This window comes from Luteibacter sp. 9133 (assembly GCF_000800155.1).
Taxonomy (GTDB): Bacteria; Pseudomonadota; Gammaproteobacteria; order Xanthomonadales; family Rhodanobacteraceae; genus Luteibacter; species Luteibacter mycovicinus.
Window position 1 is genome coordinate 1 of sequence record NZ_JUHO01000001.1, and the last position, 57,671, is coordinate 57,671.

Below are 57,671 nucleotides of genomic sequence, written 5' to 3' on the forward strand. Positions count from 1 at the left end.
GTCGAGATGATCGTCAACGGATGGCCGAGACTCTCGTAGAGAATTCCGAGCACGATGTAGACGGCGAGGATCGCGCCGACCAGCAGCACCATGCCGTTGGACTGCGCGTCCCGCATGCGCTGATTGGTGCCGGTGACGTCCATGCGCACGCCTTCCGGCAAATTGATCCGGCGTACGGCCTCCTCGGCCAGACTGTTGCCCTTATCGGGCGTGATCTTCGGCGCGAGGTTGTAGGTGATGTCGGCCGATTCGAGCTGGTTCTGGTGGGTGACCGCACTCGGCGTCGCCACGGGCTCGATGTGCGCCACCGCCGAGAGCGGAATCATCGTGCCGAGTGAATTCTTCACGTACGTGTTAAGCAGCGCGCCGGGACTGAGCTCCTGCGCGGCCGCCGAGGTCAGCACCACCCAGTACTGGTTGATGTCCGAATAGATGATCGACACCTGGCGCTGGCCGAACGAGTTGTACAGCGCCGAATCGACATCGCCCATGCCGACGTTCAGGCGGCCCGCCGCATCGCGGTCCACCTTCAGCATCTGTTGCTTGCCGACGATGTCGAAGTCGCTGCCGACGGCGGAACTCCTTCATGCTGCGCATCTGACGCACCAGCTTCAGCGTCCAGGGCTGCAACGGTTCGCCGCCGGTACTGATCAGCTGGAACGAGTACTGCCCGCGGTTGCTGTTGCCCCCGCTCCCGCCGAGGAACTGCACGGGATTCATGAAGACCTGGACATCGGAGAGCTTGTCGTACTCCTTGCCCTTGCGATCCATGAATTCCTTCATGGATTCATGGCGCAGGTCCGGGCCGCTCCCCTTCTTCTTCAGATCGATGAACATGGTGCCGCTGTTGCCGACGGCCGCGCCATCGTTACCGCTGCCGAGCAGTGTGGTGACATCGGCGACGGCCGGGTCGTTCTGCATCATTTCGCCGACGCGTTTGAGCCGTCGCGACATCTCGTCCGGCGAAATGTTGGGCGTCCGCGGTGACATGTCCTCGGCGGGCATGAAATTGCCACCGGCGGTCTTCACCACGGCGAAGCCCAGCGCGAAGGTGGCGAAAAGCAGGATGAGTGGCTGCCAGCGCATGACGCCGATGGCGCATCGCCAGTCCAGTCCGCGCTCATACAGGCGCAGAAACCCGCGATCGAAGCGTTCCAGCGCGCGCTCGACGCGGCCTGGCTGGCGGTCGGGCTCGTCGTGCTTGAGATAGCGGGCACAGAGGGCCGGCGTGAGCGTCAGCGACACGATGGCCGAAATCAGCACGGCCGCCGCCAGGGTCACCGAGAACTCGCGCAGCAACTTGGTGATCATGTTGTTGCCGAACAGCAGCGGCGCGAACACCGCCACCAGCGACAGCGTGATCGACATCACGGTGAAGCCGATCTCGCGCACGCCCTCGAGCGACGCCGGCATCGGTTTGCTGCCGTTCTCCATGTGCCGGACGATGTTCTCGATGACCACGATGGCGTCATCGACGACGAAACCGATGCACAGCACCAGCGCCATCAGCGACATCGTGTTTAGCGTATAGCCGAGTGTCCACATCACGACGAAGGCGCCGGCCAGGGACAACGGCACGCTCAGCGTTGCGATCAGCGTCGGACCGAGACGGCGCAGGAACACCATCATGACCAGGAAGACCATGACGATGCTGATCAGCAGCGCGACCTTGACCTCGTGCAGCGCGGACTGCGTGGTCTGGGTCAGGTCGAAGATGGGGGTGACCTTCGCGTCCGCCGGCAGCAGCGAACGGAAGCGCGGCAGCGCGGCACGGATCGCGTCGGCGGTGGCGATGGAATTCGCCTCCGGACGCTTGCTCATCTGCATGGTGACCGAGCGCTCGCCCTGGAACCATGCGGCCTGGTACTGGTCCTGCTGGCCGTTTGTAGACGCGGGCGATGGTCCGAGAGGCGCACCGGCACGTTGTTGCGCATCGCGATGAGGATGTCGCCGAAATCCTTCGCGTCGCGAATGCTGTCGTTCGCGACGACCGTCATCTGTGCCTTGCCGTCGGACAGCAGGCCCTGCGGCGAGGTCACGTTGGCGGCGTGCAGCGCATTGGACACATCGTTGGCGGTGAGTCCCTTGGACGACAACGCGCGGGTATCCAGCTCAACGCGCACGGCGTGCGGGGTCCGCCGAAGACCTGTACGCGCGACACGCCATCGATCTGCGCCACGGCGGGCCGGATCAGGGTGTCGACGACGTCGTAGAGCTTGTCCGGCGGCAGCGACTTCGAGGTGAACGACACCAGCAGAACGGGAATCTGGCCGGTGTCGAACTTAAAGTACTGTGGGGGGCTGGGCATGCCGGCCGGCAGGTCGGCGGCGGACGCGTTGATCGCGGCCTGCACGTCACGCGCGGCGGCATCGGTGGAGCGGTCCATGCTGAAACGGAGGCGGACGAAGCCGCTGCCTTCCGAGCTGTTGGAATACATCTGGTCCACACCCGGGATCTGGCCGAGGTGGCGCTCCAGGGGGGCGATGATGGTCGAGGCCATCGTCTGCGCGTTCGCACCGGGCATCTGCGTCTGGATGAAGACGGCGGGCACTTCGATGGACGGCAGGGCCGCCACGCCGAGCAGCATGTAGGCGATGGAGCCGCACAGCACGAGCCCCGCCGCAAGCAGCGAGGTTCCGATCGGCCGGCGAATGAAAGGTGCAAAAACGTTCACGACACTTCCTGTGATCGCGGGAAGCATACCCGCGCCCGGGGACTTTATGACGTCCGCGCCGGTCCGTGGCGTGTGCCTTTAGTGGGGGCCCTGCCGGAAGACAGGGGTGCGGCGTTTGCCCGAGCCCGGTGCCAGGGGTAGGAGCGCGCCTGCGCGCGATGCCGTGAAACATCGCGCGCAGGCGCGCTCCTACACGGTGCTCCCTCAGCGTACGGCGAGAACCGCAGCGTCAGGTAATACGTCCGTCCCAGCTGGTTGTAATACGCCGCCGTCTCGTACCGCTTGTCCGCCACGTTCGCGACCCGGCCCTGCACGCTCCAGGCATCGTCCATGTGCCAGGTGGCACGCAGATCCGCGGTCGTGTAGCCGCCCAGACGCGTCGTGTTGGCCGCGTCGTCGTAGCTGTAACCCGAGGCGTAGACCGAGCCGCCCAGCGTCAACGCGCCCAGGTCCTTGTCCAGATCCACGCGACCGGTGCGACGCGGACGGCGGGCCAGCAGGTTGTCCTTCTCGAACCCGCTGTCCCGGTCCAGCGGCTGCTGCAGCGTCAGGTAGCCGCGCACGTGCCAGCCATCGACGTCCGCGCCCACCTGGCCTTCGAGGCCGCGCAGGCGGGCCTTGCTGACGTTGACCGGCAGGAAGTTCGCGTCGTAGCCGATCAGGTCGTCGACCTGGCTCTGGTAGGCGTTGACGGCCCAGTTCCAGATGCCCGGACGACCCGACAGGCCGATCTCGGCGGTGCGCGACTTCTCCGGCTTGAGGTTCACCGTGGGCACGCCGTACGGGTAGTACTCGTCGTTGAAGGTCGGCGCGTGGAAGGCGGTGCCATAAGAGGCCGTGACCTTCATGCCGTTGTCGAAACGGAAGCCATAGGCGGCCGAGCCGGTCGTGTGGTTGCCGAACTGGGTGTTGTGGTCGTGGCGGGCCGACAGCTGGATCTCATGCGGGCCGAACACGCCCTGGTAGAGCGCGAACACGCCCGTGTTGTTGCGGGTGTCCTTGAGATAATCCGTGTCGCTGCTCAGCTTTTCCTGCTGGTAGTCGACGCCGGCGCTCAGCGTCTGGCCCGGGGCCAGCGTGAAGTCGTTCTGCCAGGAACCCTGATTGCGCTTAGAGTACAGATATCCCACGCGCAGCTTGTCGGCACCGGTGACGTAGTTGAAGTCCGCGTCGTAATAGCCCTTGTTGGCGCCGTTGAGGTAGTTGTCGGCGCGGTCCTGGTTCTGGCCCAGGCTGACCGACATGCGCCACGCGGACAGCACGTCGAAGGCCAGCTTCGCGCCGGCGACCTGCTGCGAGCGTCGGGTCAGGTTCTGATAGTCGCCGTCGTATTCGATATCGCCCTTGCTGCGCAGCCAGCTGCCGGTGAGCTCGGTGCCGTCGTCCCAGCGGTAACCGCCCGACAGCGCGCCGTTGTACGTGCGATAGGCGTCATGGTCCGGCTCGTCGGTGAAGCAGCCCTTGAACGCCGTGCCCGCGCCGATGCGGCAGGCGTTGATGCCCGAGGTGTACTGGCCTCCGAGGCTGGCGTTGTACCAGCCGTGGGTCGTGCCGCCCGACACGCCGACCTGACCGGCGGTGTAGCCGTGGCTGCCGCCGGTGACCGAGAGGCTCGGGGTCGGCGCTTCGCCGGCCTGGCCGTGGCGGGTGAAGATCTGGATGACGCCGCCGATCGCGTCGGAGCCGTAAAGGCTCGAGCGCGGACCGCGGACGACCTCGATATGGTCGATCTGCTCGACCGGCAGCTGCTCGTAAGCCGGCAGACCCGCGCCCACGGTACCCACGCGGACACCGTCCACGAGGACCAGCGTGTGCGAGGAGTTGCTGCCACGCATGAACAGCGAGGTCTGCTGGCCGATACCGCCGGTGTTGGCCATGACCACACCGGGCAGCCCGGCGAGCAGGTCCTGGACGTTACGCGGCTGCAGACGCTCGATGTCTTCGTGGGTGATCACGGTCACCGGAGCGAGTACCTCGTCCAGCGGCGTGGCCGTGCGGGTCGCGGTGACGATCACGGGATCGAGGGCGTCCGGTGCGTCGGCCGCGTGGGCAGCGGCGATCGACGACAGCAGGGCTGCCGCTAGCAGGGTCTTCTTCATGGAACGGTCTTCCTCCGCCGCATAGCGCGGCAATGCGTAGCTCAAAGGGCGCGCGAGGAGGACATACGGCGAACGGCACACCGGCGGAACCCGGATGACTGTCCGGATTCGCCCTCCGCGAATCGCCCGAAACGGGACGACGCCCCGGGATGGCTCACGGGCGCGTCGTCGGGCCGGTCTCCGGACTCACGCCGTCCCCGAGGGGGTGTCGGACCGGCGCCTTCCCGCTGTCGCAGTGGCTGAAGCCGTGTCCGAGGGGCCGTGACGACCCCGGGCGCTTACCGTTGCGGGGGCAGTGCCGGCCTTGCCGCAGAGGCGGCGCACCGGCTTCCCGTTTCATCCCCGTGGCGCGACGCCCCGGGGACACCCGAACCCCGCGACTTTAACCGGAGGGTGGGGCGCTGTCACGACCGCCCGATCAGCCCGCGGCGTAAACGCGCTCGCCGCCGATCCAGGTTTCGATCACCGTATGGGTCTCGTCCATCACGACGAAGTCGGCGCGGTAACCGGCGGCGATATGACCGTGGGTGGCGCCGAGGCCGAGGAACGCGGCCGGATACGTCGACGCCATGCGCGCGGCCTCATCGTAGGCTACGCCGACCATGTCGACCGTGTTGCGCACCGCCGTGGCCATGTCCAGCGCGGAGCCGGCCAGCGTGCCGTCCGCCGTCTGGCAGACGCCGTCGCGCACGGTGATGGTTTCGCCCTTGAGCACGAAGTTCGGATTGTCCGAGCCCACAGGCGGCATCGCGTCGGTGACCAGCATCATCTTCCGTGGCGCCTTCGCCGCGATGGCGACACGCAGCGAGGTCGGGTGCACGTGGTGGCCGTCGACGATCAGACCGCACCAGCTGGCCTGGTCTTCGAGCGCGGCACCGACGACGCCAGGCTCGCGGCTGGTGAAGGGTGTCATCGCGTTGAACAGATGTGTGAAGCCGCGCACGCCCGTCGCCAGTGCATGGCGCGTGGTCTCGTAGTCGGCAGCCGTGTGGCCCGCGGCTACGATGACGCCGTTGGCGACCAGCTGCTGGAGTACTTCCGCGGAAGCGCGCTCGGGGCCAGCGTCAGCAGGGTCACGCCGCCGTGGCGCCGCGCGACCATCGCGACATCGTCGGCATCGGCGATGCGAAACTTGGCCGGGTCGTGCACGCCCTTGCGTTCAGGGGCGATGAAGGGACCTTCCAGATGGATGCCGAGCACGCCCGGCACGCCCTGGGCGACGGCGTCGTTCACGGCATCGATGGCCTTCGCCATGACCTCCGCGTCGTCACTGATCAGCGTGGGCAGGAAACCCGTGGTGCCGAATCTCGCGTGTGCCTCGCCGATCGTGCGGATCGCGTCGACCGTCGGTGCATCGTTGAACAACACGCCGCCCCCGCCGTTGACCTGGCAGTCGATGAAGCCGGGCAGCAAGGTGCGACCACCGAGGTCATGGCGCTCCGCCGCGCGCACGCGCGGGTCGGATGGCAGCGCCAGTCCGGTGATCTTTCCATCGTCGACCAGCACGGCAAAGCCGCTCTGGAATCCATTGTCGGTGAGCACACGGCCGTTGACGAGGGCGAGGGTCATGGCGATTCCTTGAGGGTGGCGGTCAGACGGTCTCGGTGACTTTATTCAGGTGCGGCGGCACGTCGGGATTGAAGCCGCGCTTCAGCGCGAGCGCCGCCGTGGCGCGGTAGAAGCTCTGCACCGTGATCAGCGGCGCGGCGATCGGTGCGGTGGCGACCAGCGGCAGCACACCCTCACCCGTCGCACCCGGCGCGGCGATCCAGACATTGGCGCCACGCTTGCGGAACTCGGCGGCGACATCGAGCACGCCCGGGAGCGTGTCGTCGTTCTGCGCGAAGAACAGCACCGGGAAGTCCGGGCCGACCAGCGCCATCGGGCCGTGTTTCACTTCGGCCGCGCTGAAGGCTTCGGCATGCAGGCCGCAGGTTTCCTTGAACTTGAGCGCCGCTTCCAGCGCACCGGCGAAGCCGAAGCCACGACCGACCACGAACAGGTTGTGCGCATCGACGAGGCCTTCCGTCAGCGACGACCAGTCGGCATCCCAGCCCTGGCGCAGCTGCGCGGGCAACGCGGCCAGGGCGTCGGCGATCTCGGCCTTGCCACTCCACCGGGCGGCGATATGCAGAATCGCGAACAGCGCGCCGAGATAGCTCTTGGTCGCGGCGACGCTGGTTTCCGGGCCCGCGTGCAGCGGGACGACCACGTCCGCGACGTCCGCCAGCGGCGAGTCGGTCACGTTGACCAGCGCCACGACGTACGCACCGGCCTTCTTCGCGGCCTCGGCATTGCGGACCAGATCCGGGCTCTTGCCCGACTGGGATACGGCGACGTAAAGCGCGCCATCGAGGCGCTGCGCGGCGTGGTAAATCGAGGTGACCGACGGCGAGGCCGAGGCGGTGACGACGCCCAGCTGCGTCTCGAACACGTACTTCGCGTACATCGCCGCGTGATCCGAACTGCCACGGGCGCAGGTGATCACCATGCGCGGCGGGTTCGCGCGCAGGCGCTCGGCAAGGGCGCCGATCACGGCTTCGTTAAGGGCAAGCTGCCGCTCGACGACCTCGGCGGTCTCGTGCGCTTCGCGGTACATCAGGGTGTCTTGCGGCTGGATCGTCATGAAGAAGGGTCCGTCAGTCGCTCTGCAGTTCGGCGACGAAGTCGTAGATGTCCCCGCGATACCAGGAACACGTGAACTCGACGATGCGGCCGTCGTCGAGGAAGCTGCGCCGCTCGATATTCAGCCCGGCACTGCCGGCGCCGAGCCGGAGCAGCCGGGTCTGGGCAGGGCCCAGCACCACCGCGCGCAGGCGTTGCAACGCACGTCGCGGGCGGTTGCCCAGCGTGTCGAGCGCTTCGTACAGGGAGTCCTCGACCAGGCTGGGGTCGGGCAGCAGGTTGAGTGGCACCGCGCTGCGCTCGATCGCCAGCGGCTCGTCGCCCGCGTAGCGCAGGCGGTGCAGGCGGACCACCTGGGTGCCGGGCGAGAGATTCATCGCCATGGCTTCTTCCGGGGTGACCTCGCCGATGGCCCGCTCGAAGAACTCCGAGCGCGGATTGAGCCCGCGCGCGCGAAGATCCTCGGTGAAGCTGGTCATACGCGACAGCGGCTTGACGATGCGCTCGGACACGAAGGTGCCCGCGCCATGACGCTGGGTGAGCAGACCATCCTCGACCAGGCCGCCGATGGCCTTGCGCACGGTAACCCGGGACAGCGTGAGGGCCCTGGCCAGGTCCCGCTCACTGGGCAGTGCATGGCCGACCTGCACCTCGCCGTTTTCGATCACGTTGCGGATGGCGCGACGCAGGCGCATGTACGCCAGCGGCTGCCGCGCGGCCGGGTCGTACTGCAGGCGTTGGTATTCGGCGACGAGAGCGCTTTCCATGGTCGAGAAGATACCAATCAACGACCACTGCGGCAAGACCGTCCAAGCCCGCGAATACCAGTGAGCGATTCAAACGGGCGTTTGCACGATGCAAAGTCGGCCCGTAAACGTTTTTGCGGCGTCATCGCCTCATATCGCGACGGAAAACGCCGCCTTGAGTGGTACGGGGCTGGTATGACCTGGTATGTCACTGGTACGATCCGTCGGCATACCCATCGATCCCAGCAGGCCACTGTCGTGAGCGCTCATCTCCTCCCGATCGAACCTTTCGATCTGGTCATTTTCGGCGGCACCGGCGACCTCGCCGTCCGCAAGCTTCTTCCCGCGCTGTTCCATCGCTTCGTGGACGGCCAGATCCAGCCCAGCAGCCGCCTCATCGGCGTGGCCCGCGAGGCCCTCGACGATGCGGGCTACCGCGACCTGGTCCGCTCCTCGGTCGAGAAAGGCGTGTCCCACGTGGCTCCGGCCCAGCTGGACGCGTTCATCCAGATGGTTTCCTACCGCTCGCTCGACGCGCGCAAGGAAGAAGGCTGGGATGAATTCGCCGCGCTGATGCAGCAGCAGGCCCAGCACATCCGCGTGTTCTACCTGTCGACCGCGCCGGACATCTTCACCGACATCTGCCAGCGCCTCGGGTCGCTCGGTCTCAACGGCGAGCGCTCGCGCGTGGTGCTGGAGAAGCCGATCGGTCGCGATCTGGAAAGCGCCAACGCCATCAACGACGCGGTGGCCCGGGTCTTCAACGAGTCGCAGACCTACCGGATCGATCATTACCTCGGTAAGGAAACAGTGCAGAACCTGCTGGCGCTCCGCTTCGGCAACGCCCTGTTCGAGCCGCTGTGGAACGCCCAGCATATCGACCACGTGCAGATCACCGTCGCCGAGACGGTCGGCGTCGGTCATCGCGCGGGCTACTACGATCGTGCCGGCGCGCTGCGCGACATGGTCCAGAACCACATCCTGCAGCTGGTCTGCATGCTCGCCATGGAGCCGCCTTCGTCGCTGGCGCCCGATGCCGTGCGTGACGAAAAACTCAAAGTGCTGCGTTCGCTGCGCCCGATCAACGCCAGCAACGCCGGCAACCTCACCGTGCGCGGGCAGTACCGCGCTGGTGCGGCCGAAGGTCAGGGCGTCCCGGGCTATCTCGACGAACTCGGCAGCGACCAGTCCAGGACCGAAACCTTCGTCGCCCTCAAGGCGGAGATCGGTAACTGGCGCTGGGCGGGCGTGCCGTTCTACCTGCGCACCGGCAAGCGCCTCCCTAACCGGGTCTCGGAGATCGTGGTGACGTTCCGCGCGTTGCCGCATTCCATCTTCGATCCCACCAACGGTCCGCTGCTGCCCAACCGCCTGACGCTGCGCCTGCAGCCGGACGAGGGCGTCAAGCTGTGGCTGACCATCAAGCATCCGGGTCCGGGTGGCCTGCGCCTGCGCCACGTGCCGCTCGACATGAGTTTCGCGGCGGCGTTCGGCGTGCAGCAGCCCGATGCCTACGAGCGGCTGATCCTCGACGTCGTGCGTGGTAACCCGACCCTGTTCATGCGCCGCGACGAAGTCGAGGCCGCATGGAACTGGGCCGGTCCCATCCTCGAAGCCTGGGAGGGCAGCGGCGATACGCCGAAGCCGTACACCGCGGGTACCTGGGGTCCGAGCGCCGCCGTGGCGCTCATTGAACGCGATGGCCGTACCTGGGCCGAGGACGCAGCATGAACGCCAAGATCCATCAGCACGATTTCGCCGATAAGCTCACTCTCGCCGATGCGCTGGCGCGCGACATCGCCGGCAAGCTCGACGCCGCGATCAAGGCGCGCGGCAAGGCCAGCATCGCCGTTTCCGGCGGCGGCACGCCCAAGGTCATGTTCGCCGTGCTCGCCGAGCAGGAGATCGACTGGTCGAAGGTCACCATCACGCTGGTCGACGAGCGCTGGGTCGACGAAGACAACGAGCGTTCCAATGCGCGCATGGTCAGGAACACCCTGATCGCGCACGAAGCGCATGTCGCCGCCTTCCTGCCGCTGTTCGACAAGGCGCATGCCGACGATGTCGATGCCGCGCTCGAGGGCGTGGGCGAGAAGGTCGACGCGCTCGGCAAGCCGTTCGATGTCGTCGTGCTCGGCATGGGTCCGGACGGCCACACCGCGTCGTTCTTCCCCGGCGGCGATCACCTCGCCGAAGCGCTCGACCTCAACGGTACGCGGAGCGTGCTGTCGATGCGTGCCGGCGGTGCGGGTGAGCCGCGCATCACGCTCAGCCTGCCGCGCGTGCTCGATACGCGCACGCTCTACCTGCACATCGAAGGTGCGGACAAGAAAGACGTGCTCGCCAGGGCCCAGGCCGGCGAAGATTTCCCGATCGCCGCCGTGCTCAAACAGGACCGCGTGCCCGTGGACGTCTACTGGGCCGCCTGATCCATCGTTCAACCGCCGCGCGTCAGGCGCGCGGCACCGACCGCCCGGTCAAAGCCTCAGGAACACGCCATGACCCTTCATCCCATCGTTGCCGAGGTGACGCAGCGTATCGTCGAGCGCAGTCGCACCTCGCGCGCCGCGTACCTCGCCAGGATCGACGCCGCCCGCGGGACGGGCGCCAAACGCCATCACCTGTCGTGCGGCAATCTCGCGCACGGTTTCGCCGCGTGCGGTGAGAACGACAAGGACGCGCTGCGCAACGGCCACGCGTCCAATATCGCCATCGTCACCTCGTACAACGACATGCTCTCGGCGCATCAGCCGTACGAGCGCTATCCGGAACTGATCCGTCGGATCGCACGAGACTTCGGCGCCACCGCGCAGGTCGCCGGTGGCGTGCCGGCCATGTGCGACGGCGTCACCCAGGGTCGTCCGGGCATGGAGCTGTCGCTGTTCTCGCGCGACCTCATCGCCATGGCGACCGCCGTATCGCTGTCGCACGACATGTACGAAGGCGCGCTGTATCTCGGCATCTGCGACAAGATCGTGCCGGGCATGCTGATCGGCGCGCTGAGCTTCGGCCATCTCGCCAGCGCGTTCGTGCCGTCGGGTCCGATGCCGTCCGGTATTCCGAACGAAGAGAAATCGAAGGTCCGTCAGGCCTTCGCCGCCGGTAAGGCGACACGCGCGGAACTGCTCGACGCGGAAGCGCGTTCCTATCATGGGTCGGGTACCTGCACGTTCTACGGCACCGCGAACTCCAACCAGATGCTGATGGAGATCATGGGCCTGCACCTGCCGGGCGCGAGCTTCGAGGCGCCGGATACGCCGCTGCGTGACGCCCTCACGCGTGCCACGGTGGAGCGCGTGCTGGCGATCGACGCGCTGGGCGATGAATACCTGCCGATCGGCCGTATCGTCGACGAGCGCTCCATCGTGAACGGCGTGATCGGACTGCATGCGACGGGCGGCTCGACCAACCACCTGCTGCATCTCGTCGCCATCGCACGCGCGGCCGGCGTGGAACTGCGCTGGGACGACTTCGATGCGCTGTCCGCGGTCGTGCCGTTGCTCGCACGCGTCTATCCGAACGGCTACGCCGACGTGAACCACTTCCACGAAGCCGGCGGCATGGGTTTCCTGATGGATCAGCTGCTCGATGCCGGCCTGCTGCACGGCGACGTGGACACCATCATGGGCCACGGCCTCGAGGCCTATCGCACCACGCCCGTTCTCGAAGGCGACGCATTGGTCTGGAAACCGGTTTCGAAGGAAAGCGGCAACCGCGGCGTACTGCGCACTATCGCGGAGCCGTTCCGTCACGACGGTGGCTTACGCATGCTCAAGGGCAACGTCGGTCGTGGCGTGATCAAGATCTCGTCCGTGCCGGAAGATCGCATGATCGTCGAAGCACCGGCGATCGTCTTCGACGAGCAGGACGACGTCAAAGCCGCTTTCGATCGCGGTGAGCTCAATCGCGATTTCATCGCCGTGGTGCGCTTTCAGGGGCCGCGCGCGCGTGGCATGCCGGAGTTGCACAAGCTCACGCCGACGCTGAGCCTGCTGCAGGATCGCGGGCATCGCGTCGCCCTGCTCACCGACGGTCGCATGTCCGGGGCGTCGGGGCGCGTGCCTGCCGCGATCCACGTGACCCCCGAGGCGGAAGCCGGCGGTCCCATCGCCCGCGTGCGCACGGGCGACATGGTTCGTCTCGATGCCGTGGCAGGTACCATTGAAGTTCTGGTCGACGCGGACGAGTGGAACAGCCGCATCCCCGACAACATCGATCTGGCCATGCACCACACCGGCATGGGCCGCGAGCTCTTCGCCATGTTCCGTCAGTCCGCCGTCACGGCCGACCTCGGTGCCGGCGTTTTCTGATCCTTTGGAGCAGTTCCTGATGAGTAACGAAGCGAAGCAACAGAGTGTCGAGTCCACGCTGCGCCTGGCGCCGGTGGTGCCGGTCGTCATCATCGAGGACGCCTCGAAGGCGGTCGGCATGGCGCGCGCGCTGGTCGCCGGTGGCATCCCCGCCATCGAAGTCACCCTGCGTACGCCCGCCGCACTCGACGCCGTCCGCGCGATCGCCGCGGAAGTCGAAGGGGCCTTCGTCGGTGTGGGAACGGTGCTGACCGCTCGCGACCTCGAGAACGCTTACAAGGCCGGCGCGAAGTTCGCCGTGTCGCCGGGCAGCGCGCCGCGTCTGCTCGATGCCGCCGACGATCACGAGCTGCCGCTGCTTCCCGGCGCGGCGACGTCCAGCGAGGCCATGGAACTGCTGGAGCGTGGTTATCGCTTCCAGAAGTTCTTCCCGGCCGTTCCGGCCGGCGGCCCGAAGCTCATCGGTGCCTGGGCCAGCCCGCTGCCGCAGATCCGCTTCTGCCCCACCGGCGGCGTCAGCCTCGCCAACGCACCCGAGTTCCTCGCGCTGCCCAACGTCGTCTGCGTCGGCGGTTCGTGGCTGACCCCCGCCAACCTCCTGGCCACCTCCGACTGGGCCGCCATCGAAGCCCTGGCGCGCGAAGCGGCGCAACTGCGCGCCTGACGCAACTGCGCGCCCGACGCAGCTGCGCGCCCGACGCAGCTGCGCGCCCGACACAGGAGCGCGCCCCGCGCCTGACTCGCCCCACGCCGTACGTACGTAGGAGCGCGCCCCGCGCGCGAACCCTCACCCGCCTTATCGCGAATGAGGCTTTGCACCGCAACGAGCCAGCTGTCCGATCCCACAAAGCGGCGGCCGGCTCGTAGCCCGCCCCATCCACATGCGATCCTTCGCACCCCCAGCCTCACCGGCGCTCCCAGCCATGCTCTACATCCTCCTCGCCATCGCCTTCAGCGTGGCCGTGTCCGTGCTGCTCAAACTCGCGCGCCGCGCGAACGTCGACATCGTCCAGGCCGTCGCCACGAACTACATCGTGGCCGCCGCCATGGCGTACGGGCTGCTCGGCGCTACGCCGCAGGCCGCCGTCGCGGCGAAGGAGACCTACGTCCCCCTCCTCCTGCTCGGCGTCTTTCTCCCCGCCATCTTCGTGATGCTGGCGCGATCCGTCCGCAGTGCGGGCATCGTTCGCACCGACGTCGCCCAGCGCCTGTCGCTGTTCTTCTCGCTGATCGCCGCGTTCGCCTTCCTCGGCGACGTCATCACCGAGCGTAAGGGCCTGGGCATCGCCCTCGCCTTCGTCGCCGTCCTGTGCGTGCTCTGGCGCCGGGATCGCGGGCAGACCGATCGGGCCGGCTGGACCGCACCGCTTGCCGTCTTCGTCGGCTTCGGTGTGATCGACATCTGCTTCAAGATGCTCGCCAAGGCCGGTGCACCCTTCCCCAGCGCGATGCTCGCCTCGTTTCTGATCGCCATGGTGCTCTGCTGGATCGTCGTGATCGGACGGGCGATCGCGCGTAAGTCGCCCCTCTCGCCGCGCAGCATCGGCTTCGGCGTGCTGCTGGGTGCCGCCAACTTCGCCAACATTCTTTTCTATATCCGCGGACATATCGCGCTGCCCAACGATCCGTCGCTGGTGTTCGCGTCGATGAACGTGGGGGTGATGGTGCTCGGCGCGCTGGTCGGCGCGATCGCCTTCCGCGAAAAACTGACCTGGCTGAACTGGACGGGCCTGGCCATCGCCATCGCGGCGATCGGGATCATGACCGGGGCCTGATCCCGATCGCCAACAGCGTGAGCTCCCACCCGTCCGTCGCGACCGGGTAGGAGCCAGCCCTGCTGGCGACGCTCATCAGCGAGCAATGGGCTCCGCATGACCCCCGGACACCGCCGCCACCGGCAACGTCTCATCCACCGTCAACGGCGCATCCCCCGCGAGTAGTTCCTTCGCTGCCGCATGGTCCGCCACCGCCGGCGGCGACCCACGCAACGGCAGCCCCGCCGTCTCGCGTACGAAGAGCATCGTGACGATGCCAATCACCGCCGCGCCCATCAGGTAATACGCCGGCAGCATCGGATCGCCCGTGCGCTCGACGAGCCATGCGGTCACCAGCGGCGTCGTGCCACCGAACAGCGACACCGAAACGTTGAACGCAATGGACAGCGCGCTGTAACGCACCGGCGTATAGAACAGCGCAGGCAACGTGGCGGGCATCGTGCTGGTGAAGCAGACGAGCGCGATGCCGAGTCCCATGAGGCCCGCGAAGATCAGCCAGTCGTTGCCCGTGCCCACCAGCCACATGCAAGGGATGGCGAGCACGAACATCGCGGTACACGCACCGATGATCATCGGACGACGGCCAAGCCGGTCGCTGAAGAACCCGCCCACCACATTGAGCGGCATCATCACCAGCATCACGATGAGAATCAGCAACAGGCCCTTGGCCTCGCTGTATCCCATCGTCACCGTGAGATAGCTCGGCATGTAGGTCAGCAACATGTAGTCGGTGACGTTGAAGACCAGCACGAGGCCGATGCATTTCAGCAGCTGCGGGCCGTGCACGGAGACGAGCTCCTTCAACGATACGCGCGGCATGTCGCCCGCCGCCTCCATCGCATCGGCATGCGCCTTGAACGCGGGGGTCTCTTCGAGCTTCATGCGCATGTAAAGCCCGAGCAGGCCCAGCGGACCCGCCACCAGGAACGGCACGCGCCAACCCCAGTCGAGCATCTGCCCGGTGGTGAGCAGCGTCGTCAGCGCGGTCACCACACCGGCACCGGCGATATAGCCACCCAATGTCCCGAACTCGAGCCAGCTGCCCATCTGTCCGCGTCGCGCATCGGTCGAGTATTCGGCGATGAAGGTCGCCGCACCGCCATACTCACCACCGGTCGAGAATCCCTGCAGCAGTCGTGCAAGCAACAGCAGCGCCGGTGCCCACAAACCAATCGTGGCGTAGCTGGGAATCAGGCCGATGGCGAACGTGCCCGCCGCCATCATGATCATCGTCGCCGCCAGCACCTTCTGGCGCCCGAAGCGATCGCCGAGTGGCCCGAAGACGAGTCCACCGATCGGCCGCACGAGAAAAGCGACGGTAAACGTCGCGAAGGTCGCGATCACCTGTGCGGTCGGGCTGCTCCCTGGAAAGAAGACATGGCCGAGCGTCACGGCAAGGTAGCCATAGACACCGAAATCGAACCACTCCATCGCGTTGCCGAGTGCGGCGGCACCCACGGCACGCCTGAGCATGGACTCGTCGACGATGGTCAGATCATCGGGCTTGAGATGTTTACGGCGGCGGGTAAACCAGCCGAAATGGGCTTCGTGCCCGTGTCGATCCTGCATGGAGATAAATCCTGTCACGCGAGCGGGCACACGCATACGCAGCCGGTGCATACCGCCCATCGAAAGGGAAGCGCCAGGCCAGACGGCGGCGCGCGAACGGTCCGCTAAAGGGACTCGGTGGTTGCCGGCAAGATGCATCGAAGCACGACGCGGCGCGGACAACGCCGGAATTATAGGAAAAAAGGTGTTAAATAGCTGTAGATGGGGGGTGGTGGCGGGGGAGCCGTTGGCTGCTGTTCCTGTCGCTAGGTCCTCCTACGGCCTTCGCCTTCGTGCGGAAGCGCTCCAGGAACAGCAGCCAACGACTCCCCTCCATACTTGGCATCGCATTTCGGCGCGAGCAAAGCGCGGTTCTGAGTCGGGGCGCCGCTTTGCGCTTGCCGCCCATAAACCGCACGGCATGGAGGGTGCCGTCGGGTGTCGTTCTCGGAGCGCTTCCGCACGTAGGCGAAGGCCGAAGGAGGACCTAGCGACGAGAATGGCACCCGACGGCGCCTTGCCCTCAGCGCAAATGCCGCCGCGAAGGCGAAGCCGAGCCCGAGCCCGAGCCCGAGCCCGAACCCGAACCGCCTCAGAGCCGCCGCGGCGCCGTCGATCCACGCACGACCAGATCCGGACTGAAGCCCTCGTTGGCCAGCACATGCGCCGGATCGTCGTGTTCGAGCTCCGCGATCAACCGCTGCGCCGCATGCCGGCCGATTTCCTCGGTGTTCTGCCGCGCGGTGGTCAGCGCCGGCCACGACTGCTTCGAAAACGGACTGTCCTCAAAACCGGCGATCGACAGCTCCCACGGCACATCGACACCGCCCGAACGCGCGGCAGCAAGGACACCGGCTGCGATCTCGTCGTTGGATCCGAAGATCGCGGTAGGCGGCTCCTTCAACGCAAGCAGCTTGCGCGCGCCACGGAAGCCGTCGTCGAACGAATAGTCACCCTCGACCACCAGCTTCTTGTCGACCGGCAGCCCATATTCGCGCAGCGCATCCTCATAACCCTGATACCGCTCCGGGCTCGACCGATGTTCCTTGCCACCCCAGAGGAACCCGATCCGGTGATGGCCGAGCTGGATCAAATGCTCGGTGATGGCGTACGCGGCATCGCGATCGTCGACAAACACGCACGGCCAGCCGTCCTGGGGATCCTGCCGCGCGGAAATGATCCGCACAAACGGGACCTTCTGCTCGGTCAGCGCGGCGAGCAGCTTCGGCTGCTCGGACATCGGCGGGCAAAGAACGAGGCCGGCCAGCCGGTTGCGCCGGACCAGATCGCACAGCTGCTCGGCCAGCTTGGGCAGCGACGAATCGCAGGGATGGATCTGCAGGCCGAAGCCGCGCTCGCGGCAGACCGAGAGCACGCCGTTCTGCATGGCGATGACGTAGTGCGCATTGGGATTGTCATACACCAGACCCAGCGCATACGTGCGCTGGCTGCGCAGGCTGCGGGCGGCCTGGTCGGGCTGGTAATCCAGCGCATCGATAGCGCGCTGCACCTTTTCCCGGGTGCGGGCGTGGACGGACGGCTCGTGGTTGATGACACGGGAGACGGTCTTCAGTGACACGCCGGCCCGTTCGGCCACGTCCTTGATGGTAGGGCTTCGCAATCTACGACCCTCGATAGCAGGACGGCCATCCTACTGGATGGCCGCCGCGGAGCGAAGATACCGGCTTATCTGCCGCCGTGCTGGCCGACCCGGTGGCCGGCCGCGCCGTAGTAGAGGATGTACAGGTAGCAGGGGACCATGACGCAGAGGAACACGGCCTGGAAGTCATAGATCTGCTTGAGGTGCGCGAAAATCTGCGGAATGAGCGCACCACCGGCGATGCCCATGATCAGGAAGGCCGAGCCGAATTCGGTCAGGCGGCCGAGCCCCTTGATCGCCAGCGGGAAGATCGCCGGCCACATCATCGCGTTGGCGAAACCCAGCGCGGCGACGAAGGCGACCGAGGTGTAACCGGTGGTCACGTACGTGCCGATCGAGAACAGCACACCGAGAATCGCCGAAATCGCAAGATAGCGCTGCTGCGACACGAATTTCGGAATCAGCAGCAGGCCCGCGACGTAGCCGAGCAGCATCGCGAACAGCGTATACGAGGTGAAGTGCTTGGTGTCCTCGGGCGTCATGCCGAAGCCCTGACCGTACGTGCCGATGGCATCGCCGGCCATCACTTCCACACCCACATACACGAACAGGCAGAGCACGCCCAGCCACAGATGCGGGAAGCTGAAAACGCTGCCCTTGTCGTGACCGATGGCCCGCTCGGAATTGTCGTGCGACGCCTTGATTTCAGGCAGCGACGAACGCACCACCCAGACCGCGAGCACGACCAGCAGTGCCGCCATCACCATGTAGGGCATGTGCACCTTGGCCGCGAACGCGGCCAGCAGCGCGTCTTTTTCACCAGGTGTCGCCGCGGCGGCGATCTGCTTGTCGAACGAGCCGATGTTGCTCATGACCACGGCGCCGAACACGAAGGGTGCGAGCGCGCCGGCGATCTTGTTGCAGATGCCCATGAACGCGATGCGTTGGGCCGCGCTGTCGATCGGACCGAGGATCGAGATATACGGATTGGACGCGGTCTGCAGCAGCGAGAGGCCGGCGCCGATCACGAACAGACCGGTCAGTGCGCCCGGATAGATACGCATCGTGACGAACTGGCCGAACATCACGGCGCCGATGGCCATGACGAACAGGCCAAGGCCCATGCCCTTCTTCATGCCGGTCTTCTTCAGGATGAAGGACGAGGGCAGGGCGAGGAAAAAGTACGAGAGATAGAAGGCCATCGGTACGAGGAAGGCGTTGACGTCGTCCAGGTTGAAGGCCAGCTTGACGAACGTGATCAACGGCCCGTTGAGCCAGGTCACGAAGCCGAAGATGAAGAACAGGACGCCGATGATGATCATCGGTACCAGGCTGGAATGGCGTGTCTCTTCGACAGCACCTGCAGTGGATGACATGGATGTTCCCCTCACGTGGTATGCCCCTAATTTGTCCCTTTATTGACTCGTGTGCGCAACGTTGTCAATCGGAAGAATCGCGCGACGAAAACGACCGGCCCCATTTCTGACTTTCGATGTCGCGGCGCGTCAAACCTCTTGCGCGCCAACCCTATGCCCGCCGCGAGGCCGTGCGACGCAAGGTCGTGGAGCCCGTCGACGTCATGTGAAACCGTTTCCTGCTGCAGTGCGTGATCGATTGCGCAATGTCCTAGCCATTTGTCCTGTTGACAACGTTGTCATTTCAATCACAGACTGAAAACGAATCAGGGGCATCAAGGGGCAGGGCGTGGGCGAATCGGCCAAACAGCGGGATCTTCTGCGTGCGTCGCGGTCCGGGGCGTTCATCGCCGCCGACGTGGGCGGAACGCATGCCCGTATCGGCCTGGTCCGTCGCTCGTCCGGTTCGAATGCCATCGATGTCCTGCGCTACGAGCGCTATGCCTGCGCCGACTGGCCCAGCCTGACCGCCGTGCTCGGCGATTTCATCGGCCGTCTCGACGGCCATGAAGCGATCGAACACTGCGCCGTGGCCAGCGCCGGTTACGTACTGGGCGACGCCATCGTCAACGAGAACCTGCCCTGGCCGGTCTCCATCGGTGACATCCGTGAAACCCTCGGACTGCACGGCCTGGCCGTGGTCAACGATTTCGAAGCGGTGGCCTACGCCTGCCAGTTCCTGCGCAGCCACGAAACCACCGCCATCATCGAGACCAGCGCCGAGCCGGCCGTCGGTCCGATCCTGGTGATGGGTCCGGGTACGGGCCTGGGTTCGGCGGTGCTCCTGCCGGGCTCGCCGCACGCCACCGTGCTGCCGACCGAGGCCGGTCAGATTTCCTTCGCGCCGGGCAACGAGCGCGAGGTCGCCATCCTCGGCGAACTCGCCCGCGGCCGCGATTACGTGTCGTACGAGACCGCCCTCTCGGGCCCGGGCCTCGTCAACCTCTACAAAGCCATTTCGACGCTGCGCGGGACGCCCGCGACCCTGACCGAACCGGCCGCCGTCACCAGCGCCGCACTCAGCGGAGGCGACCCCGCCGCCGTGGAAGCGCTGGATGTGTTCTGCGGCGTGCTCGGCAGTTTCGTCGGCGATCTCGCGATGCTCTACGGCGCACGCGGCGGTGTGTTCCTGGCTGGCGGCATCCTGCCCCAGGTCCGCGATCACCTGCTCGCCAGCAGCTTTGCCAACAGGTTCTTCAACAAGGGCGTCATGCGCGCCTTTCTCCAGCAAGTGCCGGTACGTCTGATGGACCACGGACAGTTGGGAGTGATCGGTGCCGCCGGTCTCTACCTGCACGGTTCGACCGCTCAGTGAAGAGCGGGAAAGGAACGCAGGCTCAGTAAGCCACCGGGTCGCAAGACCCTTCGATAGCAACGAAAGCTTTTCCTCTGAGGGGAGGACACCATGTCGCATCGTAGAAACCTGCTCGCGGCGAGCATCATCGCCGGATTGTGTTGTTTCACGGGTATGGCCGCCGCGCAGGACGCGTCGACAGCACCTGCGAAGACGCAGACCGCCCAGGAAAAAGCTGACGCCGCCAAGGCCGCGCAGCTCGAGGGCGTCACCGTTACCGGCATCCGGGCCAGTCTCGAGAAGTCGCTGGACACCAAGCGCAATGCCGACGCGATCGTCGAGGCCGTAACGGCCGAAGACATAGGCAAGTTCCCCAACACCAACGTCGCCGAAGCGATGACGCAGATCCCGGGCGTCACCATCGACCGTCAGTTCGGCCAGGGCGACCGCGTGTCGATCGACGGCACCGATCCCAGTCTCAACCTGACGTTCCTGAACGGCCAGCCCGTGTCGCAGACGCCGTGGCAGTACGGCGCGCAGCCGAACCGTGGCTTCGATTTCACCATGCTCGCGCCGGAAATCGTCGGTCGCCTGGAAGTCTACAAGTCGCCCGAAGCACGCCTGACCGAAGGCAGCCTTGGCGGTACCGTGCTCCTGCACACACTGCAGCCGCTCGACCTGCCGGCCAACACCGTTCGCGGTTCGTTCGGTCTGAACTACAACGACCAGGGCACGGCGGGCTCGCGCCCGAACGGCTCGGCGCTGTACAGCTGGCATAACGACAGCAAGACCTTCGGCATCATCAGTTCCATCCAGCATTACGAAGAGAAGATCGACCGCCAGGGCTTCGAGATCTTCAGTTACAGCCCGGTATCCAAGTGGGCCGCCAGCCCGGCCGTCGCCGCCGGCATCGCCAACGGCACGCTCGATCCGAATGCCAAGGTGCCCGACGAGATCAACTCGGCGTGGTTCCAGCAGAAGCGCAAGCGCGACACCGCGACGCTCGGTTTCCAGATTCGTCCCACGAACAACTGGGACATCGACATCAACAGCCTGTTCGTCCGCGAGAACTTCGACAACTGGAACCAGTCGCTGTATCCGTTCACGGGCGCCACGCCGGGTAACGTGACCAGCTTCAACCAGGGTCCGAACGGCGTCGTCACGGGCGGCCATGTCTGCGGCAACGACTCGCCGAACTGCCCGGCCATCGCGCAGGACACGTTCGACAGCAACATCCGCAAGTCGGTCGTGCGCACCTCGGCTTTCGACCTGAAGTCCGAGTACCGTGGCGACAGCTGGAAGGTTTCCGGCGCCGCCGGTTACAGCAAGGCCGAAAACAACAGCATTTCTCAGGCGGTGATGGAGCCGGTGTACGCCGGCGGTTACACCTGGGACATCAACAAGGGCTTCAATTTCGACAGCCCCGCCGCCGCCCGCGATCCGGCCAACTGGCACATGGGTGACGTCGACGGCCTCGGCGGCTGGCCGGGCAACTACGGCAACTATTCCGCATCGTCACGCGATACGTACGGTCAGCTCGATTTCTCGAAGTATTTCGATTCCTTCATCAACGAAGTGGCCGTCGGCTACCGCTGGAATCGTCATGAAGAAGGCATGCAGGCGCATGTCTATGGTGGCAACGCACCGACCAACCTCGCCGCGCTCGGCTTCGGCGGTTTCACGCACACGCTGGACGCTCTCGATGGCCTCGACGGTTCCGCGAGCCACGTGATGCCGGACAAGGCAGCACAGTACGCGTGGGTGCGTAACACCAACGGTGGCAACGAAGACCCGGGTACGTACCTCAACGGCACGTATAACCTGGTCGAAAAGACCAATGCCGCTTACGCCCAGGCGAATTTCGCGGGCGGCGGTTTCCACGGCAACTTCGGTATCCGCTACGTCGACACCAAGACCGACGGCTCGGGCTTCAACTACAGCGGCGCCCCGGTGCTCCCGGCACCGGCCGGTTCGTGGCAGACCTCGTCGCGCACGTCGAAAAACTGGCTGCCCAGCCTCAACGTCGCGTACGACCTGACCGATGAAGTCGTGCTGCGTGCCGCAGCCGCCAAGGTGATCGCGCGTCCGCCGTACAACATGCAGGTGAACAACCTGTTCCTCAACGATTCGGTGCTGACCGGCTCGGGTGGCAACCCGGACCTGAAGGACTATAAGTCGAAGAACTACTCGGTCTCCGCCGAATGGTATTTCGCACCGCAGTCCTACCTGGCCGTCACCGGCTTCCTGAAGCAGATCGACAACTACACGGTCGTCGACTCGGCCAACGAGACGCAGTTCAACTCCGGCCTGGTCAACGATCCGACGACGTTCGCACGTCAGGTCGCGCAGGGTCTGTGCACCGCCGACGGCTTCTGCACGTACTCGATCAGCCGTCCGCGCAATACCGGCTCGGGCAAGGTTCGCGGCGGCAGCATCAGCTATCAGCAGGCGTTCTGGGATACCGGCTTCGGCACGACGGCGAGCTATACCTACGCCAAGGGTACGCTCGATTCCGGCGGCGCCCTGCCGTACAACTCGCAGAACGCCTACTCGATCAGCCCGTACTACGAGAACGGTCCCTTCAGTGCCCGCGTCACGTACAACTGGCGCAGCAAGTATCTGGCCGGCGGTTACATCGCCGGTGCGCCGCCGGCCACCACGGCCGACTATGGCGACCTGGGTGCCACGCTCGGCTGGAAACTCAACAAGGCGGTCTCGTTCACGCTCGCAGGCATGAATCTGACCAACGAGAAGTACAAGCAGTACCTGACCGTCACCTCGATGCCGGTCGCCAAGTACACCACCGGCCGCCGCTACATGGCCTCGGTGCACTTCGACCTCTGATACGCGGTACGTCCGGGCGGCCATGGATGGCCGCCAACCCCTCTGAAGCTCCATTCCCCACGGGCCCGATCCTCCTTATCGGGCCCGCTTTTTTTTGCTTCCCACCGTCACGATGGTTCGCCACAATCGTGGCCCGAACGTCAGACCTCCGGAGTCATCGATGCGCCGTACCCTCCTGCTCGCCCTGGCCGTCGGCCTCACCGCTTGTGCCGATCAGCAGCCGAAACGCGAGACGGGTCCCGTCGATAACATGCCGCTTTCCCTCATTCCGCAGCCTGCGCAGCTTCAGCGCACGCCGGGCCGCTTCAGGCTCGACGCCACGGCGACCATCACGGTGACGCCCGGCGATACCGCGGCGAAGCACGTCGCCGCTCAGCTGCAGAGCTGGGTTCGTCAGGCGCGCGGCATCACTCTCGCCATCGTCGAGGGCAAGCCGAAGTCGGGCGGCATCAGCCTGGCCACCAGTGCGGCGATCAAGGGCCGCGAGGCCTATACGCTCGACGTCGACGGCAAGGGCGTTCGCATCGCCGCCAACGATGAAACGGGCCTCTTCTACGGCGCGGTGACCTACTGGCAGCTGCTGACCGATCCGGCGGCCCAGGGCGGTGTGCCCGGCGTGCATATCGTCGATGCCCCCCGCTTCGAATGGCGCGGCCTGATGCTCGACTCCAGCCGACATTTCCAGTCGGTGAGCGAGATCGAGCACCTGCTCGACCAGATGGCCATGCACAAGCTCAACACATTCCACTGGCACCTCACCGACGACCAGGGCTGGCGACTGCAGATCGACAAGTACCCGAAGCTCACCGAAACCGGTGCCTGCCGCAAGGCGATCGGGCCGGACGTCGCCCTCACCGGTGGCGAAGACAAGCCGTACTGCGGCTTCTACACGCAGGACGAGGCGAAGCAGATCGTCGCCTATGCCGCCGAGCGCCACATCACCGTGGTGCCGGAAATCGAAATGCCCGGTCATGCGCAGGCGGCGGTCGCGTCCTATCCGAAGCTCGGCAACGGCAAGAAACTGGCGGTCTCCGGCGACTGGGGCGTCAACACGGCCTTGTTCAATACCGACGACGCCACCTTTGTGGTCATGCAGGACGTGCTCGACGAGGTCATGGCGATCTTCCCGTCGACGTATATCCACGTCGGTGGCGATGAGGCGGCCAAGGACGAGTGGGAACATTCGAAGGCGGTGCAGGCGAAGATGAAGTCGCTGGGCATCACGGATGAAGAGAAGATGCAGGGCTGGTTCGTCGCCCGCATCGGCGACTACCTGGACAAGCACGGTCGCCGCCTGATCGGCTGGGACGAGATCCTCGACGGCAAGGTGCCGGCCACCGCCACCGTCATGTCGTGGCGCGGGACCAGGGGTGCGATCAAGGCGGCGAATGCCGGCCACGATGTGGTCATGGCGCCGTCGCCGACGCTGTACCTCGACCAGCTGCAGTCCACGCTGCCGGACGAGCCGCCGGGCCGCCCGTCCGGCCAGACGCTGAAGACCCTCTACGATTTCGAACCGGTGCCGTCGGATATCGCGCCCGACAAGGCCGACCACGTGCTTGGTGAGCAGGTCACGCTCTTCACCGAGTACCAGCCTAACTGGTACCGCATTCAGCACGCCATCTTCCCGCGTATCGCCGCGGTCGCCGAGCGCACCTGGTCGCCGAAGGCCGACTGGAACAGCTTCATCGCAAGGCTGCCGGCGCAGATGTCGCGCTATCGCGCGGCGGGTATCGTCCCGGCGGACAGCGTCTATGCGGTAGCGATCGCCACGGAGGCCGCCGCGGACGACAAGGCGCGCGTCACGCTCTCGACCCAGAGCGGCTACGGCACGATCCGCTACACCACCGACGGTTCGGCACCGACCGCGCAGTCCACCGCGTACAGCGCGCCCTTCGACGTCGCGTTGCCGACGACGGTGCGTGCGAATGCCTTCGCGGGTGGCTTCGGTCTTGCCGGCCCGCGCGATCGCGCGATCGATGCGAAGTCGCTGCTGCACCGCTCCAGCGATGAGCTCGACACCTGCGGCGACAAGCTCGTGCTGCGCCTCGAGGCCGCCAACGCCGTCGATGGCGTCCGCCCGGTCTACAAGGTGGACATCATGAATACGTGCTGGGTGTGGAAGGGGGTCAGGCTCGATGGTCGCTATGGCGTCGATGTCACGGTCGACCGCCTGCCGTACAACTACGCCCTGTGGAAGGACACGGCGGGCATCGTGTCACGCAAGGCGCGCTCGGCGGCTGGTGAGATCGAAGTACATCAGGACACCTGCGACGGCCCGAAGCTGAGCACCATCCCGCTGGCGCCCGCGAAGGACGGCCGCGCCACCTTGCAGGGCATCCTGCCCAAGCGCGAGGGTACGCATGATCTCTGCTTCGTGGTCACGGGCAAGCCCGGCCCGAAGCTCTGGGTGATCGGCGATATCCAGCTGCGCTGATTAAAACGACAACGCGGTCGGGAAGGTCGCGTGGCGCTGCAACGCGCCGCGCGCTTCCCGCTCGTCATCACCCTCGAGCGGCGTGAGCGTGACGAACTTCCCCGCCACCATCGCCGCCAGCGGAATCCCGTCACGGATGGCGATGCGGTTGCCGATGACCGAAGGCACTTTCACCGAAGCCACGACGTTGCCGACCAGATTCGCCGGGTCCGTCCCCGCGATGCAGACGATCTCGCCGTCGTGCTCGCGATGACGGATCTGCCGCAACGCGGGCAACGCCTCCGGCAAGGCGAACTGCTCGCCGACCAGACCGTCGACGAAGCGCCCGCCGCGAATCTCCCCGCGCGCTTCCAGCCGGTGATATACACGACGCAGTTCGCGCCATGACGGCAGCCACGCGGCCTCGCGCTCGAGAATCTTCCAGCTGACCACACCGTAGCGACGCAGCAGCGTGCGTGCGATGTGCTCCAGGCCATCCGCATCGTTGCGTTGTTCGCTGGGCCGGCGCGCGAGCGACCAGCGGCCCGCGTCTTCGATGCCGCTGAGCATGTGCCGCCGGGTGCGGCGGTGACGGCTCCCGTTACGCTTCGCCGCGGGCAGCAGCAACGCACGTAAGCCGGCGAAGCTGTCCGCCGTGACGCGGCCCGCCGCGACCAGTTCGCCCAGTGCATCCTCCAGTTCGGTACGCAGGAGACGAGTCGTCGTCGCGATCTCGTCGAAGAACAACGCGCCCTCATCGCGTAACGCATCGGCTACCGCCTCCGCACGTGAAGACAGCACGGTCTCGACATCGGGCGGTGGTGCGGCGGCGGACCACACCGACAGCTGGCGACGCGGCAGCAGCACGATGGGTGTCGCGCGCACGGGGCCGCCACTGCCCGTGCTCAGACGGAGACGGCTCCATACGACCCGGCCCGCACGGCAGAGGTCGTCCAGCCAGCCGATACCGTAATCACCGACGCGCGCGGGCAGCAGTTCGGATTCCCACGCGCCAGCGGCCGCCTCGAACCCTTCGAGCTGGCCGATGACGCCCGCCAGCGCGTCCGGACCGGCGACCTGAGTGGCCCGGGTCAGGTGCTGCCAGTCGAGCAGGAAGCGCAGGTAGTCGCGCGGTGCGACCGGTTCGATTTCGCGCCGCAGGCGCCCGATGGTGTACCGATGGATGCGTGCGAGCAGATGACGCTCGCACCACTCGGTGTCCGTCACGCCGGGCGAGAACGGCCCGCGCATGACGTATCCCTCGGTTTCCAGCGAGGTCAGCGCGAGATCCACGTCGCTTATGGAAACCCCGAGCGACGAAGCAAGCACACCCGCCGGGACCGGGCCGAGCCCGCCCAGGCGTCCGCGTACCAGATCGATCAGCGCCGATTCGGGCGTCCACAGCGGCGACTCGAATTCGGCCGGCGCAGAGATAGCGGGCGCCAGTCCGGCGTCCGGGTGGACGGCGCGCCACGCGGGCAGGCGCTCCGCCGCGACCCAAAGTGTCGTGGTGCCGGTCGACAAGGCCGTTGCGCGCGCATCTTTCGCCAGTGCGGCGAGCAGCTTCGCCCAGCTGGGGTTTTGCGACACTTCCGCCGCGGTCACCGCGCCGAGCTGCACCAGCGCCTCATGCATCTCATCGGCACTGCGCGCCTCCGGCCATGCTTCCTCGCGCACCGACGCGATGGCGTCCGCGTCGAGCCGGCCGAGATCGTCGGCGGTCTCGGCATCGTTCCAGCGCCGCGACTGCACGGCCTGCGTACGACGCTCCTCCAGCGGCGCGTCGTCGAGGAAGGCGTAGGGGGCGGCGCTGAGCACCTCGGCAGCCAGAGGCGACGGTGTGGCGAGGTCGCGCGCCACCATCCTGATCGCTCCCGATTCGAGGCCGCGAAGTATCGTCAGCCATCCTTCGCTGTCCATCGCTTCATGCAGGCAGTCTTCCAGCGTCTGCTTCACCAGCGGATGGTCGGGCACTTCCCGCTCGCCGACCAGATTTTCCGCGCAGGCGACCTGATCGGGGAACACCGTGGCCAGCAGATCTTCGCTTTTCATCCGCTGCAATTGCGGTGCGACTTTCCTGCCGCCGGTGAAGCGTGGCAACGCCAGCGCGGTGGTCGCGTTCCAGCGCCAGCGCACACCGAACAGCGGCGCATCGAGCAAGGCCTGGATCAGCACGTGCTCCGCCGAATTCGAGTGCAGGTAACGCGCGACTTCATCGAGCGGGAAGCTGTGGCTGGTCGACAACGAAAGCACGATGGCGTCTTCGGTGGCGGCCGCCTGCAGTTCGAAGTTGAACTTGCGGCAGAAACGTTTGCGCAGGGCGAGGCCCCACGCCCGGTTGATCCGGCTGCCGTAAGGCGTGTGAATGATCAGCTGCGTGCCGCCGGATTCGTCGAAGAAACGCTCCATGACCAGCGTGTCGCGCGTAGGCAACGCACCCAGCGCCGCGCGTGCACGGAACAGGTAGTCCACGATCTGTTCCGCGGCCGCTTTCGACAGGCCGAGGTCGGACATCAGCCAGTCGAGCGCGCCCTCGCGACCGCCTTCGTCGAACTTCGCCGAGATGTCGGTCCGCAGGCGCGACACACCGATGGACAGCTCATCGGTACGTCCCGGCGCCTCGCCCAGCCAGAACGGAATGTTCGGCGGCTGCCCTTGCGCATCCTCGACGCGCAGGCGGCCCATCTCCACGCGGATGATCCGGTAGGAACGGTTGCCCAGCTGGAAGACGTCGCCCGCGAGGCTCTCCACGGCGAAGTCTTCGTTGACGGTGCCGACCACGGTCGCTTGCGGTTCCAGCATGACGTTGTAATCGCCCGTCTCGGGGATCGTACCGCCAGAGGTCACGGCGGTCAGCCGGGCACCACGACGCTCACGCAGGCGTTTGTTGACCGCGTCGCGATGAATGTACGACCCCCGCGGGCCCACGCGCGTGGTGAAGCCTTCGGCCAGCATGCGCACGGTCTCGTCGAAGGTGGCCCGGCTCAGTTCGCGGAAGGGATACGCGCGACGGATGAGATCGTACAAGGCGTCCTCGTCCCATTCCTGGCACGACACTTCGGCGACGATCTGCTGGGCCAGGACGTCGAGTGGCTCGTGCGGCATGATCAGCGCGTCGAGCTCGCCGCGGCGTACGCAATCCAGCAACGCCGTGCACTCGATCAGGTCGTCACGCGACGTGGGGAACAGCCGGGCTTTCGGGGTGCCACCGACGTTATGGCTGGCCCGGCCCGCGCGTTGCAGAAACGCCGCGATCGAGCGCGGCGACGCGATCTGGCAGACCAGATCGATGTCGCCGATATCGATACCCAGCTCGAGCGACGCGGTCGCCACCAGGGCGCGCAACTCACCTTTCTTCAGGCGTTGCTCGGCGTCGAGACGCTGATCGCGCGACAGGCTGCCATGGTGCGCCGTCACCGCGTCGCGGCCCAGCCGCTCGGAGAGATGGCGCGAGAGACGTTCGGCCATGCGCCGCGTATTGACGAAAATCAGGGTGGTGCGGTGCTGCTCGATCAGGTTGGCCAGCCGGTTGTAGACCAGCTCCCACATGTCGTTGGACATCACCGCTTCGAGCGGTACGGGCGGTACTTCGAGGGCGAGGTCGCGCTTGCGCGCATGCCCGATGTCGATGATGGCGCAGTCGTCGTGCGCGCCCCCGGTCAGAAAGGCGGCGACCTTCTCGATCGGCTTCTGCGTAGCGGACAGGCCGATACGCGTAATGCGACGCTGCGCGAGCGCTTCCAGCCGCTCCAGCGATACCGCCATATGACTGCCGCGCTTGCTCGCGGCCACCGCGTGGATCTCGTCCACGATGACCTCGCGCACGTCGCGCAGCATCGTCCGGCCCGAGTCGGAGCCCAGCAGTACGTAGAGCGATTCCGGCGTGGTCACCAGGATGTGCGGCGGCCGGCGCTTCATGCGCTCGCGGTCCGACGACGGGGTGTCGCCGGTGCGTACCGCGGTGCGGATCTCGAGGTCGGGCAGGCCTTGCTGGCGCAACTGCTCGCGAATGCCCGCCAGGGGCGCCTCGAGGTTGATCCGGATGTCGTTCGACAGGGCCTTGAGCGGCGAGACGTACAGGATGGTGGTGCGGTCGCGCAGACCGCCGTCACGCACGCCTTCGCGCACCAGCGCGTCGATGGCGGAAAGGAAGGCGGTCAGTGTCTTGCCCGAACCCGTGGGCGCGGCGACCAGCGTCGGGCGCCCCGAGCGGATCGCCGGCCACGCGGCGACCTGCGCCTCCGTGGGCGCCGGAAACGTGTTCGCGAACCAGGCCGCGACGGCCGGATGAAAAGCGGCGAGCGGCGTCGACTTTTGTGAATTCATTGAACCACTTAAGTGGGGGCCGACGGCTTGCCGGACAAGCCTCTAGACTAACCCTCACCCGTCTCGCCGGTTGCGATGAAAACGTTACTTGGCGATGGTTGCTCGTTTCCCCCCGGATCGAATGGAAAACCATGTCCGATATCGCGCGCCGCTCCGCCCTCGCCTTCGCCGTCGCCGCGGGCCTCTCCGCCTCTGTCAGCGCCGCCACGCCGCCCGGACGGCCCTGGATGGACCGCTCGCTGTCGCCGGACCGCCGTGCCGAGCTGCTGGTCTCGGCCATGACTGACGATGAGAAATTCCGCATCATCCGTTCGGACTTCGGCCTGGCCAGCGACAAGCATGGCGTGCCCGAGGGTGCGGTCGGCGGTGCCGGCTACGTCCCGGCCCTGCCCCGCCTCGGTCTGCCCGCCATCAACGAAACGGATGCCGGCCTCGGCGTGAACAAGCCCGGCATCGACGGTAAGGGCGCGATCTCGCTGCCGGCCGGCCTTGCCACCGCGGCCAGTTTCGATACGGCCATCGCCCATGCCGGCGGCCGGATGATCGGTGGCGAAGCGCGCGGCAAGGGCTACGGCGTGCTTCTCTCCGGCGGCGTGAACCTCGTGCGCGACCCGCGCAACGGCCGTAACTTCGAATACGCCGGTGAAGACCCGGTGCTCGCCGGCACCATCGTCGGTGCGACCGTGAAGGGTGTGCAGGAGGCGAAGATCGTCGCGACGGTGAAGCACTTCGCCATCAACGACCTCGAGACCGGCCGCAACACGCACAGCGCCGAGATCGACCCGGTCGCCCTGCGCGAGTCCGATCTGCTGGCCTTCCAGATCGCCATCGCCCACGGCGATCCCGCCTCGGTGATGTCTTCGTACAACCGCATCAATGGCACCTTCGCGGGCGAGCACGACTGGCTGCTCAACCAGGTGCTGAAGCAGGAATGGGGCTTCAAGGGCTTCGTCATGTCCGACTGGGGCGGCGTTCACAGCGGCGCCAAGGCCGCGCTGGCCGGTCTGGATCAGGAATCGGCGGGCGAGGTGTTCGACAAGGAAGTGTTCTTCGATCAGCCGCTGCGGAAGGCCGTCGCCTCGGGCGAGGTGCCGAAGGCGCGGCTGGACGACATGGCGAAGCGGATCATGCGCAGCCTGTTCGCCCACGGCGTCATCGACGACCCGATCCCCACCAGGGCGACGAAGCCGGTCCCCTACGTGGCCGACCGTCGCATCGCTCGTGACGGTCTGGAAGCCGGCGCGGTCCTGCTGCGCAACGAGGGTGGCCTGCTGCCGCTGTCGCGCAAGGGCCAGTCGGTCGTGGTGATCGGTGCCCACGCCGACAAGGGCGTGCTCGCGGGCGGTGGTTCGTCGACCGTCACCGATGAAGGCGGCGATCCGGTGCCGGGCCTGGAGCCCACGGGCTGGCCGGGTCCCGTGCGCTATCACGCCTCCGCGCCGCTGACTTTCATGAAGCAGCTGGGCGAGAAGGTCAGCTTCGACGCCGGCACCGATGCCGCGGCCGCCGCGAAGGCCGCAGCTTCCGCCGACGTGGCGGTGGTCTTCGTCAGCAAGTGGGCTGCCGAATCGTATGACGCGCCAGACATGGGGCTTTCCGCGGCCGATAACGCCCTGGTCGCCGCCGTGGCGAAAGCCAATCCGAAGACCGTCGTCGTGCTGGAAACCAATGGCGCGGTGAAGATGCCGTGGCTCGACAGCGTCGGCGGTGTGCTGCAGGCCTGGTACCCGGGCTCGGGCGGCGGCGACGCGATCGCGCGCCTGCTGTACGGCGAGGTCTCGCCCTCGGGTCGTCTGCCGGTCAGCTGGCCGAAGGACGAATCGCAGCTGCCGCGCCCGGTGATTCAGGCGGCTGGCCTGGGTAACAAGGACGCGCCGGCGGACAGCATCGACTACAACATCGAAGGGGCCGATGTCGGCTACCGCTGGTTCGAGAAGACGAAGCGCGAGCCGCTGTTCGCTTTCGGCTACGGCCTGACCTACTCGAGCTTCGCCTACAGCGACTTCGCGGTCGATAAGGACGCGAAGGGCAACCCGGTGGCGCATGTCACGGTGAAGAACACCGGCAAGGTCGCCGCCGCCGATGTGCCGCAGATCTACGTCACCGCGCCCGATGCGGCCACGCGCCGTCTGGCCGGGTGGAGCAAGGTCGCGCTCGGGCCGGGTGCGAGCCGTCGCGTCGACATCCCGCTCGAGCCGCTCGCGCTGGCGCGCTACGACAACGCCGGCAAGCGCTGGCGCGTGGCGCCCGGTGCTTACACCGTGCGGCTCGCCCGCTCGGCGACGGATGTTGCCGGCGAGAAGGTCGTGACGATCGGTGAGAGCTTTCCGGTCGTCAAGGCACCCTGAGGTCGGGGTAGGGGCGAGGCGCTGGTGGGAGCCGGCGCTGCTGGGGAGCCCGGTCGCGACGGCCTGCACGGCGTCGCGACACCCGATCGCCAAAATGCACGCATGAACCTGCGCCCCGTCCTCACCGCCGCTTTACTCCTGTCTCTCGCCGGTCCGGCGTTCGCCGATCCGCCGGACTTCGACCGTCCCGGCGCCGGCTTCGCCACCAGCGTCCTCCCCGCCGGCACGCTGGCGCTCGAACAGGGCCTGCCGACCTACGAACGCCAGCGTCAGGACGGCTATCTCGATCGCACGTACACCGCCGATAGCCTCATCCGCATCGGCCTCGGTGGTCCGGCTGAATTCCAGGTCGGTGGCTCCGCGTGGAACCGTCTGGAAGAACGCGGCATGGGCTCGCGTCGCCATGCCGTCGGCCACGGCGACACCAACGTCGGTGTGAAGATCGCACCGGGTGGCTCGTCCGATAGCGGCAACGGCTTCAGCTGGGCCGCGCTGGCCAACGTCACCTTCGCCAACGGCGACGAGGATTTCGGCAACGGCGCGAAGCAGTACAGCCTGGGCGCGACCGGCCAGTGGCAGCCGGACGACAACCACCAGAATACGCTTTACGCCAATGTCGACCGCCTCAAGGGCAGGAACAGCTGGACGCTGGCACCGACGTTCGGCCGCAAGTTCGGTGAAAACTGGATGGCCTACCTCGAAGCCGACGCCATTCACGACGCCGAGGACGGCAACGAACTGCAGGCCGGTGGCGGTGTGGCCTACACCATCGGCGACCATGCGCAACTGGATGCGTATGCCCTGCATCGCATCGGCGGCCACGGTCCTTCCTTCATCGGTGGCCTGGGAATTTCCGTCTTCTTCGGCAAGAAGGCCTAAGGCGATCGATTGGCTCGCCGCATGGCGCGTATCACCAGCGCCGTGCCGACCAGACCGATCAGCAGCCCGACTCCGCCGCCCCACAGCGAGCCTGGACGGTTGTCGATAAGGTAGCCAAGGCCGAAGCCCAGCAGCGCGAAGAGAGGAATCGGTAGGCAGCCCATGGGGCAAGCCTACAAAAAAACATGGCCCTCGCGCTCACGCGGAGGGCCATGACGACCGTCCCTGGGTCGGGTGGTAAACCACCTGGATGCGGCCCGACGAAGCCGGCGCAGCACCACCGCCGATGAAGGGGGGGATCGATCCTGATTCTAGGGACAGACGGCATCCTGCCGTCGGATCGGTCATCGGCGATTCGTTAGTCCGTCACGGCACGGGGCCGGTGGGACATGACGCTATCTTCCGTACCTGATCCGACGAGGGATATAGGAGGATTCTTAAAATTAGCACCGGATTGCCTTACACGGCTCGGGCGCTGCCCGCGCGGCGCTCAGGCGGGCGAGCGACGACCGTGCGACGGATTCATCGATCCCGAGCCCGACCGGCTGCCGTCCGAGCGCTCCTTGTGCTTGCTCGTCGCCGGCCGTGGTTGCGGCGGCGACAGAGCGACACCGCGGCTGGCCAGACTGCGCAGGCGAGCGGCGTCGGAGGATCCGTAGTCCCGTTGTCCCGGTGTGCGTTGCATCGATCGTCTCCTGCCGTACTTCCCACCCGAGTCGGCAGGTTGAGCGCTCAGGAGGAAACTTTCGGTGGCAGGGCGGTGAACGTTCTGTGACAGCGTTTCAGGAGCCGTCGGCCGAAAAAGCCGTTAAGGCGATGTCGACGCCTTCGCCGGCATCCGTTCGATCAGTTCCGTCGCCAGGACGTCGTAATTCTCATCGAAGTGGTGGGAACCCGGCTTCTTGTACACGGTGACGAACGCCGGCAGCCTGGGATCGGTGCAGCCGCTGTCGTCCGCGTCTTCCGTCCCGTAGTAGCACGCCATGGGCGGGTGGCCACCCAGCGCGGCCATGGGGGGGAACGCGTCCGTATGCACGACGGGATGGATCCACTGCATGAGATTGTGAGTGTGCGTCGTCCACCAGCCCTGCTGCATGTAGCCCTCGAGTTCGATCTCGAAGTTGACGTCGCGGCCGGCTGAAAGCAGAACCAGCTGGGTCAGCCTGGCCCGGTTGTCCGGCCGCAGCTTACCGACGATCGTCGGCAGCACGTCCGCCCCGAACGAGTACCCGATCAGCAGCACGCGCTGCTTGTTCCAGAGCTTGGTGTAACGGTCCAGCAGCCCGTCGAGGTCATGGGCGGACTCATCCGGCGAGCGATAACGCCAGAAATAGGTGAACGTGCTCACACCCGCTACCGGCAGGCCGCGGCCGGTGAACACGGCACCCAGGCGCTGATCGAGATCCCACCAGCCGCCGTCACCGGAGTAGATGACGACGAGGAGATCCTCCTGGCCCCTGGGCGGCGCCGTCAGGGCGGGAAGTTCGACCGTGGACTTCTCAATCGACGCACGCGTCCACGGGTGCCATGCCAGCACGCCGAGCACGAGGAGGACGCCGATGGCGGACAGCACATAACGCAGGGTTTTTTTCACGATCTTCCTCACCGGCGGACTACGCCGCCGATGCCACCGGAAATGAGGCTGGCGACGTTGGCCAGGGCCAGCGGCAGCGCGATACCGCCGGGCACCGCGATATAGCGCGGTTCCCATTCGGGGTCGAACTTGTCTTTGTAGCGATGCAGGCCACGGAAATTGTAGAAGCGCTCCCCGCGGCCGAACACCATGGCGCCGAAACGGCTCCAGAGCGGCGCGGTACGGCGGTTCTGCAAGCCGGACAACGGCGCCATGCCGAGATTGAACCAGCGATAGCCCTGAGCCTTCGACCAGACCATCAGCTCGATGAACAGGAAATCCATGATGCCGGAAGGACCGTCGGGAAGGTGGCGCATGAGGTCCACGGAGGCTTCTTCCATCGACTCGGTGAGGAACATGTTGGCGAACGCGACCGGCTCGTCGCCCTGCCAGACGACAGCCATCGGTGTGCGACAAAGATAGCGCTCGTCGAACAGACCGAGGGAAAAACGCTTCTCGCGGACCTTCTTGTCGTGCATCCAGGCGTCGGAAATCGCCTTGAGGCGCGGCAGCAACGCGGGTACGCCCTCGGCGGGAACGATCTCCATGCGCAGGCCGTCGCGCTGCAACTTGTTCACGGTGCCGCGCAGCGTCTTCTTCGACTTGCCGTCGAGGTTGAACGTTTCCAGCCGTACCCGTGCTTCCTCGCCGATCTTCAGCAGGCTCATGCCCACATCCAGATACAGGTCCAGATCTTCCGGGCGCACCTGGTAGAACAGGGGCCAGCCGCCGGCGCGCTCGCATTCCTCGCGGAAGCTCCACACCAGTTCACGGCGCGCGTCCTCGTCGGTGCCGACGGGGTCGCCCATGGCGACCCAGCTGCGTCCTTCCACGTCGTACATGATGAAGGCGCGGTCGTCCGGTGCGAACCGCAGCATCTTGTCGCCGACCAGCGCCAGATGGGCCTGGGCGGAGTCGAACGACTTCACCAGCGGCAAGGCGCGCGCGATCTCCGCCTCGCCGGGACGGGTGCGTCGGGTACGCGCCGGGCGGATCAGATTGGCCAGACCGAACAACAGCAGCGCGGCCATGGCGCCGACCAGCGCGCGAAGTGCCCGCGGCGCACCGCCGTGGCGGAAACTGAACTCCCACCACAGGTTGTTGCTGTATTCGACGTGCTTGAAGCTGAAGAAGACCAGCCAGGTCGAGCACGCCAGAACGGCGCCGATCGCCAGCACCCAGCCGGGCGAGAAGCTGGCGCGGAACAGCGACGCACGGCGGTAGAAATGGCGGTGGGCCGGTGCCAGCGCCAGGGCGAGCAACGACAGCAGCGTGGCCTCCTCGTAGTCGATGCCCTTGAGCATCGAGAGGACGGCGCCGAGTACCAGCAGCACCAGCGTCAGGACGTAGGCCGCGTCCAGGCGGCGCTGCAGACCGCGCGCGAGGATCAGCAGCATCATGCCGACGACGCTGGAAAGGAAGTGCGAGACCTCCACCAGTGGCAGCGGGACGAAGCCGCGCAGGATTTCCATGCGCCCGGGGATCGCCAGGGTGGCACCCGAGAACAGGAGGACCGCGCCGGCAACCAGGGTCAGCCCGGCGAAGAACGGTGGCAACAGGCCGCTGAACCACGGCGTGATGAGGGCGGCGTGGCGCAGCGCGCGGATCTCCCTCCAGACCACCAGCACGGTCGCCGCGCACAGCGGCAACAGGTAATAGACGGCGCGGAAGACAGTCAGCGAGCCGAGGATCGGAGCCTCGAGCCCGTGGTTACCCGTCGCGCCGAAGCCGGCCAGCATCACCGCTTCGAACACACCCAGCCCGCCGGGCACATGGCTGATCAGGCCGGCCATCTGGGCCAGCACGAAGATCGCCAGAAAGTGACCGAAACCCGCCGAGATCTCCTGCGGCATCAGCACGTAGAGCACACCGGCCGCCAGGCCCCAGTCGAGCGCGCCGATCAGAATCTGCCGTGCCGCCATGGCCGGCGTCGGCGTGTTGATCGCCCAGCGCCAGATACGGATGGGGCGGCGCACGGTGAGCGAGGCGACGAACCAGGCCAGCGGCACCAGCGACAGGACGATGGCCAGAGGGATGCGCAGGCCCGACAGCGGCACGTCCGGCGGAATGGGCACCAGCAGCAGGGTGACGCCCGTCAGCGCGCACAGGCCGAGCCAGAAGCTCAGGGTCGTATAGAGCACCACGCGGGCGATCTCACCCGGCGTCAGGCCCGCCTGCACGTAGAAGCGGTAGCGGATCGAGCCGGAAACGAGCAGCGACATGCCCAGCGCGTTGGAGAAGGCATAGCTGATGAACGAGATCAGCCCTACGCGCTTGGGCGGCAGCCGTTTACCGACGCTGGCCAGACCGAACCAGTCGTAAAGCGTCATCACGGCGAAACCGGCGCCGGTCAGCAGCACGGCGAGGGCGATATCGCTGTTGGGCAGCGCGTGGACATAGCCGCCGATCTGGCGGTAGGTCACTTCGCTGGCCATCGACTTGAGCGCCCAGAGGGCGAGGCAGAGCAGTACGACGGACAGCAACGGGCCGCCGGCACGACGGATCAGCGTCGCGTACAGCGCAGGCTTGGTGGCCAGGGGTTGATCGGTCGTCGGGAGCTCCGCCCTTGTTTCTTCTCCCACGGTGCCGTGGCTCCCAGTCGTATCGATCCTAAGACTGCGTAGGTTGCCACAAGGCGCGTTCTCGCGGCAGATCGGCTTTTCCTGCGAGGCCGGAATCGCATCTTTATCCTGCGAAGCTGGAACTAAGCTCCGGGAAAGCCAGACGTAAGCCCGCGTGCATACGCTCATGGCCGATCCTGGCCGTGCACCGGCCGGCTTTTTCTTGCGAGGCGTCATGACCCCTGTTTCCTCCGCGCCAGGCGCCCTTCGCCAGCGCTTCCGGCCGTTGCTGTGGTTCGGCATCCTGTTCGTCGGCGTCGCCTTCCTCGTCCGCCTGATCCTCCTGATCAAGACGGGACACGAGGTTCCGGCCAGCCCGGCCAAGTGGCTGTACCTGTTCCTGGTCGGCTTCGGCTACGACGTGGTCGAGTTCGTCTATTTCGCCTGGCCCATGCTGCTGGTGCTCTGGCTCCTGCCGCGGCGCGCCTACGTCTCGCGCTGGGGCCAGCGGATCTTCCTCGGCTTCTGTTTCGTGCTCGCCTTCTTCGTGCTTTACCTGGCGGCGGCCGAGCTGGTGTTCTGGGGTGAGTTCAGCGCGCGATTCAACTTCATCGCGGTGGACTATCTGGTCTACACCCACGAGGTCGTCGGCAACATCCGCGAGTCGTACCCGATCGTCACCTGGTCGCTCATGCTGCTGGCCGCCACTATCGCCCTGATCTTCTTCAGCCGCCACGCGCTGGCGGCGCGAGACTATGGTTCGCGCTTCGGCGCCCGCAGCGCGGTGGTCGGCGTCTGGCTGGTACTGACCGTCGTCGTCAGCTTCGCCGTCGACGGCTCCATGAAGGACCGCTCGGACAACAACTACGTCAACGAACTGGCCGGTAACGGGCCCTACCAGTTCTTCGCCGCGTTTCGCGAAAACGAACTCGACTATGCCAAGTACTACCCGACATTGCCGGACAAGGCGATGTTCGCCAACCTCCGCGCGCAGCTGAAGACGCCGGACGCGACGTTCACCAGCGACGATCCGATGGATATCACGCGCACCATCGCCGGTGACGGCCCCGAGCAGAAGCTCAATGTCGTGCTGATCAGCGTCGAAAGCCTCTCCGGCGACTACGTCGAAGGCCTCGATGTCAGCAAGCACAAGCACCTGATGCCCAACCTGGATGCGCTGGCCTCGAAGAGCCTGTTCTTCAGCCAGCTCTATGCCAACGGTACGCGTACGGTGCGCGGGCTCGAAGCGCTGGCGCTGTCCGTGCCGCCGACCCCGGGCGAATCCATCGTCAAGCGGCCGGACAACGAAAACCTCTGGTCGCTCGCGGACGTGTTCAACGCGAAGGGCTATGCCTCCGAGTTCCTCTACGGCGGCTATGGCTACTTCGACAACATGAACCACTTCTTCGCCAGCAATGGCTATACCGCGGTGGATCGCAATGCCATCGACAGCAAGGACATCCACACGGAGAACGTCTGGGGTGTGGCCGACGAGGATCTGTTCACGCTGGTGATCAAGCGTATGGACGACGCGTATGCCAAAGGCAAGCCGTATTTCGGCCACGTCATGACGACGTCCAATCATCGCCCGTTTACTTTCCCCGAGGGGCGCGTCAACCTGCCCCAGGGCCGTCGCACCGCGGCGGTGGCGTACACGGACTGGGCGCTGGGTGACTTCCTCAGGCGCGCCGCGACGAAACCCTGGTTCAGGGACACGATCTTCGTCATCACCGCGGACCATTGCGCCACCAGCGCGGGCAAGACGAGCCTGCCGGTCGATCGTTACCACATCCCGCTGTACATCTACTCGCCGGCACACATCGCACCGGGCCGCGTGGATCGGCTCATGAGCCAGATCGATATCCCGCCGACGATCCTCGGCCTGCTGCATTTCAGTTACGCGTCGCGCTTCTACGGCTATGACCTGTTCAAGCTGGAGCCGGGCCGCGAGCGTGCCTTCATCAGCACCTATCAGGAGCTGGGTTACCTGCACGGTGAGACCCTGACCTCGCTGGTGCCGCGTCAGCCGGTAAAGGAAATGCTGCCGCAGCGGGCGACGGGCGATGCCACGCCGGTGAAGACCTTCGATCAGGCGGACGCGGATGCGGCGATCACGTACTACCAGTCGGCGGCGTATCTGTTTACCAACGGCCTGATGAAGCACGGAGCGCCCCACCAGACGGCCGCGACAACCTCACCCGGCTCCTTGTAGGAGCGACCCTGGTCGCGACACCAGCGTGCCCGCAAGCCCCGTGTCGCGACCGATGGGTCGCGTCAGCGGCCCGATGCGGCGCGCTGGCGTACGTCGGCGAAGCTCCAGTCGCTTAGCAGTTCACCGTTTTCCCAGACGGTGACCATCGCTTCCTCCCAGCCGTGTTCCAGCTGATCGGCGGGTAGCGAGACCGCACCGTCCGGCAGCGCCACGGTGCGGTAGCTGCCGTACTCACGGTGCCGCACCAGCGTCATGCGGCCGCGCTTGGACATCTTGCCCTGATCGGTGACGGGGTCTTTCCAGACATCGCGCCACTCGCCGTCGATGCGTGCGGCGGAACATTTCAGGGCGAACTTCTGCGTGTCGCGGGTGAGCTTCTGCAACAACGCGCCACCCATGCCGAAGGCCAGGTTGTCCGCCGAATACCCGGCCGCGCTGAGTCGTTCGAGGATCGCCCGGATGCTGCCGGGGTTGACGCCGTCGCCCTGGATCACGCGGACGTGGTTGAGCACGCGGTAACCCTTCGCGTTGACCGTGCTGCCGAAGGCGTCGTTGAGCAGGCTGACGCAGCGATGGACCACCTCGACCGGATCGCCGGAGTCGGGACGTATGACGACGGTGGCACCGGAGGCGATGACGTCGTCGCGCAGTGTCTTGCCCCAGTGCTCGCCGATCGCGTGATAGATGTCGTAACTGTCCGACACGACGGCGACGAGCGACCCGGGTTTCGCGAAGCGCCTTAGCATGTTCCGGTAGGCGTCCACTTCGTGTTCGCGACCCCAGCTGGTGATCGTGCTGTGCTCGGCGGCGGGTATCGAATAACCCGCCATGGGCTCGCCATAGAACGCACGTGCGGCGAGCACGCCCGACACCGTATCCGTGCCCATGAAGTTGACCAGGTGCGCCATGCCGCCGAGGCCGGCGGATTCCGCGCTGGAGACGCCGCGCGCGCCGAAGTCGTGCAGCTTGAAGGGAATCTGTCCGGCGGGATCGTCCGAGGTTTTCTCCAGGTAGTGCAGGATGGTCCGGCGTGCCTGCCAGCTGATGGTCGAAACCGTCACCGGATACCAGAGGCGCAGCAGCAGGGTCTCGAGGTAAGACGGCAGCCAGTAGGCTTCGGGGTCCGTGGATTCGATCGTGACGAGCGCCTGGTGCGTCGGCACGACATGGCCTTCCGGAACGGCGCGTATACGTACAGGCAGGCGACCGCCGTGGACATCCACGATGCGGCGCCAGCCGTCTTCATTGAAAGGTTCGCCATGCGCGGCGAAGAAGTCGCGCGCCTCGTCGACATGGGCGTGGGTGACGATGCGCCCCAGCTGTGACTTGAGGATGGCCTGCAGGCCGAAAAACACCGTGCTCTCGTACGTGCCGCCGCGCGATTCCACGTAGAAGAACGTGGCGTCCGTGCCGGGCGGGTACTGCAGCCAGTGGCTGGCCTTGTAGCTGTCGGTGTCGAGAACGGGGTTGTCGAGATACGCGGTGCTGTGGGTCGTCATGACCCACAGCATACCTCCGGCGTGACTCAGGCCGCGGTATCGACCAGGACCAGTTCCGCATCGGTCGTCGCGGTGATGCTCAGGCGGGTCTCGTCGCGGATCGCGGCGCCATCGCCCTTGTTCAGCGTCTGGCCGTTGATCTGGACGCTACCGGCCGCCGGCACCATATACGCATAGCGACCTTCGCCCAGCGCGTACTCCACCGTCTCGCCCGCCTTGACGCTGGCGCCCAGCACGCGGGCGTCGGTGCGGATCGGCAAGGCGTCGCCGTCGCCGGCCATGCCGCTGGCCAGGGTGACGAACTGGCCCGAGCGCTCGCCCTTCGGGAACGGACGGGTACCCCACGACGGCGCCTTGCGCTCGCCGTCCGGGATGATCCAGATCTGGAAGATCCGGGTGGCGTCCGGTTCGGCGTTGTACTCGGCGTGCCGGATGCCTGTGCCGGCGCTCATGACCTGCACGTCGCCGGCTTCGGTACGGCCCTTGTTGCCCAGGCTGTCTTCATGGGTGATCGCGCCTTCCCGCACATAGGTGATGATCTCCATGTCCGAATGTGGGTGCGCCGGAAAACCGGTGCCTGCGGCGATGGTGTCGTCGTTCCAGACGCGGAGCGCGCCCCAGCCCATACGTTTCTGATCGTGGTACGACGCAAACGAGAAGTGGTGCTTCGCGTCGAGCCAACCGTGGTTGGCGCCGCCGAGGCTGGCGAAGCTGCGGACGTCGATCATGTCGTGCTCCCCCGGGATTACCGGACTGGATGAGTGAATGGGTGTATTTTCCTCTTCCGCACGCGTCGCGGCGCATCGTTCACCGGAACGGATCGTTTCCCGGACGACCTCTTGAGGGTTGCAATCCGGGTCCCCGCGGCCCATCTGGAACGCATGGGCGGTCCGTCCGCCTCCCCACTTTCTGAGGTGTTCGCGGATGATTCCGTTTTCGGTGCTCGACCTGTCCCCCGTTGCCCGTGGCTCCAACCCGGGCGAATCGCTGCGCAACTCGCGCGATCTCGCCCGCCACGCGGAGTCACTGGGTTTCCACCGATACTGGCTGGCCGAGCATCACAACATGACCGGCATCGCCAGCGCGGCCACCTCGGTCGTGATCGGCTATATCGCGGAAGGGACGAGCACGATTCGCGTAGGCTCGGGCGGCGTCATGCTGCCCAACCATGCGCCGCTGGTGATCGCCGAGCAGTTCGGTACGCTGGCCTCGCTATACCCGGGTCGTATCGACCTCGGTCTGGGTCGCGCACCGGGCACCGATCAGGGCACGGCCCGTGCCTTGCGTCGCTCCATGGGGCCCAGCGACGACCGTTTCCCGGACGACGTGCAGGAACTGCAGATGTTCCTGGGCCCGCAACTGCCCGGTCAGACGGTGCGTGCCGTGCCGGGCATGGATACGAACGTGCCGATCTGGTTGCTGGGTTCCAGCCTGTTCAGCGCGCAGCTCGCCGCGCACCTCGGCCTGCCCTTTGCCTTCGCCTCGCATTTCGCGCCCGACATGATGATGAAGGCGCTCGAGGTCTACCGGCACATGTTCCGTCCGTCCGCCGTGCTCGATAAGCCCTACGCGATGCTCGGCATCAACGTGGTCGCGGCCGACACCGATGAAGAAGCACGCAAGCTGTTCACCTCGCAACAGCAGGCGTTCTGGAATCTGCGTCGTGGCGCACCGGGTCTGTTGCCGCCGCCGGTGAATTCGATGGAGGGCGTGTGGACGCCGATGGAGAAGGCGCAGGTGGACCATGCGCTGTCGTGTGCCGTGGTCGGTTCACCCGACAGCGTCCGCGACGGGCTCGAGGCGTTCATCGCGCGCACCGGTGCCGACGAGCTGATCATCACCGCGCAGATCTTCGATCACGAAGCACGCAAGCGCTCGTACAGCATCGTGTCCGCGCAGCACGCGGTGCTGGCCGCTCGCGCCGCGGCCTGAGGCTCACGTGCGCGTCGTCCTGGACACCAACGTCTGCCTCGACGCGTTCGTCTTCGGCGATCCGCGTGCCGCGACGCTGCTTGCGGCGATCGAGTCAGGCGACGTCGAGGCGGTGACGCGCGCGGATTGCCGCAACGAATGGTTGGCGGTGCTGGACTATCGGGCGTTGAAGCTGGAACAGGCGCGACGCATGGCGGCCGAGATGTTCTTCGATCGCCTCGTCGCGGTGTTGCCCACGGAAGTGCCCGCTGTGAAACCGCCCCGCTGCCGCGACCCGGACGACCAGAAGTTTCTCGAGCTGGCGATGGCATCCGGCGCCGCGGTGCTGTTCTCCCGCGACGCCGAGGTGTTGAAGCTCGGCAAGCGTACCGCGCGCGAAGGCTGGTTCCAGATCATGAAGCCCGAAGACTGGCAACGCACCCCGTAGGAGCGCGCCCCGCGCGCGAAAGCCCGTCTACCTCAGTCCACCGGCACCAGCGCGATAAAATTCCGCAAACTGTAATAAGCCTCATGCCTCGGCCATTCCACGGACGCGATCGCCTTGTGCCCCGCCGCCCATGGCTCGTTGTCGAGCAACACCTCGACCTGCGACTTACCGTCGCCCACGTTGCCGTAAAACATGCGAATCCAGTGCACGTCGTTCGTCAGCGGCGCGGTGGCGATCGCCGCCTCGAGAGCCGACAACCCGTCCTCCGGAATGTGCACTGGCGCATCCTGCTCACCACGCAGCGTGAAATCGCCGACGTAAACGGTAAACCGATGCGCGCCGGCGGTCAGCTCATGCACGGCCAGCTTACGCTTGTCGACCAGGTGCCAGCACGCGGCCAGCACGACGTAGAAATCGTTACGCGCGAAGCTGTCCAGCGCATCGCGGCAACCCGCTTTGCCCGTGCCGATGCCACCGAAGCTCTCTTCGATCGTGCGCTCTTCGTCCAGGACGATGTCGATGTCCAGGCGGCCCATGCCGCCATCCTTGCCTTCATGCCAGATGCCGCGCAGCGCGGGAAAGTCGTCGCCCTCGGTCAGCAGCCAGTCTTCGTCCGGCTCGAGGCCTACCTCGTGTTCGGCGAAAAGGTCGATCAGGTGGTTCTGGATAAGACGGTCCATGGTTCGTCCGTTCGGGGAATGGGGTAATTATGCGTCGTCGGCGAGCTTGCCGAGCGCGACAGCGGCCGCCGGATTGCGTTCCTTGGCGGCGGAAATGAAGAAGACGAAGGCATCGCGCGGCTGGCCGGACGCCTGCGGCTCGACGACATGCGGCAGGTCAGCCGGGTCGTCGCCTGCCGTCCACGCCGCCGCGTGGGCAGCCCATGCCTTCAGTTCCTTCGCGGGATAGCCGTGCTTCTCCCTGGCCCGGCTGCGCATGAGCCGCGCGTAGACGAAGGGGCCGGTCAGATCCGCGAATGAGGGGTGATCGGGAGAATCGGTGAACACAGTGGCGACGCCACGGTCCCGGGCCAGCGTCAGCCAGCGCTCGTCCATGAAGCTCTCGTGGCGCACCTCGACAGCGTGGCGTAATGCCACGCCCTCATGACGATCCGGCAGCAGGTCGAGGAAGCCGGCGATATCGTCGGGATCGAACTTGCGTGTGGGCAGGAACTGCCAGAGCACGGCTCCCAGCCGGTCACCCAGGCCGATGGCGCCATCGAGAAACCGCCCGATCCGCTCGCCCGTCGAGGCGAGGGCGCGACTCTGCACGATATGCCGCGGCGCTTTCACCGAAAACACGAAATCTTCCGGCGTTTCCGCAGCCCAGCGTCGATACGTGTCGATATCGGGCGATCGGTAGTAGGTACCGTTGATCTCGATGGCCGACACTTGCCTGCTGGCGTATTCGAGCTCCCGCTTCTGGACCAGCCCCTCCGGATAGAACGGCCCGCGCCAGGGCGCGAACGTCCAACCGCCCATGCCCGTATACAGGCGGCCCGGGGCCTTTTTCGTCGGTTTGGAACGTTTCGTCGCCATCGGGCGATGCTCGCAAGGCCATGGTGGAGAGCACGTCTTTACATGCGCCGGCGCATACGCTTCGGCGATACTGGGACGATGACACCCATCCGAATCATGACCGTCGACGATCATCCGCTCCTCCGTGAGGGGATCGCGGCCGTGATCGAAGGCCAGCACGGGCTCACCCTGGTGGCCGAAGCGGGTAGTGGTGAAGAAGCCATCGAACGCTACCGGGCGTATCGCCCGGACCTTACCCTCATGGACCTGCAGATGCCCGGTATCGGCGGCATCGCGGCGATCGAGGCGATCCGCGCCGAGTTCCCCGACGCCCGCATCCTGGTACTGACGACCTACCGCGGCGACGTGCAGGCACTGCGTGCGTTTCGCGCGGGTGCGCAGGGTTACCTGCTGAAGAGCGAGCTGCGCAAAGAGATGCTGACCACCATCCATCAGATCATGGACGGCAAGCGACGCGTGCCGGAAGAGATCGCCCAGGAAATGGCCGGTCATGCCGGGGACGATGAGCTCACGCCGCGCGAAACCCAGGTCATTACTCACGTGGCCCGCGGCGAGGCCAACCGCGACGTGGCCGCCTCACTCGGCATCGCCGAGGAAACGGTCAAGGCGCACATGAAGAGCATCCTGGCGAAGCTGCAGGCCAACGACCGCACCCATGCCGTCGCCATCGCGCTTCGGCGCGGCATCATCGAACTCTGAGGCGTCAGCCCGGGGACTGTCCTTCGATGAATTTGATCTGAGAATCATTCGCACTTACGATGGCCGCTTTTCCGCACGCCCGGTGGCCCTCTCGTTATGACCGCTCGCCCGCGCCGCTTTCGTGCCTGGCTGAAAACGCTGCACCTCTGGCTCGGGCTCACGCTGGGCCTGTTGCTGGCGCTGGTGACCCTGTCCGGCAGCGTGCTGCTCTTCGAGGAGCCGCTGTTCGTCGGCAGCCATCCCGCGCTCGCCGACCGGCCCCTGCCCGACCTGGCCAGTCAGGGGCATGGGCTTTCGGCCATCCTCGCTTCACCCGCGGGCAAGGGCATGCGCGGCGTCTCGCTGCCCGACGCCGAACTTCCCGTGTGGGAAGCCCAGGAACGCGGCGGTAATCGCGCGTACTACGACGCAGGCACGGGCGAGCTGCTGCTGAAGCGCAAGCTCGCTGGCGATCCCCTGCTGATGCTGCTCGACTGGCACACGCACCTGCTCACGGGCGAGGTCGGTGAAACCGTGCTGGGCGTGGTCGCCTTCACGGGCCTTTTCATGCTTTTCTCCGGAGTGTGGCTGTACTGGCCGGGCCGCCAGCGCGCGATCAGGCATCTGCAGCCGCACACGAATCCGCCCACCCTTCGCTGGGCAAGCTTCCACCGTGCGGTGGGTGTCATCGCCCTGCCCCTGCTCATCGTGATGATCGGTACCGGCACTACGATGGCTTATCGCGGCGCCGTGCGTAACGGTCTCGCCGCCGCCTTCAGCGAGCCGGCGCGCCCGAAACCACCGAAGGTCGCCCCGGCCTCCGTAAGCATCGACTGGGCCCGCGTGCTCGTGGCGGCGCAGGCCGCCGCGCCGGATGCTGTGATCACCCGCCTGATCCTGCCGTCGAAGGAAAGCGGTACCGTGGTGGCCCGTATCCGCCGTCCCGGGGAATGGAATCGCGCCGGCCGCAGCTCGCTGTGGATCGACCCTGCCACGGCGACCGTGCTGGGCGGCGACGATGCGACGAAGCTGGGGCCAGGCGGCCGCCTGGCCAACGCGTTGTTCCCGATCCATTCCGCCGCCGTGGGTGGCTTGCTCTGGCGCGTCGTTGCCTGTTTCACCGGCCTGCTGCCGATGTTTCTGCTGGTGACGGGGTTTCTGTTCTGGCGGGCACGTCAGCGAAGGCCTAAAGCCAGGGACCGGTAAGCCGCGGCACCGCGCATTCCGTGCCATCGCCGCGACAGAATCCCGCCCCTCCACGGTCCCGCGCGGCGCCCTATCCTGCGGATCTCCAGTCCCAGGGAATCACACCATGCGCCGCACCCTGTCCGCCCTCGCCGCCTGTATCGCCCTGCCCGCCTCCGCGGCCATGAACCCGGCGTGGACCGAGCCGGTCGCGCCGCATGTCATCTATGGCAACACGTACTTCGTCGGCACCAGGGGACTGTCCTCGATCCTGATCACCTCACCGCAGGGCCATGTGCTGATCGATGCGACGCTGCCGGAGAACGCGACGCTGGTTGAAGCCAATATCCGCAAGCTCGGCTTCCGCATCGAGGACATCAAGCTGATCCTCAACTCGCACGCGCATGCCGATCACGCGGGCGGTATCGCCAGGCTGGCGCGCGATACCGGCGCACCGGTGCGAGCCACGGCGGCGGCCGCGAAGGAGCTTGCTCTTGGCGGCAACGACGTGGACGATCCGCAGCATGGGGAAGCACCGTTGTATCCCGCGGTAAAAGCGACGGGAGACATCGTGGAAGGCAGCGTCGTCCGCGTTGGCTCACTCACGCTGACGGCGCACCTCACGCCGGGACACACGCCGGGAGGCACGGCGTGGACATGGCAATCGTGCGAGGGCGCGGCGTGCAAGCAGATCGTGTTCGCGGATAGTCTCGGCGCCTTCGCCGCGGACGGCTATCGCTTTGCGGATCATCCCGCGTATGTCACGGCTTACCGGCAAGCCATCCAGCGCCTCGGGGCGTTACAACCGTGCGATGTGCTGCTCGCGCCGCACCCGGAACAGGCCGAAGGCAAGACCTGCGCCACCTACGCCGATGCAGGCAGGCGGAAACTGGAAGAGCGCCTGGCGAAAGAGACGGCTCACTGACGCTGCATCTCCGTCGCCACTTGCCGCAGGGCCGTTACACCTGCCGCGTCAGCATCGATGCGATGCGCGCGTCTTTCTCCGCCCAGAGCTCGTTGACCCATGTCTGAAAGCGCTCGCGGAACACGGCATCGCCTTCGTAATCGCCGCGCATGGCGGACGGGATGGGGATGCGACGGATGTGGATGCGAATCTCGCGGATGCGTCCCGCGATCATGTCCATCATCGAGGTCGGACCATCGGGGTAAACGATGGTCACATCCAGAATCTGCCGTATCGCATCGCCCATCGCGTCGATGACGAACGCGACGCCACCCGCCTTGGGACGCAGCAGATACTTGTACGGCGAACCCTGCGCATCGTGCTTCGCCGGCGTGAATCGCGTGCCTTCGGTGAAGTTCATGATCGCGACCGGCAGGTGACGGAACTTTTCGCACGCGCGACGCGTCGCCTCGCGATCCTTGCCGCGCAGCTCCGGCCTGGCCTCGAGCTCCTGGCGTGAATGACGCTTCATGAAGGGGAAATCGAGCGCCCACCAGGCGGGTCCGAGCAGCGGCACCCAGATCAGCTGGCTCTTCAGGAAGAAACGCATGAACGGAATGCGACGGTTGAACACTTTCTGCAGCGCCGGAATATCGACCCAGCTCTGGTGATTGCACACGACCAGATAATTCTCACGTGGACTGAGGTCCTGGTCGCCCTCGACCAGCCAGCGCGTGCGAGTGAATACGCCGAACATCCAGCCATTGAAGCCAAGCCAGCTCTCGGCGATCCACACCAGCATTCTCGAAACGCCCCGGCGCAGGACCTGCAAGGGCAGGATCAGGCGCACCAGCGTCAGCAGAAACAACGGCGTCACATGCAGCACCGTGTTGGCGAGCAGCAGCACGCAGGCGAGGGGTATGCGCAGGAAGGCGGGAAGCGAGGCGAGCATGAAGGGCCGGCTTGGTGGAGATGGCGCAGTTTACAGGGTCGGCGCGCTCATTGACCCGCCAGCTTGCGGGTGACCGAATCCAGGCTCTGTTTCGCGCTGTCGATTCCCTCCCAGGGGTCTTTCTTCAGTCGGGCCAGCCGCTTAGGCGTGGACCGGATGTCGAACGCCGCGCCTGAGCGCACCTTGCCAAGCTCCTCCCAGCGCAGCGGTACCGCCACGGGGGCGCCGGTCCGCGACCGTAGCGAGTAGGACGCCACAGCGGTGGCGCCGCGTCCGTTGCGCAGATAATCGACATAGATCCTGCCTTGCCGGAATCGCTTGGTCGCGGTCGCGACGAACTCCAGCGGGTGCGCCGCGGCGAGCGCTTCGGCAAACCCGCGCGCGAAAGCCTTCACTTCTTTCCACGCCGCGCCGGGATTCAGCGGGACGACGACGTGAAGGCCCTTGCCTCCCGTAGTGCGAACGAACGACACCAGTCCGAGGTCGGCAAGGAAACCGCGCGTCATCCGTGCCGCGGCCACGACGCGCGACCACGCGACGTCGTCACCCGGGTCAAGGTCGAACACGACGCGATCCGCCACATCGGGACTGTCGACGTGCGAGCCCCAGGGGTGAAACTCCACGGCGCCGAACTGCAGCAGTTCCATGACGCCCGTCTCGTCACGTGGATACAGATAGACCGCCTGCGCACCCGTCTCCTCCTTGAGCTTCGCCTGACCCGTGTGCTCAAGGCCCGCCACCATGTGTTTCTGAAAGAAGCACGGCGAGTCGATGCCACCGGGACAGCGGATGGTCGAGGTCGGGCGGTCATGGATGCCGGGCAGCAGCCATGGCATGACGTGCTTGTAGTAGTCGACGACGTCCTGCTTGCTGATCTTGTCAGCGGGAAAGACGAGACGGTCCGGATGGGTGATGGTAATCGTCCTGGCGGGATCGGGTTTCGACGCCGCCTTCTTCCCGGTTCGCTTCGTCGTCTTGTCGGCACTGCGTTTTTCCGACGACGCGCGATCGCTGTCGCCCAGATCCTCGACGGACTTGTCGACGCGCAGGGCCTTGAGGCTAGGCTGACGCAGAAGTGTCTTGTTGCCGATGCCGCGGAAATAGACTTCGGCGACGACAGTGGGCTGGACCCATAACGCGCCACGCAGCATCGGGTCGATGTTCTCGATGCGCACCCCGGGTTTTTTCGTGCCGCCTCTGGCCAGCGTGTCGCCGAGGTCGCGCAGCATCGCATCGGTAAAACCCGTGCCCACGCGACCTACGTAGGTCCAGCTTCCTTTTCCGTTCGGTCGCGCGAGAAGCAACGATCCGAACGCAAGTCGCGAGCCCTTGGCCGGCGTGTATCCGACGACGGCGAACTCGTCGCTCTCCAGCCGTTTGATCTTCTGCCAGTCGTCGCCGCGCCCGCCGTGGTAACCCCCGTCGACACGTTTGGCGATGATGCCTTCGAGCTTCTGCTCCATCGCCATGGCGAAGACATCGTCGCCATGGCCCACGGTATGCGAGCTGAAACCAAGGTGGGCGGGTGCATGAGCGAGCAGGCGCTGAAGGAGTGCCTTACGCTCGATCAACGGCACGCGACTCAGGTCGTGTCCCTGGATGAAGGGGAGGTCGAACAGCATGTAGACCAGCGGCGCCTGCGCCTCACCGGACAGCGTGCGCTGCAGCGCGTTGAAGTCACTGCGGCCTTCGCCATCCAGTGCGATGAGTTCGCCATCGAGGCGCGCGCTGTCCAGGCCGAGCGCTTCCAGCGCCTGCACGATCTCGGGCAGGCGCTCGTTCCATGGCAACCCGTTACGCGACCACAGCCTTGCCTTCCCCTTGAGCAGTGTCGCAACGATGCGATAGCCGTCCCACTTGACCTCGTGCAGCCACGCGTCGCCCTGCGGTGGCACCTCGCGCAGACGCGCAAGCTGAGGAGCGAAGAAGTCGCCGGACGCCTTTGCCTTGCGTGAGCCGTCGAGCGCCACCGCCGCCTTCGTCAGCACGGCCGTGGACACCTTGCGGACCTTCGGGACGACCTTGTCGCGAGCCGTGGACCGGGCGGCCGCACTGCGCTTCGCCGGGGTCTTCGCGGCACGACGCGTGCTTTCGCGCATCGTCGCATCGAGCAGGTCGTCGGCTTCGACATCGCCGGCATACGCGTCCTCGGCCTTGATCAGGAACCATGCGGGCTGGCGTTCCTTCCTGCCGCTGCGTACCAGGTGCCACGTTCCCTTGAGCCGTTCGCCGAACAACTCGAACACCAGATGTCCCTTGTGCAGCTGAGCCTCGGCGTCGCCACGGGTTGCCCATACGCCGCGGTCGAAAAGATCGACATGACCCTTGCCATACCCTTCGGCGATATCGCCTTCGAAGTCCGCATAAGACACCGGGTGATCCTCCACCTCCACGGCGAGGCGCTTCACCTTCGGGTCATAACTCGGGCCCTTGGGCACGGCCCAGCTGCGCAGCGTATCGCCTACCTGCAGACGAAAATCGAAGTGACGACGTGAAGCATGGTGCAGCTGGACGACGAAGATGGCACGTCCGGCGCGAGCGGAGCCTTCGGGAGCCGGCTCGCGCGTACGTCCGAAGTTTCGCTTGCGCTTGTACTCGTGCAGGCTCATCCCGCGATCATTGATGACGTGCGGTGAATGCGCCGTGGAGCGGGCAGGGCGCCGACATCCCATTTTCAGAATCGCCGTATGGGGTCGCGTCGGGCTGACAGGCAGAGTGGCCGGGCCCATTCCCGAGCGAGTCCCCTCATGTGCTCCTGCCCCTGCCGCGCTTCCTTCCTCGCCGTCGTCATGGCTGTCGCCGCGTCCGTCACACCGGGGCCGGCATCGGCACGTTGCGTCACCCATCCGTCGCAGGGCGTCGGTCAGGCCCTTTCCTTCGGGACGGTATCCGTGCCGGCCGAGACCGCGCGCGGTACGGTGCTCGCGGAGAAGAGCACAGCCGCGTGGAACGCACCCCAGTTCAAATGCATCAAGCCGACGCGTACGGGCAGCCTGGCCTTGTTCGGCTCACCCAGTGCCCTGGGCGACAACATCTATGAAACCAACGTGCCCGGTGTCGGCATCCGTGTCTATTTCTTCAACAGCAGCTACGGTGAGCGTGTCCTTCCGGAGCGCGAATTCATCCCCTGGACCTTCAAGGGTCAGCTGTCGAACGCTCACTTCCGCGTGCAGTTGATCAAGACGGGCGAGGTCACCACGGGCGGTAACCTGTCGACCGGGACGCTGGCACGTGCCGGGTACGACGACCAGTCTCAGGTCTGGGTCGACCTGATGGACGCGCGTATCGAGCCACAACGACCGACCTGCGCCTTTGCCTCCAGGCACCTCGTCTTCGCACTCGGCAATGTCGACGCACGCGATCTCAAGCTGGCGGGCAGCAGTCACTGGGCGACGCAGTCGCTTGTCGTTACAGGATGCACGAACGCCACGCAGATGCTGATGAGTTTTACCGGCACGCCCGACGCCAACGAGGCGTCGCTGTTCAAGCTGAGCGGCTCGGGGGCGGCGACAGGCGTCGCCATCGAGCTACGCAGCGACGACCCCGACGCCCAGGCGCTCCCCAATAACCCGACTCCGCTCGTCCTGCCCGTCCGCACGGAAGGGCAGCAGCTGGGGTTTCGGGCGCGGTACCGGACGACGGGGGCGGACATCGCTCCCGGTGTCGCCAATGCTCACATCACCGTCAATGTGGCTTATCGCTGAGGTCGAAACCGCCAGGAGCCACGTCCAGAGTTGTCGATCAGGTCGTGCCATCGCTAGGCTGCGGTTTCGACCGCCAAAAAGCCCACCGACATGCGCCGTTCCGATGTCCCTTCGATCCTTCTGCCGCGCCGCCGGTTCGTGCAGGGGCTGACTACGGCGGGCGTCGGTCTCGGGTTGGGATTGATCCGGCCAGCCTGGGCCACGGAGCCGATGTCGCCGGCGTCGTTATTGGCCGGCAACGCCATGGACCTGGAGATTCGCGAAGCTTCCGTGGACTTCACGGGCCGGGCGCGCCGTGCGGTAACGGTCAACGGCGGCGTTCCGGGTCCGACTTTGCGCTGGAAGGAGGGCGAGACCGTCAGCCTGCACGTGAAAAACCATCTCGACACGACGTCATCGATCCACTGGCACGGCCTGATCGTGCCCGCCGATCAGGACGGCGTGCCTGGCATCAGTTTCGACGGCGTCCCGGCAGGATCCAGCTTCACCTATCGCTTTCCGGTCCGGCAGTCGGGTACGTACTGGTACCACGCGCACAGTCGATTTCAGGAACAAAGCGGCCTGTATGGCGCGATCGTCATCGAGCCGAAAGAGGGTGAGCGTCATGTCGCCGATCGGGACTATGTTCTCCTGATCAGCGACTGGACCGACGAAGATCCCGAACGCGTCTATGCGAAGCTGCGGACCCGGAGCGACGTCTACAACTACGGACAGCCGACGCTATCCGATTTCCTCCGGGATGCACGCGCCAAAGGCCTGGGCGAGGCCGCGTCGATGCGCAGCATGTGGAATCGCATGCGCATGAATATGAGCGACCTTGCCGACGTATCCGGCGCGACCTACACGTACCTGGTGAATGGAGCGACCCCGGCGGCCAACTGGACAGGTCTGTTCCGGCCCGGCGAGCGCGTGCGCCTCCGGCTCATCAACGGTTCGTCCAATTCGATTTTCGACCTGCGTATTCCGGGGCTGCGCCTGCGTGTGATCGCAGCCGATGGTCAGGACGTCGAGCCCGTGCTCGTGGATGAATTGCGACTCTCGGCGGCCGAGACATACGACGTCATCGTGGAACCGGGCGACGATCGCGCCTACACGATCTTCGCTCAGTCCATCGATCGCTCAGGCTACGCGCGCGCCACGCTTGCGCCGCGAGAGGGTATGGCCGCCCCCCTACCGCCGCTCGATCCGCGCCCACGGCTGGCCATGCGCGACATGATGGGTTCGATGGCGGATGACGCCGCCGATGACAGCGGCATGGTCATGGCTCGCCACGCGCGTTCCGAGTATGGAGCCGGCGTGGACATGCGCGTGGACATGCCGCGCACCAACCTGGACGACCCGGGCGTCGGCCTGCGCGATCGTGCGCATCGCGTCCTGACCTATGCGGACCTGCATACCCTCGGCGGCGCGCTCGATACGCGCGAGCCCTCGCGTACGATCGAACTTCACCTTACCGGCAACATGGAACGCTTCATGTGGTCGTTCGATGGCCTGAAATATTCCGAGGCGAAGCCGGTGCATTTCCGCTCGGGCGAGCGTCTTCGCGTGACGCTGGTCAACGACACCATGATGAATCACCCCATTCATCTGCATGGCATGTGGAGCGAGATCGAATCTCCCGACGGCGCGTTTCAGGTACGCAAACACACCGTCAACATCCAGCCCGCGCAGCAGGTGAGTTATGCGGTGACGGCGGACAATCCCGGACGCTGGGCGTTTCACTGTCACATGCTCTATCACATGGAAGCGGGCATGTTCCGCGAAGTGGTGGTGTCATGACGTGGCGTGCCGCGCTGGTCGCGCTGGCGATGATGCCGGGTATCGTCGCGGCCCAGTCCATGAAGGACATGCAAGACATGCAGGGCATGCAGGGCATGGATCATTCGACGATGCATGACGATCCGCCGCCGGCCGCGTCCGCACCCGCGGCATCGCCTCCGGACCAGCATGACTCGCCGGACCACGCCGGTCACGACATGAGCGGCATGGCGGACATGGGCCACACGAGCACTAACGGGGGGATGGAAATGGGCCCCATGCAGGGCGGCAAGGCGCCGGCCGATGCGCGCAGTGGCGACTGGTCCGACGGCGTGGCCCCGATGTCGGCGCACGACATGCGCATGATGGACATGGACGACACCTCATCCACGAGCATGTTGCTGATCGACAATCTCGAGGCTTATGCGGGGCAGGGTGGTCACGGGCAATCGTGGGAGGCGGAGGGCTGGTACGGCAACGATCGCGACAAGCTCTGGGTTCGGAGCGAGGGCGATCGAAGCGACGGCCGTCCGCAGGACGGTGATGTGGAAGTGCTCTGGAGCCACGCCGTGGCGACGTTCTGGGATACGCAGCTTGGCGTGCGGCGTGACATCGGCGCCGGCCCGAAACGGAACTGGGCGGCGTTCGGCGTGCAGGGCCTCGCGCCGTACTGGTTCGAGGTCGAGGCCACCGCGTATGCGGGCCAGGGCGGGCGTACGGCTGCACGGGTTCGCGTGGAGTACGAGCTGCTGCTTACGCAGCGGCTGATCCTCCAGCCGGAAATCGAGCTCAACGCTTACGGCAAGAACGACATCGCCCGTGGCATTCGATCCGGCATCTCCAGCGTCGACGGCGGCCTGCGTCTGCGCTATGAAATCCGCCGGTCCGTCGCCCCGTATGTGGGTGTCGCCTGGGAGCACCTGACCGGCGGCACGGCGGATCTGGCCTCGGGCCGTGGTCAACGCATCACCGACCGCCGCTGGGTGGCCGGCGTTCGTCTCTGGTTCTAGGCACTCAGCCGACCGGCTTCGACAACAGTCCGGCCATGACGACGTCGAGGCTGGTGGTCCCCTTGATCGCGTCGGCGCCGAAATCGATCCAGCCCTCGTTGAACCCGTCGATCATCCGCATCCGCGGCGTTGGGTTGCTCATGCCGTCGGCGGTGAATCGCGCGGCCCACGTGGCGCGTGGCACCAGACGCGCACGCACGTCACGTCCGAGCGCCCTGGAGAATGCCGCGGCGATATCGTTCGGGCTGACACGCCCGGCTCCTTCCAGCTCCACCACGCGATGGCCTTCGCCACGGTCGTCGAGCAGGGACGCCGCCAGCTGGCCCACATCCCTGGTAGCAACCATCGCGATCTTCCGGTCCAGAGGTGCCAGGAAACTGTCGATGACGCCGTCATCGCGGGCCGAGGCCACATCCCACCGCGCGTTCTCGAGAAACCACCCCGCCCGCAGGAAGGTGACGGGAACGGGCAGGCCGCCGAGCACCCGTTCCATGCGGGTGAGCCGCGACAGCAGGTTCTCCTGCGTCGCGTCGGCACCGATGGTCGACAGTGCGACCACCTGTTTCGGCCGGGCGGCCAGCAGCGCGTCGTGGATGGACGCGATGGCCGGATCCTCGGCCGTCAGAAAATCGGGCGCGGGATCGAAGACCGGCGGGAGCAGGATGAACACGGCTTCGGCACCGCTGAAGGCGCGCGTCAACGCGGCCGTGTCATGAAGCTCGGCGACCGCGACTTCCGCGCCGCGCGCGACGAAGGGCTCCGCCTTGCTCGCATCGCGCACGACGGCGCGGACCGGCCTCCCTGCGGCGAACAAGGCATCGGCCAGCGCGCTGCCGACCTGGCCCGTGATTCCGGTGATGGCGTACATGATCTTTTTCCTGGGGCGTGGGGACCGGGAGAAGATTAGTGAGTGGCCAGTCGTGACTGAAGCGACCTGTGTGCAGTTCTTTCATGATGTTATGTCATGAGTGAACGTGGCATCCTCCGACCGTGCGTTCACCCGCAAGGTGCCCCCCATGTCCACCGATGGCCGATTTCTCGGCAACCTTTCCGTGTTGGTCTCGGTCGTGGAGACCGGCAATTTCGCCCGCGCCGCCGAGGCGCTCGGGCTGTCGCCTTCGGGCGTCAGCCGCGCCATCGGCCGGCTCGAGACGCGCCTGGGCGTGCGCCTCCTGCACCGGACGACACGCTCGGTGAGCCTGACCGACGAAGGCGAGCGTCTCTACGACCGCGTAAGCCCCCTGCTGTCGGGGATCGAGGACGCGGCATGGTCGGCCGCCGGCGATGCACAGGCCGTACGTGGACGCCTTCGGGTCAGTCTCGATCCGATGTTCTCCTGGCAGATCGTGGCACCGCGACTGGAGGCCTTCCTTTCGCGCTACCCCGGTCTCGAGGTTGAGATCGTGACGCGCGACGACCTTGGCGACCTGATTGGCGAGGGCATCGACGTCTCCGTACGCTTCTGCGAACCACCCTCGTCTTCACTCGTGGCGCGCAAACTGCTCGATACCCGTGTGCTGACCGTTGCCGCGCCGTCCTACCTCAAAAAGCACGGTCGGCCGTCGAACCCGTCCGAGCTTGCGGCACACCGCTGCATCCAGTTCCGCGATCCGGTCACCCGGCGCCCGTTCGAGTGGGAGTTTCATCGGAGCGGCAAGGTGGTGCCCGTGCAGACGACCGGCCCTTTGCTGGTCAACGACTCGGGAACGATGTACGCCGTGTGCCTGGCCGGCGCGGGTGTGGCGCAGGTACTCGCCGCCAGTGTCCAGAGCGCCCTGGCCGACGGCCGGCTCGTCGAACTGTTTCCCGAGTGGAACGGCGAAACCTTCCCTCTCTATGCCTTCTACCCCTCGCGCCGACACGCACCGCCAAAGGTCAGGGCATTCGTGGACTTTTGTGTGTCCCTCGTCACGAATAACGATATTCTACCCGGACGAAACGAGCACTAAGTCGGCATTTCACAACCCGCCCGAGACAAGGCGCCATCGCCTCGTTTAATATGCCGAAAAAGCGCAGGCCACGTACGTCGTCGCCGCGCTGAGTCCTCAGGGGGGCTTCCCGATAGCTGTCTTTTCCACTCGGTTCCGATGCCGGGTGCGCCCCTGCGTTTGCATGCGCTCTAAGGAAGACCGCCCGAATGAACCGTATCTATCGTCTGTGCTGGAACGTCGCCACCTGCCAGTGGGTCGCCGCCAGCGAACTCGCCCGCAACAGCCGCCCCGCCGTCGCATGCGGCAGCCTTTCGCGCGCACCGCGCCTCGCGGCCATCGCCGTGGCGGTGTCGCTCGCACTGAGCGCCACCGGCGCCGCGCAGGCGGGGCAGACGGGCGGTCAGGTGTCGGCCGGCATCGGCACGATTCATACGGACGGCACGACCACGACGATCAACCAGACCACCCAGCGCCTGTCGCTGAACTGGCAGACCTTCGATATCGGCGCCAACGAAACGGTCAATTTCGTCCAGCCGGGCAGCGACGCCATCGCCGTGAACCGGATCCTCGGTAACAAGGCGTCGGATATCTACGGTCACCTCAACGCCAACGGACAGGTCTGGCTCATCAATCCGAACGGCGTGTTGTTCGGTGAAGGTGCGCAGGTCAACGTGGGTGGCCTGGTGGCGTCTACGCTGGACACCTCCGATGACGCGCTCACGTCCGGCACCCGCACCTTCAGCGGCAACGGTAAGGGCAGCGTCGTCAACAAGGGCAGCCTGCGCGCCGCCAGCGGTGGTTACATCGCGCTGCTCGGCAACAGCGTATCCAACCAGGGCACGGTCTCG

At 66.1% G+C, this 57,671-nt stretch carries 39 protein-coding genes, 2 pseudogenes and 1 riboswitch (1 of these 42 running past the window's edge); of the genes and pseudogenes, 21 read left to right on the forward strand and 20 right to left on the reverse strand.

Annotation, left to right across the window (positions count from 1 at the left end; genetic code table 11):
* The 5 genes and pseudogenes from FA87_RS20115 to FA87_RS00025 form a co-directional block, all read right to left on the reverse strand.
* Nucleotides 1-2,674: pseudogene (locus FA87_RS20115) on the reverse strand (efflux RND transporter permease subunit); the annotation flags it as partial.
* A gap of 44 nt (nt 2,675-2,718) precedes the next feature.
* Nucleotides 2,719-4,773 carry a TonB-dependent receptor gene (locus FA87_RS00010; protein WP_081996400.1) on the reverse strand — a complete coding sequence of 685 codons (2,055 nt, stop codon included), beginning with the start codon at nt 4,771-4,773 and terminating at the stop codon, nt 2,719-2,721.
* A 153-nt stretch (nt 4,774-4,926) separates the two neighbouring features.
* Nucleotides 4,927-5,159: riboswitch (cobalamin riboswitch) on the reverse strand.
* Between the two features lie 32 nt (nt 5,160-5,191).
* A pseudogene (gene nagA / locus FA87_RS00015) lies at nt 5,192-6,342 on the reverse strand (N-acetylglucosamine-6-phosphate deacetylase).
* A 22-nt stretch (nt 6,343-6,364) separates the two neighbouring features.
* Nucleotides 6,365-7,399 carry an SIS domain-containing protein gene (locus FA87_RS00020; protein ID WP_036116816.1) on the reverse strand — a complete coding sequence of 345 codons (1,035 nt, stop codon included), beginning with the start codon at nt 7,397-7,399 and terminating at the stop codon, nt 6,365-6,367.
* A 13-nt stretch (nt 7,400-7,412) separates the two neighbouring features.
* Complete coding sequence (locus FA87_RS00025; protein ID WP_036118723.1) at nt 7,413-8,165, reverse strand: GntR family transcriptional regulator; 753 nt, start codon at nt 8,163-8,165, stop codon at nt 7,413-7,415.
* Between the two features lie 237 nt (nt 8,166-8,402).
* On the opposite strand from FA87_RS00025, the gene zwf reads away from it, so the two are divergent.
* The 5 genes from zwf to FA87_RS00050 all read left to right on the forward strand — a co-directional run bounded on the left by zwf (nt 8,403) and on the right by FA87_RS00050 (nt 14,229).
* Nucleotides 8,403-9,875, forward strand: coding sequence for a glucose-6-phosphate dehydrogenase (gene zwf / locus FA87_RS00030; protein ID WP_043696984.1), 1,473 nt, complete (start codon nt 8,403-8,405; stop codon nt 9,873-9,875).
* Complete coding sequence (pgl, locus tag FA87_RS00035; RefSeq protein ID WP_036116815.1) at nt 9,872-10,573, forward strand: 6-phosphogluconolactonase; 702 nt, start codon at nt 9,872-9,874, stop codon at nt 10,571-10,573. Before zwf ends, pgl begins: the two co-directional genes overlap by 4 nt.
* Nucleotides 10,574-10,642: 69 nt before the next feature.
* Nucleotides 10,643-12,454, forward strand: a complete 1,812-nt coding sequence (gene edd, locus FA87_RS00040; RefSeq protein ID WP_043691500.1) for a phosphogluconate dehydratase — start codon at nt 10,643-10,645, stop codon at nt 12,452-12,454.
* A gap of 19 nt (nt 12,455-12,473) precedes the next feature.
* The gene (gene eda / locus FA87_RS00045; protein WP_197056520.1) at nt 12,474-13,118 is read left to right on the forward strand and encodes a bifunctional 4-hydroxy-2-oxoglutarate aldolase/2-dehydro-3-deoxy-phosphogluconate aldolase; all 645 of its coding nucleotides are present in this window, start codon (nt 12,474-12,476) and stop codon (nt 13,116-13,118) included.
* 259 nt (nt 13,119-13,377) lie between these two features.
* A complete protein-coding gene (locus tag FA87_RS00050) occupies nt 13,378-14,229 on the forward strand; it encodes a DMT family transporter (protein ID WP_043691502.1) in 852 nt (283 codons plus the stop codon).
* A gap of 75 nt (nt 14,230-14,304) precedes the next feature.
* Here FA87_RS00050 and proP read toward each other — a convergent pair whose 3' ends face one another.
* The 3 genes from proP to FA87_RS00065 form a co-directional block, all read right to left on the reverse strand.
* Nucleotides 14,305-15,798, reverse strand: a complete 1,494-nt coding sequence (gene proP, locus FA87_RS00055; RefSeq protein ID WP_043691505.1) for a glycine betaine/L-proline transporter ProP — start codon at nt 15,796-15,798, stop codon at nt 14,305-14,307.
* A gap of 571 nt (nt 15,799-16,369) precedes the next feature.
* Nucleotides 16,370-17,398: a LacI family DNA-binding transcriptional regulator gene (locus tag FA87_RS00060; protein ID WP_043691507.1), complete on the reverse strand. Its 1,029-nt coding sequence runs from the start codon at nt 17,396-17,398 to the stop codon at nt 16,370-16,372.
* A 65-nt stretch (nt 17,399-17,463) separates the two neighbouring features.
* A complete protein-coding gene (locus FA87_RS00065; protein WP_043691509.1) occupies nt 17,464-18,753 on the reverse strand; it encodes a sugar MFS transporter in 1,290 nt (429 codons plus the stop codon).
* Nucleotides 18,754-19,081: 328 nt separating this feature from the next.
* On the opposite strand from FA87_RS00065, the gene glk reads away from it, so the two are divergent.
* From glk to FA87_RS00080, 3 genes are all read left to right on the forward strand, one after another.
* Nucleotides 19,082-20,107: a glucokinase gene (gene glk, locus FA87_RS00070; RefSeq protein WP_051944126.1), complete on the forward strand. Its 1,026-nt coding sequence runs from the start codon at nt 19,082-19,084 to the stop codon at nt 20,105-20,107.
* Between the two features lie 90 nt (nt 20,108-20,197).
* On the forward strand, nt 20,198-22,930 hold the full coding sequence (locus tag FA87_RS00075; protein ID WP_036116803.1) for a TonB-dependent receptor: 2,733 nt from the start codon (nt 20,198-20,200) through the stop codon (nt 22,928-22,930).
* 160 nt (nt 22,931-23,090) lie between these two features.
* Entirely contained in the window at nt 23,091-25,367 is a 2,277-nt protein-coding gene (locus FA87_RS00080; protein WP_043691513.1) for a family 20 glycosylhydrolase, read from the forward strand.
* Here the strand turns inward: FA87_RS00080 and FA87_RS00085 are convergent, their stop codons facing one another.
* A complete protein-coding gene (locus tag FA87_RS00085; RefSeq protein WP_043691515.1) occupies nt 25,368-29,672 on the reverse strand; it encodes a DEAD/DEAH box helicase in 4,305 nt (1,434 codons plus the stop codon).
* Nucleotides 29,673-29,803: 131 nt separating this feature from the next.
* Between FA87_RS00085 and FA87_RS00090 the strand changes: the two genes are divergently transcribed.
* Nucleotides 29,804-32,020 carry a glycoside hydrolase family 3 protein gene (locus tag FA87_RS00090; RefSeq protein ID WP_043691517.1) on the forward strand — a complete coding sequence of 739 codons (2,217 nt, stop codon included), beginning with the start codon at nt 29,804-29,806 and terminating at the stop codon, nt 32,018-32,020.
* 102 nt (nt 32,021-32,122) lie between these two features.
* Nucleotides 32,123-32,899, forward strand: coding sequence for a transporter (locus tag FA87_RS00095; RefSeq protein WP_036116795.1), 777 nt, complete (start codon nt 32,123-32,125; stop codon nt 32,897-32,899).
* Here the strand turns inward: FA87_RS00095 and FA87_RS20900 are convergent.
* The 4 genes from FA87_RS20900 to mprF all read right to left on the reverse strand — a co-directional run bounded on the left by FA87_RS20900 (nt 32,896) and on the right by mprF (nt 37,114).
* Nucleotides 32,896-33,063, reverse strand: a complete 168-nt coding sequence (locus tag FA87_RS20900; RefSeq protein WP_197056521.1) for a hypothetical protein — start codon at nt 33,061-33,063, stop codon at nt 32,896-32,898. The genes FA87_RS00095 and FA87_RS20900 overlap by 4 nt on opposite strands.
* Nucleotides 33,064-33,389: 326 nt before the next feature.
* Nucleotides 33,390-33,584, reverse strand: coding sequence for a hypothetical protein (locus FA87_RS20575; RefSeq protein WP_156108820.1), 195 nt, complete (start codon nt 33,582-33,584; stop codon nt 33,390-33,392).
* A 123-nt stretch (nt 33,585-33,707) separates the two neighbouring features.
* Complete coding sequence (locus FA87_RS00100; protein WP_239708919.1) at nt 33,708-34,493, reverse strand: virulence factor; 786 nt, start codon at nt 34,491-34,493, stop codon at nt 33,708-33,710.
* An 8-nt stretch (nt 34,494-34,501) separates the two neighbouring features.
* The gene (gene mprF / locus FA87_RS00105) at nt 34,502-37,114 is read right to left on the reverse strand and encodes a bifunctional lysylphosphatidylglycerol flippase/synthetase MprF (protein WP_239708921.1); all 2,613 of its coding nucleotides are present in this window, start codon (nt 37,112-37,114) and stop codon (nt 34,502-34,504) included.
* Nucleotides 37,115-37,328: 214 nt separating this feature from the next.
* On the opposite strand from mprF, the gene FA87_RS00110 reads away from it, so the two are divergent.
* Nucleotides 37,329-39,305 (forward strand): alkaline phosphatase family protein, encoded by a 1,977-nt coding sequence (locus tag FA87_RS00110; protein ID WP_052191470.1) that lies wholly within the window; start codon nt 37,329-37,331, stop codon nt 39,303-39,305.
* A 62-nt stretch (nt 39,306-39,367) separates the two neighbouring features.
* Here FA87_RS00110 and FA87_RS00115 read toward each other — a convergent pair whose 3' ends face one another.
* The gene (locus FA87_RS00115) at nt 39,368-40,804 is read right to left on the reverse strand and encodes a nicotinate phosphoribosyltransferase (RefSeq protein ID WP_036118708.1); all 1,437 of its coding nucleotides are present in this window, start codon (nt 40,802-40,804) and stop codon (nt 39,368-39,370) included.
* A 26-nt stretch (nt 40,805-40,830) separates the two neighbouring features.
* Entirely contained in the window at nt 40,831-41,532 is a 702-nt protein-coding gene (locus tag FA87_RS00120) for a pirin family protein (protein WP_043691520.1), read from the reverse strand.
* A gap of 196 nt (nt 41,533-41,728) precedes the next feature.
* Here FA87_RS00120 and FA87_RS00125 point away from each other — a divergent pair, with 196 nt between their 5' ends.
* Nucleotides 41,729-42,736, forward strand: coding sequence for an LLM class flavin-dependent oxidoreductase (locus FA87_RS00125; protein WP_036116791.1), 1,008 nt, complete (start codon nt 41,729-41,731; stop codon nt 42,734-42,736).
* A gap of 7 nt (nt 42,737-42,743) precedes the next feature.
* The gene (locus FA87_RS00130; protein ID WP_036116790.1) at nt 42,744-43,163 is read left to right on the forward strand and encodes a putative toxin-antitoxin system toxin component, PIN family; all 420 of its coding nucleotides are present in this window, start codon (nt 42,744-42,746) and stop codon (nt 43,161-43,163) included.
* 32 nt (nt 43,164-43,195) lie between these two features.
* Here the strand turns inward: FA87_RS00130 and FA87_RS00135 are convergent, their stop codons facing one another.
* Both FA87_RS00135 and FA87_RS00140 read right to left on the reverse strand, forming a co-directional pair.
* Nucleotides 43,196-43,843 carry a DUF6348 family protein gene (locus FA87_RS00135; RefSeq protein ID WP_043691523.1) on the reverse strand — a complete coding sequence of 216 codons (648 nt, stop codon included), beginning with the start codon at nt 43,841-43,843 and terminating at the stop codon, nt 43,196-43,198.
* 27 nt (nt 43,844-43,870) lie between these two features.
* Nucleotides 43,871-44,701 carry a DUF72 domain-containing protein gene (locus FA87_RS00140; protein WP_043691526.1) on the reverse strand — a complete coding sequence of 277 codons (831 nt, stop codon included), beginning with the start codon at nt 44,699-44,701 and terminating at the stop codon, nt 43,871-43,873.
* A 78-nt stretch (nt 44,702-44,779) separates the two neighbouring features.
* Here FA87_RS00140 and FA87_RS00145 point away from each other — a divergent pair, with 78 nt between their 5' ends.
* From FA87_RS00145 to bla, 3 genes are all read left to right on the forward strand, one after another.
* A complete protein-coding gene (locus tag FA87_RS00145) occupies nt 44,780-45,400 on the forward strand; it encodes a response regulator transcription factor (protein ID WP_036116785.1) in 621 nt (206 codons plus the stop codon).
* A gap of 96 nt (nt 45,401-45,496) precedes the next feature.
* Nucleotides 45,497-46,585, forward strand: coding sequence for a PepSY-associated TM helix domain-containing protein (locus FA87_RS00150; RefSeq protein ID WP_036116784.1), 1,089 nt, complete (start codon nt 45,497-45,499; stop codon nt 46,583-46,585).
* Nucleotides 46,586-46,691: 106 nt separating this feature from the next.
* Nucleotides 46,692-47,489, forward strand: a complete 798-nt coding sequence (bla, locus tag FA87_RS00155) for a subclass B3 metallo-beta-lactamase (protein ID WP_043691528.1) — start codon at nt 46,692-46,694, stop codon at nt 47,487-47,489.
* A gap of 34 nt (nt 47,490-47,523) precedes the next feature.
* Here the strand turns inward: bla and FA87_RS00160 are convergent, their stop codons facing one another.
* Nucleotides 47,524-48,420, reverse strand: coding sequence for an acyltransferase (locus tag FA87_RS00160; RefSeq protein WP_043691532.1), 897 nt, complete (start codon nt 48,418-48,420; stop codon nt 47,524-47,526).
* Nucleotides 48,421-48,467: 47 nt separating this feature from the next.
* Nucleotides 48,468-51,029 (reverse strand): DNA ligase D, encoded by a 2,562-nt coding sequence (ligD, locus tag FA87_RS00165; protein WP_043691536.1) that lies wholly within the window; start codon nt 51,027-51,029, stop codon nt 48,468-48,470.
* 138 nt (nt 51,030-51,167) lie between these two features.
* Here ligD and FA87_RS00170 point away from each other — a divergent pair, with 138 nt between their 5' ends.
* From FA87_RS00170 to FA87_RS00180, 3 genes are all read left to right on the forward strand, one after another.
* Nucleotides 51,168-52,124: a fimbrial protein gene (locus FA87_RS00170; protein WP_043691540.1), complete on the forward strand. Its 957-nt coding sequence runs from the start codon at nt 51,168-51,170 to the stop codon at nt 52,122-52,124.
* Nucleotides 52,125-52,214: 90 nt separating this feature from the next.
* Nucleotides 52,215-53,903 carry a copper resistance system multicopper oxidase gene (locus FA87_RS00175; RefSeq protein WP_043691543.1) on the forward strand — a complete coding sequence of 563 codons (1,689 nt, stop codon included), beginning with the start codon at nt 52,215-52,217 and terminating at the stop codon, nt 53,901-53,903.
* Nucleotides 53,900-54,892: a copper resistance protein B gene (locus FA87_RS00180; protein WP_197062343.1), complete on the forward strand. Its 993-nt coding sequence runs from the start codon at nt 53,900-53,902 to the stop codon at nt 54,890-54,892. The genes FA87_RS00175 and FA87_RS00180 overlap by 4 nt, the downstream gene beginning before the upstream one ends.
* 4 nt (nt 54,893-54,896) lie before the next feature.
* Here FA87_RS00180 and FA87_RS00185 read toward each other — a convergent pair whose 3' ends face one another.
* Nucleotides 54,897-55,760: an NmrA family NAD(P)-binding protein gene (locus FA87_RS00185; protein WP_043691546.1), complete on the reverse strand. Its 864-nt coding sequence runs from the start codon at nt 55,758-55,760 to the stop codon at nt 54,897-54,899.
* A gap of 148 nt (nt 55,761-55,908) precedes the next feature.
* Here FA87_RS00185 and FA87_RS00190 point away from each other — a divergent pair, with 148 nt between their 5' ends.
* Both FA87_RS00190 and FA87_RS00195 read left to right on the forward strand, forming a co-directional pair.
* The gene (locus tag FA87_RS00190; RefSeq protein WP_043691549.1) at nt 55,909-56,841 is read left to right on the forward strand and encodes a LysR family transcriptional regulator; all 933 of its coding nucleotides are present in this window, start codon (nt 55,909-55,911) and stop codon (nt 56,839-56,841) included.
* 188 nt (nt 56,842-57,029) lie between these two features.
* Nucleotides 57,030-57,671, forward strand: partial view of a YDG domain-containing protein gene (locus FA87_RS00195; protein ID WP_043691552.1) — the start only. 8,412 nt of this gene lie beyond the right edge of the window; 642 of the gene's 9,054 nt are visible here — the first part of the coding sequence; the start codon lies at nt 57,030-57,032; its stop codon lies beyond the right edge, outside the window.

Bases quoted from the DNA above. Each gene is read 5' to 3' on its own strand.
- FA87_RS20900 (WP_197056521.1), bottom strand. From the start codon at position 33,063: ATGGGCTGCCTACCGATTCCTCTCTTCGCGCTGCTGGGCTTCGGCCTT.
- ligD (WP_043691536.1), bottom strand. From the start codon at position 51,029: ATGAGCCTGCACGAGTACAAGCGCAAGCGAAACTTCGGACGTACGCGC.
- FA87_RS00140 (WP_043691526.1), bottom strand. From the start codon at position 44,701: ATGGCGACGAAACGTTCCAAACCGACGAAAAAGGCCCCGGGCCGCCTG.
- FA87_RS00135 (WP_043691523.1), bottom strand. From the start codon at position 43,843: ATGGACCGTCTTATCCAGAACCACCTGATCGACCTTTTCGCCGAACAC.
- FA87_RS00110 (WP_052191470.1), top strand. From the start codon at position 37,329: ATGACCCCTGTTTCCTCCGCGCCAGGCGCCCTTCGCCAGCGCTTCCGG.
- FA87_RS00020 (WP_036116816.1), bottom strand. From the start codon at position 7,399: ATGACGATCCAGCCGCAAGACACCCTGATGTACCGCGAAGCGCACGAG.
- FA87_RS00095 (WP_036116795.1), top strand. From the start codon at position 32,123: ATGAACCTGCGCCCCGTCCTCACCGCCGCTTTACTCCTGTCTCTCGCC.
- FA87_RS00125 (WP_036116791.1), top strand. From the start codon at position 41,729: ATGATTCCGTTTTCGGTGCTCGACCTGTCCCCCGTTGCCCGTGGCTCC.
- eda (WP_197056520.1), top strand. From the start codon at position 12,474: ATGAGTAACGAAGCGAAGCAACAGAGTGTCGAGTCCACGCTGCGCCTG.
- FA87_RS00170 (WP_043691540.1), top strand. From the start codon at position 51,168: ATGTGCTCCTGCCCCTGCCGCGCTTCCTTCCTCGCCGTCGTCATGGCT.
- FA87_RS00150 (WP_036116784.1), top strand. From the start codon at position 45,497: ATGACCGCTCGCCCGCGCCGCTTTCGTGCCTGGCTGAAAACGCTGCAC.
- FA87_RS20575 (WP_156108820.1), bottom strand. From the start codon at position 33,584: ATGCAACGCACACCGGGACAACGGGACTACGGATCCTCCGACGCCGCT.
- FA87_RS00075 (WP_036116803.1), top strand. From the start codon at position 20,198: ATGTCGCATCGTAGAAACCTGCTCGCGGCGAGCATCATCGCCGGATTG.
- FA87_RS00120 (WP_043691520.1), bottom strand. From the start codon at position 41,532: ATGATCGACGTCCGCAGCTTCGCCAGCCTCGGCGGCGCCAACCACGGT.
- FA87_RS00090 (WP_043691517.1), top strand. From the start codon at position 29,804: ATGTCCGATATCGCGCGCCGCTCCGCCCTCGCCTTCGCCGTCGCCGCG.
- bla (WP_043691528.1), top strand. From the start codon at position 46,692: ATGCGCCGCACCCTGTCCGCCCTCGCCGCCTGTATCGCCCTGCCCGCC.
- FA87_RS00010 (WP_081996400.1), bottom strand. From the start codon at position 4,773: ATGAAGAAGACCCTGCTAGCGGCAGCCCTGCTGTCGTCGATCGCCGCT.
- FA87_RS00065 (WP_043691509.1), bottom strand. From the start codon at position 18,753: ATGTCATCCACTGCAGGTGCTGTCGAAGAGACACGCCATTCCAGCCTG.
- FA87_RS00115 (WP_036118708.1), bottom strand. From the start codon at position 40,804: ATGACGACCCACAGCACCGCGTATCTCGACAACCCCGTTCTCGACACC.
- FA87_RS00025 (WP_036118723.1), bottom strand. From the start codon at position 8,165: ATGGAAAGCGCTCTCGTCGCCGAATACCAACGCCTGCAGTACGACCCG.
- FA87_RS00145 (WP_036116785.1), top strand. From the start codon at position 44,780: ATGACACCCATCCGAATCATGACCGTCGACGATCATCCGCTCCTCCGT.
- FA87_RS00180 (WP_197062343.1), top strand. From the start codon at position 53,900: ATGACGTGGCGTGCCGCGCTGGTCGCGCTGGCGATGATGCCGGGTATC.
- FA87_RS00050 (WP_043691502.1), top strand. From the start codon at position 13,378: ATGCTCTACATCCTCCTCGCCATCGCCTTCAGCGTGGCCGTGTCCGTG.
- FA87_RS00160 (WP_043691532.1), bottom strand. From the start codon at position 48,420: ATGCTCGCCTCGCTTCCCGCCTTCCTGCGCATACCCCTCGCCTGCGTG.
- FA87_RS00085 (WP_043691515.1), bottom strand. From the start codon at position 29,672: ATGAATTCACAAAAGTCGACGCCGCTCGCCGCTTTTCATCCGGCCGTC.
- FA87_RS00080 (WP_043691513.1), top strand. From the start codon at position 23,091: ATGCGCCGTACCCTCCTGCTCGCCCTGGCCGTCGGCCTCACCGCTTGT.
- FA87_RS00190 (WP_043691549.1), top strand. From the start codon at position 55,909: ATGTCCACCGATGGCCGATTTCTCGGCAACCTTTCCGTGTTGGTCTCG.
- FA87_RS00185 (WP_043691546.1), bottom strand. From the start codon at position 55,760: ATGTACGCCATCACCGGAATCACGGGCCAGGTCGGCAGCGCGCTGGCC.
- proP (WP_043691505.1), bottom strand. From the start codon at position 15,798: ATGCAGGATCGACACGGGCACGAAGCCCATTTCGGCTGGTTTACCCGC.
- pgl (WP_036116815.1), top strand. From the start codon at position 9,872: ATGAACGCCAAGATCCATCAGCACGATTTCGCCGATAAGCTCACTCTC.
- edd (WP_043691500.1), top strand. From the start codon at position 10,643: ATGACCCTTCATCCCATCGTTGCCGAGGTGACGCAGCGTATCGTCGAG.
- FA87_RS00175 (WP_043691543.1), top strand. From the start codon at position 52,215: ATGCGCCGTTCCGATGTCCCTTCGATCCTTCTGCCGCGCCGCCGGTTC.